56 protein-coding genes (1 of these 56 running past the window's edge) are annotated in these 57,671 nt (G+C 43.2%); 10 read left to right on the top strand and 46 right to left on the bottom strand.

The window, feature by feature from the left end:
* From AC1DOK_RS16760 to lplT, 7 genes are all read right to left on the bottom strand, one after another.
* On the bottom strand, positions 1–402 hold a 402-nt coding region (locus AC1DOK_RS16760; protein WP_477555454.1), incomplete at its 3' end, for a hypothetical protein.
* A gap of 128 nt (positions 403–530) precedes the next feature.
* Positions 531–917, bottom strand: a complete 387-nt coding sequence (locus tag AC1DOK_RS16765; protein ID WP_477555455.1) for a tyrosine-type recombinase/integrase — start codon at positions 915–917, stop codon at positions 531–533.
* A gap of 131 nt (positions 918–1,048) precedes the next feature.
* Positions 1,049–1,426 carry a hypothetical protein gene (locus AC1DOK_RS16770; RefSeq protein ID WP_477555456.1) on the bottom strand — a complete coding sequence of 126 codons (378 nt, stop codon included), beginning with the start codon at positions 1,424–1,426 and terminating at the stop codon, positions 1,049–1,051.
* Positions 1,427–1,924 (bottom strand): zinc ribbon domain-containing protein, encoded by a 498-nt coding sequence (locus tag AC1DOK_RS16775; protein WP_477555457.1) that lies wholly within the window; start codon positions 1,922–1,924, stop codon positions 1,427–1,429.
* Between the two features lie 242 nt (positions 1,925–2,166).
* A complete protein-coding gene (locus AC1DOK_RS16780) occupies positions 2,167–2,931 on the bottom strand; it encodes an exodeoxyribonuclease III (RefSeq protein WP_477555458.1) in 765 nt (254 codons plus the stop codon).
* A 65-nt stretch (positions 2,932–2,996) separates the two neighbouring features.
* Positions 2,997–3,689, bottom strand: coding sequence for an SOS response-associated peptidase (locus AC1DOK_RS16785; RefSeq protein WP_477555459.1), 693 nt, complete (start codon positions 3,687–3,689; stop codon positions 2,997–2,999).
* 106 nt (positions 3,690–3,795) lie between these two features.
* Positions 3,796–5,004 (bottom strand): lysophospholipid transporter LplT, encoded by a 1,209-nt coding sequence (lplT, locus tag AC1DOK_RS16790; protein WP_477555460.1) that lies wholly within the window; start codon positions 5,002–5,004, stop codon positions 3,796–3,798.
* Positions 5,005–5,263: 259 nt separating this feature from the next.
* Between lplT and AC1DOK_RS16795 the strand changes: the two genes are divergently transcribed.
* Positions 5,264–5,665: a YhjD family protein gene (locus AC1DOK_RS16795; RefSeq protein WP_477555461.1), complete on the top strand. Its 402-nt coding sequence runs from the start codon at positions 5,264–5,266 to the stop codon at positions 5,663–5,665.
* Between the two features lie 13 nt (positions 5,666–5,678).
* Here the strand turns inward: AC1DOK_RS16795 and AC1DOK_RS16800 are convergent, their stop codons facing one another.
* Complete coding sequence (locus AC1DOK_RS16800; protein ID WP_477555462.1) at positions 5,679–6,029, bottom strand: DUF1516 family protein; 351 nt, start codon at positions 6,027–6,029, stop codon at positions 5,679–5,681.
* A gap of 135 nt (positions 6,030–6,164) precedes the next feature.
* Between AC1DOK_RS16800 and AC1DOK_RS16805 the strand changes: the two genes are divergently transcribed.
* On the top strand, positions 6,165–7,406 hold the full coding sequence (locus AC1DOK_RS16805) for a DNA polymerase IV (RefSeq protein WP_477555463.1): 1,242 nt from the start codon (positions 6,165–6,167) through the stop codon (positions 7,404–7,406).
* A gap of 32 nt (positions 7,407–7,438) precedes the next feature.
* Here AC1DOK_RS16805 and AC1DOK_RS16810 read toward each other — a convergent pair whose 3' ends face one another.
* A complete protein-coding gene (locus AC1DOK_RS16810; protein WP_477555464.1) occupies positions 7,439–8,383 on the bottom strand; it encodes a helix-turn-helix transcriptional regulator in 945 nt (314 codons plus the stop codon).
* Positions 8,384–8,583: 200 nt separating this feature from the next.
* Here AC1DOK_RS16810 and AC1DOK_RS16815 point away from each other — a divergent pair, with 200 nt between their 5' ends.
* Together AC1DOK_RS16815 and AC1DOK_RS16820 are read left to right on the top strand one after the other, a co-directional pair.
* Complete coding sequence (locus tag AC1DOK_RS16815; protein WP_477555465.1) at positions 8,584–8,880, top strand: hypothetical protein; 297 nt, start codon at positions 8,584–8,586, stop codon at positions 8,878–8,880.
* Positions 8,881–8,917: 37 nt separating this feature from the next.
* A complete protein-coding gene (locus AC1DOK_RS16820) occupies positions 8,918–10,030 on the top strand; it encodes a DNA alkylation repair protein (protein ID WP_477555466.1) in 1,113 nt (370 codons plus the stop codon).
* Between the two features lie 76 nt (positions 10,031–10,106).
* On the opposite strand, the gene AC1DOK_RS16825 is transcribed toward AC1DOK_RS16820, so the two are convergent.
* From AC1DOK_RS16825 to AC1DOK_RS16845, 5 genes are read right to left on the bottom strand one after another with little or no spacing between them, the layout of a single operon-like run.
* The gene (locus tag AC1DOK_RS16825) at positions 10,107–11,021 is read right to left on the bottom strand and encodes an N-acetylglucosamine kinase (protein WP_477555467.1); all 915 of its coding nucleotides are present in this window, start codon (positions 11,019–11,021) and stop codon (positions 10,107–10,109) included.
* A 15-nt stretch (positions 11,022–11,036) separates the two neighbouring features.
* A complete protein-coding gene (gene nagZ, locus AC1DOK_RS16830; protein WP_477555468.1) occupies positions 11,037–12,593 on the bottom strand; it encodes a beta-N-acetylhexosaminidase in 1,557 nt (518 codons plus the stop codon).
* A 14-nt stretch (positions 12,594–12,607) separates the two neighbouring features.
* Positions 12,608–13,747, bottom strand: a complete 1,140-nt coding sequence (locus AC1DOK_RS16835; RefSeq protein ID WP_477555469.1) for an exo-beta-N-acetylmuramidase NamZ family protein — start codon at positions 13,745–13,747, stop codon at positions 12,608–12,610.
* Between the two features lie 18 nt (positions 13,748–13,765).
* A complete protein-coding gene (locus AC1DOK_RS16840; protein WP_477555470.1) occupies positions 13,766–14,470 on the bottom strand; it encodes a PIG-L deacetylase family protein in 705 nt (234 codons plus the stop codon).
* Between the two features lie 2 nt (positions 14,471–14,472).
* Positions 14,473–15,438 carry a GNAT family N-acetyltransferase gene (locus AC1DOK_RS16845; protein WP_477555471.1) on the bottom strand — a complete coding sequence of 322 codons (966 nt, stop codon included), beginning with the start codon at positions 15,436–15,438 and terminating at the stop codon, positions 14,473–14,475.
* Positions 15,439–15,622: 184 nt separating this feature from the next.
* Between AC1DOK_RS16845 and AC1DOK_RS16850 the strand changes: the two genes are divergently transcribed.
* A complete protein-coding gene (locus tag AC1DOK_RS16850) occupies positions 15,623–16,924 on the top strand; it encodes a 6-phospho-beta-glucosidase (RefSeq protein WP_477555472.1) in 1,302 nt (433 codons plus the stop codon).
* Between the two features lie 167 nt (positions 16,925–17,091).
* On the opposite strand, the gene abc-f is transcribed toward AC1DOK_RS16850, so the two are convergent.
* Together abc-f and AC1DOK_RS16860 are read right to left on the bottom strand one after the other, a co-directional pair.
* Positions 17,092–18,858: a ribosomal protection-like ABC-F family protein gene (gene abc-f, locus AC1DOK_RS16855; RefSeq protein WP_477555473.1), complete on the bottom strand. Its 1,767-nt coding sequence runs from the start codon at positions 18,856–18,858 to the stop codon at positions 17,092–17,094.
* A gap of 517 nt (positions 18,859–19,375) precedes the next feature.
* Positions 19,376–19,579 carry a zinc ribbon domain-containing protein gene (locus AC1DOK_RS16860; RefSeq protein ID WP_477555474.1) on the bottom strand — a complete coding sequence of 68 codons (204 nt, stop codon included), beginning with the start codon at positions 19,577–19,579 and terminating at the stop codon, positions 19,376–19,378.
* A 155-nt stretch (positions 19,580–19,734) separates the two neighbouring features.
* Here AC1DOK_RS16860 and AC1DOK_RS16865 point away from each other — a divergent pair, with 155 nt between their 5' ends.
* Positions 19,735–20,460: a hypothetical protein gene (locus AC1DOK_RS16865; protein ID WP_477555605.1), complete on the top strand. Its 726-nt coding sequence runs from the start codon at positions 19,735–19,737 to the stop codon at positions 20,458–20,460.
* A 752-nt stretch (positions 20,461–21,212) separates the two neighbouring features.
* Here AC1DOK_RS16865 and AC1DOK_RS16870 read toward each other — a convergent pair.
* From AC1DOK_RS16870 to AC1DOK_RS16890, 5 genes are all read right to left on the bottom strand, one after another.
* Positions 21,213–21,500 (bottom strand): stage VI sporulation protein F, encoded by a 288-nt coding sequence (locus tag AC1DOK_RS16870; RefSeq protein ID WP_477555606.1) that lies wholly within the window; start codon positions 21,498–21,500, stop codon positions 21,213–21,215.
* A gap of 153 nt (positions 21,501–21,653) precedes the next feature.
* Positions 21,654–23,711, bottom strand: coding sequence for an ATP-dependent DNA helicase RecG (gene recG / locus AC1DOK_RS16875; protein ID WP_477555475.1), 2,058 nt, complete (start codon positions 23,709–23,711; stop codon positions 21,654–21,656).
* Positions 23,712–23,736: 25 nt separating this feature from the next.
* Positions 23,737–24,615: a DegV family protein gene (locus AC1DOK_RS16880; RefSeq protein WP_477555476.1), complete on the bottom strand. Its 879-nt coding sequence runs from the start codon at positions 24,613–24,615 to the stop codon at positions 23,737–23,739.
* A 41-nt stretch (positions 24,616–24,656) separates the two neighbouring features.
* Entirely contained in the window at positions 24,657–26,432 is a 1,776-nt protein-coding gene (locus AC1DOK_RS16885; protein WP_477555477.1) for a DAK2 domain-containing protein, read from the bottom strand.
* A gap of 21 nt (positions 26,433–26,453) precedes the next feature.
* Positions 26,454–26,807, bottom strand: a complete 354-nt coding sequence (locus AC1DOK_RS16890) for an Asp23/Gls24 family envelope stress response protein (protein ID WP_477555607.1) — start codon at positions 26,805–26,807, stop codon at positions 26,454–26,456.
* Between the two features lie 347 nt (positions 26,808–27,154).
* On the opposite strand from AC1DOK_RS16890, the gene rpmB reads away from it, so the two are divergent.
* On the top strand, positions 27,155–27,343 hold the full coding sequence (gene rpmB, locus AC1DOK_RS16895; protein ID WP_477555478.1) for a 50S ribosomal protein L28: 189 nt from the start codon (positions 27,155–27,157) through the stop codon (positions 27,341–27,343).
* Positions 27,344–27,453: 110 nt separating this feature from the next.
* Here the strand turns inward: rpmB and spoVM are convergent, their stop codons facing one another.
* The 16 genes from spoVM to AC1DOK_RS16975 form a co-directional block, all read right to left on the bottom strand.
* Complete coding sequence (spoVM, locus tag AC1DOK_RS16900) at positions 27,454–27,534, bottom strand: stage V sporulation protein SpoVM (protein WP_477555608.1); 81 nt, start codon at positions 27,532–27,534, stop codon at positions 27,454–27,456.
* Positions 27,535–27,900: 366 nt separating this feature from the next.
* Positions 27,901–28,551, bottom strand: a complete 651-nt coding sequence (gene rpe / locus AC1DOK_RS16905) for a ribulose-phosphate 3-epimerase (RefSeq protein ID WP_477555479.1) — start codon at positions 28,549–28,551, stop codon at positions 27,901–27,903.
* A 2-nt stretch (positions 28,552–28,553) separates the two neighbouring features.
* Positions 28,554–29,462, bottom strand: coding sequence for a ribosome small subunit-dependent GTPase A (gene rsgA / locus AC1DOK_RS16910; protein ID WP_477555480.1), 909 nt, complete (start codon positions 29,460–29,462; stop codon positions 28,554–28,556).
* A gap of 37 nt (positions 29,463–29,499) precedes the next feature.
* Entirely contained in the window at positions 29,500–31,497 is a 1,998-nt protein-coding gene (gene pknB / locus AC1DOK_RS16915; protein WP_477555481.1) for a Stk1 family PASTA domain-containing Ser/Thr kinase, read from the bottom strand.
* The gene (locus AC1DOK_RS16920; RefSeq protein WP_477555482.1) at positions 31,494–32,252 is read right to left on the bottom strand and encodes a Stp1/IreP family PP2C-type Ser/Thr phosphatase; all 759 of its coding nucleotides are present in this window, start codon (positions 32,250–32,252) and stop codon (positions 31,494–31,496) included. The genes pknB and AC1DOK_RS16920 overlap by 4 nt, the downstream gene beginning before the upstream one ends.
* Positions 32,236–33,327: a dual-specificity RNA methyltransferase RlmN gene (rlmN, locus tag AC1DOK_RS16925; RefSeq protein WP_477555483.1), complete on the bottom strand. Its 1,092-nt coding sequence runs from the start codon at positions 33,325–33,327 to the stop codon at positions 32,236–32,238. Before rlmN ends, AC1DOK_RS16920 begins: the two co-directional genes overlap by 17 nt.
* A 112-nt stretch (positions 33,328–33,439) precedes the next feature.
* Positions 33,440–34,873, bottom strand: coding sequence for a 16S rRNA (cytosine(967)-C(5))-methyltransferase RsmB (rsmB, locus tag AC1DOK_RS16930; protein ID WP_477555484.1), 1,434 nt, complete (start codon positions 34,871–34,873; stop codon positions 33,440–33,442).
* The gene (gene fmt / locus AC1DOK_RS16935) at positions 34,815–35,753 is read right to left on the bottom strand and encodes a methionyl-tRNA formyltransferase (RefSeq protein ID WP_477555485.1); all 939 of its coding nucleotides are present in this window, start codon (positions 35,751–35,753) and stop codon (positions 34,815–34,817) included. The genes rsmB and fmt overlap by 59 nt, the downstream gene beginning before the upstream one ends.
* Positions 35,750–36,241: a peptide deformylase gene (def, locus tag AC1DOK_RS16940; RefSeq protein WP_477555486.1), complete on the bottom strand. Its 492-nt coding sequence runs from the start codon at positions 36,239–36,241 to the stop codon at positions 35,750–35,752. Before def ends, fmt begins: the two co-directional genes overlap by 4 nt.
* A 48-nt stretch (positions 36,242–36,289) precedes the next feature.
* Complete coding sequence (priA, locus tag AC1DOK_RS16945) at positions 36,290–38,896, bottom strand: primosomal protein N' (protein ID WP_477555487.1); 2,607 nt, start codon at positions 38,894–38,896, stop codon at positions 36,290–36,292.
* Entirely contained in the window at positions 38,896–40,137 is a 1,242-nt protein-coding gene (coaBC, locus tag AC1DOK_RS16950) for a bifunctional phosphopantothenoylcysteine decarboxylase/phosphopantothenate--cysteine ligase CoaBC (protein WP_477555609.1), read from the bottom strand. Before coaBC ends, priA begins: the two co-directional genes overlap by 1 nt.
* A 127-nt stretch (positions 40,138–40,264) precedes the next feature.
* Positions 40,265–40,483 carry a DNA-directed RNA polymerase subunit omega gene (gene rpoZ / locus AC1DOK_RS16955; protein ID WP_477555488.1) on the bottom strand — a complete coding sequence of 73 codons (219 nt, stop codon included), beginning with the start codon at positions 40,481–40,483 and terminating at the stop codon, positions 40,265–40,267.
* On the bottom strand, positions 40,483–41,121 hold the full coding sequence (gene gmk / locus AC1DOK_RS16960) for a guanylate kinase (protein ID WP_477555489.1): 639 nt from the start codon (positions 41,119–41,121) through the stop codon (positions 40,483–40,485). The genes rpoZ and gmk overlap by 1 nt, the downstream gene beginning before the upstream one ends.
* Positions 41,111–41,371 (bottom strand): extracellular matrix/biofilm regulator RemA, encoded by a 261-nt coding sequence (remA, locus tag AC1DOK_RS16965; RefSeq protein WP_040948586.1) that lies wholly within the window; start codon positions 41,369–41,371, stop codon positions 41,111–41,113. The genes gmk and remA overlap by 11 nt, the downstream gene beginning before the upstream one ends.
* A 33-nt stretch (positions 41,372–41,404) precedes the next feature.
* Positions 41,405–42,289 carry a YicC/YloC family endoribonuclease gene (locus AC1DOK_RS16970; protein ID WP_477555490.1) on the bottom strand — a complete coding sequence of 295 codons (885 nt, stop codon included), beginning with the start codon at positions 42,287–42,289 and terminating at the stop codon, positions 41,405–41,407.
* 36 nt (positions 42,290–42,325) lie between these two features.
* On the bottom strand, positions 42,326–44,215 hold the full coding sequence (locus AC1DOK_RS16975; protein WP_477555610.1) for a bifunctional homocysteine S-methyltransferase/methylenetetrahydrofolate reductase: 1,890 nt from the start codon (positions 44,213–44,215) through the stop codon (positions 42,326–42,328).
* Between the two features lie 194 nt (positions 44,216–44,409).
* Between AC1DOK_RS16975 and AC1DOK_RS16980 the strand changes: the two genes are divergently transcribed.
* Positions 44,410–46,047 (top strand): DUF2339 domain-containing protein, encoded by a 1,638-nt coding sequence (locus AC1DOK_RS16980; RefSeq protein ID WP_477555491.1) that lies wholly within the window; start codon positions 44,410–44,412, stop codon positions 46,045–46,047.
* Positions 46,048–46,065: 18 nt separating this feature from the next.
* On the opposite strand, the gene AC1DOK_RS16985 is transcribed toward AC1DOK_RS16980, so the two are convergent.
* Complete coding sequence (locus tag AC1DOK_RS16985; protein WP_477555492.1) at positions 46,066–48,846, bottom strand: calcium-translocating P-type ATPase, SERCA-type; 2,781 nt, start codon at positions 48,844–48,846, stop codon at positions 46,066–46,068.
* 209 nt (positions 48,847–49,055) lie between these two features.
* Between AC1DOK_RS16985 and AC1DOK_RS16990 the strand changes: the two genes are divergently transcribed.
* Positions 49,056–50,798: an Rqc2 family fibronectin-binding protein gene (locus AC1DOK_RS16990; RefSeq protein WP_477555493.1), complete on the top strand. Its 1,743-nt coding sequence runs from the start codon at positions 49,056–49,058 to the stop codon at positions 50,796–50,798.
* A gap of 73 nt (positions 50,799–50,871) precedes the next feature.
* Here AC1DOK_RS16990 and AC1DOK_RS16995 read toward each other — a convergent pair whose 3' ends face one another.
* From AC1DOK_RS16995 to AC1DOK_RS17015, 5 genes are all read right to left on the bottom strand, one after another.
* Positions 50,872–52,086: a CapA family protein gene (locus AC1DOK_RS16995; protein WP_477555494.1), complete on the bottom strand. Its 1,215-nt coding sequence runs from the start codon at positions 52,084–52,086 to the stop codon at positions 50,872–50,874.
* A 36-nt stretch (positions 52,087–52,122) separates the two neighbouring features.
* A complete protein-coding gene (galU, locus tag AC1DOK_RS17000; protein WP_477555495.1) occupies positions 52,123–52,998 on the bottom strand; it encodes a UTP--glucose-1-phosphate uridylyltransferase GalU in 876 nt (291 codons plus the stop codon).
* 83 nt (positions 52,999–53,081) lie between these two features.
* A complete protein-coding gene (locus AC1DOK_RS17005) occupies positions 53,082–53,909 on the bottom strand; it encodes a PHP domain-containing protein (protein ID WP_477555611.1) in 828 nt (275 codons plus the stop codon).
* A gap of 232 nt (positions 53,910–54,141) precedes the next feature.
* Entirely contained in the window at positions 54,142–54,579 is a 438-nt protein-coding gene (locus tag AC1DOK_RS17010) for a hypothetical protein (RefSeq protein WP_477555496.1), read from the bottom strand.
* 252 nt (positions 54,580–54,831) lie between these two features.
* Positions 54,832–55,095, bottom strand: a complete 264-nt coding sequence (locus tag AC1DOK_RS17015) for a YlbG family protein (RefSeq protein ID WP_477555612.1) — start codon at positions 55,093–55,095, stop codon at positions 54,832–54,834.
* A 41-nt stretch (positions 55,096–55,136) separates the two neighbouring features.
* Here AC1DOK_RS17015 and AC1DOK_RS17020 point away from each other — a divergent pair, with 41 nt between their 5' ends.
* Positions 55,137–56,141, top strand: coding sequence for an asparaginase (locus tag AC1DOK_RS17020; RefSeq protein ID WP_477555497.1), 1,005 nt, complete (start codon positions 55,137–55,139; stop codon positions 56,139–56,141).
* Positions 56,142–56,160: 19 nt separating this feature from the next.
* Here AC1DOK_RS17020 and AC1DOK_RS17025 read toward each other — a convergent pair whose 3' ends face one another.
* From AC1DOK_RS17025 to AC1DOK_RS17035, 3 genes are all read right to left on the bottom strand, one after another.
* Positions 56,161–56,595 carry a YlbF/YmcA family competence regulator gene (locus AC1DOK_RS17025; RefSeq protein WP_477555498.1) on the bottom strand — a complete coding sequence of 145 codons (435 nt, stop codon included), beginning with the start codon at positions 56,593–56,595 and terminating at the stop codon, positions 56,161–56,163.
* Positions 56,596–56,664: 69 nt separating this feature from the next.
* Complete coding sequence (locus tag AC1DOK_RS17030) at positions 56,665–56,820, bottom strand: hypothetical protein (protein WP_477555499.1); 156 nt, start codon at positions 56,818–56,820, stop codon at positions 56,665–56,667.
* Between the two features lie 131 nt (positions 56,821–56,951).
* Positions 56,952–57,671 carry the 3' portion of a M20 metallopeptidase family protein gene (locus tag AC1DOK_RS17035; RefSeq protein WP_477555500.1) on the bottom strand. The gene runs 462 nt beyond the window's last position, so 720 of the gene's 1,182 nt are visible here — the last part of the coding sequence; its start codon lies off the right edge, out of view; its stop codon occupies positions 56,952–56,954.

Consider the following 57,671-nt stretch of genomic DNA (forward strand, 5'->3'; position numbering starts at 1 on the left):
CTCTGACCATTCTAAGTAGCTATTCATATTAATACTAGCTATATCAAAGACATTAATCATTAACTTAAACTGCTCTAAACATCCAATAATCCAATCTTGGCGTGGTTCATAACTTAATCGTTCCCAACCTAAGCCATCTATTGCGCAAGAAATAGTTCGAATCATAAACTCTTGCTCTMTTTCATAATTGTTTGTTGTCCATGGCATGTCGTCAATATCAAAACCAACTGTTCCAATGCCTACTACAGATTGATCTTGCTGAGCTAACCATATTATTATTTCTTTTTCTCGATCTGTTTCAGCCAGAATTGATCCACTAATTGCTAACACTTCAATAAAGACTGAAGTTAATCCATTTGACATTTTTATTGAGTCAACTAAATGTCTAAGATCTTTTGGCATTGATATTGAGTTTCCCATAGATCTTTTGTAATAGTTGATTATGCGAACCTTTTCTACTAAAATTTTGTAATATCATCAAGGGGACTTTGGATTCGGCCGATATTTTTGGTGCTTACATGGGTATAGACTTAAGTTGTCTTGGAGCTTTGGTGACCAAGGAGTTCTTGGATATAGCGTAAGTCTGTACCCGCTTCGAGCAGATGTGTTGCGAAGGCATGTCTAAGGGAGTGAATGCTTACATGTTTTTGGATTCCAGCATCTAGGCGAGCTTTGTCAAAAATCTTCTGAACCGATCGTTCGGTGATGTGAGTATGGCTGCGCACCGGTAAACAACCATTCGAATACTCGCTCATGACTTTGTTTTTGGGACGTTTAATCTGACTAATCCACTCTCCCCTGCCATGCACCTCACACAAATAATACTTCAAAGCACTTAGTGCTTGGTTAACATAGTCATGTGAATTTCCCGCTTCCATAAGCTGCAATAAATAAGCTTCGAGATCATTTCGCTCCAAGTCTCCTCCCTACGTTCCTCTCTCTCACCTTTCGATTGCACTTCTACGAACAAACCACAAAAACTCCCCCAAATGAAGCTAGTACATTGCCTGTACAAGCTCACTTGAAAGAGTCCAGATGGTTTTACTTTTTACTCTGAGTCTGTAGCCTCAAACTTCATAAACCAGTAACCTAATAGAATATAAATGACAGATTCAATGACTTGGTATAGAGAGAAACTTCGGAACGGGAATAACACAACAAACACATGCGCCCATAACGCATAAGGCAAATACTTTTTATTCGTGTGAGAAGCTAAGGTTAGAAAGACGCCTGCGAAGAATGCATAGTGGCCAATTGTATTGATAATGGAGTAAAAGACCCAAAACCTCGCCAATATTTGATATAAAAACTGCGCCCCGATGCCCCCAAACAGGATGTACAGATGAAAAGGCATAAGCATATTAACGATTCGAAAAGAAGTCAACCATGTACGATATTCCCTCAGAACAGCTGCAAAAGCTTGCATTTAGTTTCCTCCTTCGTATGGTGTTACTTGGTATCCACAATTACCACAGAACTTCGCATCTTTTTCCATATACTCATGGCAAGACGGGCACCTCAGATCGAACTTTTCTTGCTCAGAGGGATCCACATCAAGAGAGGTAGTAGGCTCATCAAACTTATTTCCACAGGATGGACAGAATTTGCTTTCGAGCGGCATTACCTTGCCACACATACAATTCTTCTCATTTTTGATTTCTTTGATCTTTAGTTCTAGGCTAAGAATCTCGTTCTGGATCATTACAATTTCTTCAGAGATTTGCCCTATTAATGACTCTTGCTGCAACAGCGTATCCTGACAATACGCATTAAATACAGCCTCGCCTATGAGCGTGATTCGCTTATCCATTTCTTTTTTCTTTAATGAAATCTGTGTTGATATTCGTGTGATTTCTACCGTCTGCTGTGCCTTATCCGTTACTTTAGATGCACCTTGCTTTAACTTGTCAAAAAAACCTGCCATTAACAGTCCTCCAATTCGGAATCGTACTTTTTGTATAATCTCAGTCCTCCACATAATGAAGCACTGTTGATTAAAGGATCTAGTCTTCATTCGGTGTAATCTCTATTTGATTTAAACGGCTACTGTTCAGACTCATTTCTTAAAAACAAAAAAAGACAACCATCATTTCGATGGCTGTCCCAATGCTTTTGGTACGCAACGTTATTTGTCATTTATTGTATAAGGTTCTATAAATTCTATCATTACTTATCCAAATCTGCAAGATTTAGTATAACAGGACAATGATCACTACCCATTATAGCAGAATCTATTTGCGCATCTACTAATACGGATTCCAGTTTCGAAGACACGATAAAATAATCAATCCGCCACCCTACGTTCCGCTCTCTTACTTTGGGCATATAAGACCACCAGGAATAAGCATCTGTGCGGTCTGGGTAGAGGTGCCGGAAGCTATCAATGAATCCTGCTTCTAGCAGCTCACTCATCTTGCCTCTTTCTTCAGGTGTGAATCCAGAGTTATTCACATTAGATTTAGGATTCTTAAGATCAATCTCTTGGTGAGCCACATTCAAGTCTCCGCATACAATAACGGGCTTAAGGGTATCAAGCTGCAGAAGGTAGGTTCTAAAGCGGTCTTCCCATTCCAATCTATATGGTAGTCTTGCCAAATCACGTTTGGAATTAGGTGTATAGACGTTTACAAGATAGAATTTATCGAACTCTAACGTGATAATTCGCCCTTCATCCTCATGATCCTCTTCTATGCCATATCGCACAGATAGCGGCTTGATTCTAGTGAAAATAGCTGTACCAGAATAGCCCTTCTTAAGTGCATAGTTCCAGTACTGCATGTATTCTTCGCCAAGCTCTAGGTTAATTTGACCCTCTTGCAGCTTCGATTCCTGAATACAGAATATATCGGGATCAGTCTCTTTGAAGTATTCGTTAAATCCTTTGTTTACACATGCTCTCAGACCGTTAACATTCCATGATATTAGCTTCATTCTCTATCTCCTTGCAGTTCTCTTTGATGAAGACAACGTTCAACTATATTTCATAACCATTCCATTCAAAATAACGTCCCCATCCCAAACTCTTCGATCAAGGATGGATCATCATTACGTACATTCCCAACCTTCATTGAAACAGGGTAGGCGAGCATTTCATCGGCAGGATAGGGCCGCATAAGCCCTAATAGTGCACTTAGATCAGATTGAGCATCACGACTTAACCACAGCGACTCATCTACTGGTCTTATAATAACTGGCATCCTGTCATGGATGTCAGCAAGCAGTTTATTCGGTGTTGTTGTGATAATCGTGCAGGTACTAAGCTTACTGTCATCCGCGGGATTGATCCATGTGTCGTAGAGACCAGCCATCCCGAACAGTTCACCATTCTTCAAGGTCATTCGCATCGGCTGCTTACTGTTACCCGATTTCTTCCACTCGTAGAAGCCATCTGCGGGAATTAAGCAGCGTTTGCGCTGCAAAGGAACACGATAGGCAGGCTTCTCAAGCAGTGTCTCACTTCTAGCATTAATCATCTGGAAGGAGGTGCGCTCATCTTTTGCCCAGGAAGGTACAAGCCCCCATCGCAGCTCACCTAAACGGTTATGCTGACCATCATGAATAATGGCCGGCACATTCTGGGAAGGAGCCACATTATAACGAGGCGTATGATAAGGCGCTTTACTTCCATCGATATAGAACCGCAGCATCAACTGTTCCAAAGAAACAGTAATTGTGTATCTACCACACATGATAGGAACACCCCACTTCGCACATCATCCTGTATTTCATCCTTGTACTTCATCTTTACACTTCAACCTGATCCCTTTATCTTATCATAAGTTTGTGTGAATCTCCTTATCTGGAAAGTTTCACCTTACCCACCTGCATGCTCAGGAATATGATAAAACAAAGCAGAATAATCCCAATCGACACGACCGAAATTTGAATCGATAGCTTAGAAACAAGCACTTTGAAAATAAGTAATCCCGATACCGTCAAGCTATTTTCCACAAAATTCTGAATGGCAATCGTTTTACCAGACCCAATAATATCCTTCCCGACCTCCTGCAGCATCGTATTGAGCGGAATTAAGAAAATCCCACCTGCCACACCGATCAGCAAGAGTAACGTCACCGATATCCACACACTCGTCATGAAAGCACATACGACCACAAGCCCTACCATCACGTATCCAAATATATAGGATCTATAGAGCTTACCGACAGGGATAATTTGCGAAGTTATAAAAGAACTAATCACTACCCCAACAGCGGTTGCTCCAATCATCATCGACTGCTGCGTTGTGCTTGTTATCCCAAGACTGACTGGAATCCAAGCGATCAATGCAATTCGAAGAACGGAAGCTGTTAGCCAGAAGGCACCTGTTCCGATTAGCGAGAACCTAGCCTTCCGATTGGAAATGAGCCGCTTAAAATCACTGAAGAACTGTAGCGTCGACTGTCCGTATCGAATTCGTGAATCGCCCGGTTTACGCGGGATCAGAAGTGTAAATAATAACGAAATGATATAAGCCACTAGACAAGTTATAACGCCAACTGTATCGGATATATCCGCCAGAATACCGCCAGCAACAGTTCCTAGCAGAATCGCAAGAATCGTCGTTCCCTCGACCATAGCGTTCGCACGCAAGAGTCCTTTTTCCGAATTCGTGAGTTCCGTTAGAATACCATACTTAGCTGGGGAATAGACAACCGCTCCAATTCCTAACATAGCATAACAAATAATTGGATTCACACCGAATAGGAGCATGGTAATCCCGATACTTTTGAGCAAATTACCCATTAAGAGCACCTTAGATTTGGCATTACGATCCGCATAAGCGCCAACTAATGGAGCTAGCACGACATATGCAAGCAGAAATCCCATTTGAATATTGAGCACGTACCCTTCCGGATTCGCGACTCCTTGTCTTGTAATAATCCCTATGATGATAAAAAAGTTCACATTATCCGCAAACGCGCTTATAAATTGCGTAAAAACGAGAGAGGACAGCGGCTTCGATCCTTCTCGAACTTGTTCTGTCGCTTGTGGTTGTGCCATCATCCGATTTCCTCCTCTACAGCGATATACCGGGGTAGATCTCGTAGACCTGATGAAAGTATCCGGTAGACCGAAGATAAACAAACCATTTCAGGCCTGCAATTCATTTTAATGCAAAATTTGGATAAAAGTCCACTTCATTTTAATTTCTTTCACATCAAAAAAATTCCACTTGTATTACGAATATATGTTCGGTATTCTGAATATAATAAGAACACATGTTCGATATAAAAGGAAGTGCTTTCCCATAAAAGTTCCGCCTATGCAGACAACAGATGAGCCTAGTCTGGTGAAAATGTACGTACTTCTTCCTATTTTGCTGGATGTTCTGGAACGGGATATCGCTATATTAACGATGGTAGGGCTCAAGCTGCCCGCGGTTTACATCACCTGCTTACAAAGTGTTCAGGATGAAATCACAGTTGAACTAACGCAGCTAAGACAGCAAATGCGGCAACGAGGAATTAAAATTTACGAAGAGAAGCGAACCAAGCTAGCTTTGGAGGTGCGTTATTTGTGCAGGGGGTACCATCATCATTTTTCGATGCTGTGGACAGTTGTTAAGCCAGAGATTGAGCGGAAGCTCAGCGGTTTTATGCAGGTCGATTTGAGCAAAGCAAAGGGACTTCCCCGCCAGTATTCACCAGCAAAGGAAGCCCCTTGAACTCGTCCTATATTTAGAAACGAATAAAACCATAGCCCATCAGAACAACGACAAGCAGGACAATGACCACGGCCGCTATGAGAACTGGCAGACCCTTGCCGCCTTTCTTTGCACGACCTAGAGTCATTTCCATCAGACCCATTAGCACTAGCGCCAGGATACCCTTGACGATCAGATCTGCTGGGAAATCCAATCCCACAAGCATGGTGATACCTGAAGCGATCATAATCAAATAGAATACCCTCAGCAAAATCGGTGTTATCTTTTGACCTTTAATAATTAAGCTAAGAGCAAATAAAATGACGAGAATAGCCCATGATCCAGAGTGTGTATGTAACATTCCGGTAAGTAAGCCTGAAGACATAATGAATGAACCTCCTTTATCTAAACTATAACTATTATAAAATAAAAAAGATATTTTTCCCAACATAATTATGAATGTTCTCTGACTACGTTCTTTAGATTCACATTCTTCCGCGTTGGAGTAAGGAGAAAATCGATGAGTACCAGTCCGAATAAAATCATCATGCTAGCAGATTGTCAAAGCTTCTATGCGAGTGTAGAAAAAGCCGCACATCCCGAATACCAAGACCGCCCCCTTGTCGTTGCTGGCGATCCGGCAAGGCGATCAGGTATTATACTAGCCGCCTGTCCACTTGCTAAGGAGTTCGGTGTTACAACAGCCGAACGCCTCGGTGAAGCGCTGCGCAAATGTCCGGATGCAGTTGTAATTCAGCCCCGGATGGGTGAATACATCAAGGTATCAATGCAGATCACAAGCATTTATGAGACATTCACGCCGCTTGTTGAACCGTTCTCCATCGATGAGCAGTTCCTCGACGTATCCGGCTCCTTGCATCTGTTCGGCTCACCGGAGGAGATTGCGCAGCACATGCAGCGCAAGGTCATGGAAGAGACAGGCGTCTATACGCGCGTTGGCATTAGCGAGAACAAGGTACTTGCGAAGATGGCCTGCGACAACTTCGCCAAGAAGAACGAGAGCGGCGTCTATACGCTGCCCAAAGCCGATATTGAAGAGACGCTATGGAAACTCCCTGTCCAGAAGATGTACCTGATCGGCTCAAGGATGGCGCAGCACCTGTACCGTATGGGCATCTACACCATCGGCGAGCTTGCTCGCACACCGCTTGCCAAGCTAAGAGCACGCTGGGGCGTCAATGGCGAAGCGATCTGGCGGATCGCGAACGGCATTGATAGCTCCCCCGTGTCATCGATCACCCATGTCGGCCAGAAAGCAATCGGCCACCAAATGACCCTCCCTCGCGATTATGCCACCATCGAGGACATCCATGTTGTCCTCTTGGAACTGGCCGAGCTCGTCTGCCGCCGTAGCCGCAGCGCAGGCTACATGGGTCACACCCTTGCCGTCGGCTGCCAAGGGGCGGACTTCGACCGCCCCACTGGCTTCTTCCGGCAAATGAAGCTCGCTGATCCGACGAATCTGACCAGCGATGTCTATGAAGCGGCGATCCAGCTATTTCGCCGCCACTGGAACGGTGCTCCCGTCCGCAAAGTTGCGGTCGCATTAAGCAACCTCCAAGCTGACGACACGTACCAGCTCACGCTGTTTGACGACCGTCAGCGTAAGCTTGCGCTCGAGCAGGCCATGGACCGAATCAAGGACCGATTCGGTGATGCTGCCATCCTTCGCGCCGTCTCACTAACCAGCGCCGGTCAAGCACGCGACCGCTCGAAGAAAATCGGCGGGCATTATAAATGACAAAATAATATAGTGAATCGAATGTACTTCCCCTAATGTTCGTATTGTCTGGTTAGCTCCCTAAGCTTGCTTTGTATTTGTTCGCGCACCACTTGGGGACGCTTCACGTTCGCCTCCAAGCCAAAGCCGAGGAAGAAGTGTACTGCCCATGATGTATACGATGCGTTCATCTTTGTGCGAATCGTGCCTGAGCCGTCCTCAGACAACTCAATCCCCTGGGTTAACCATAAGTCCGATCGGCATCGTCTCACACCCTCCGGAGTCAAATTCACCTCAAGCTCCAGCACATCGCTCTCATCCATTCGCATGATCCAAGTCTGAATGTGCTCCTCAGTCGTATTCAATTTCATACTTTGGTCGGCTTCGTGTGAGAAATCCTTCACTCGATCCACACGAAACACTCGATAATCCCCTGCCAAGAAGCAGTAAGCTTGGCAGTACCATAACCCATTCATCGTGTATAACCCGAGTGGTTGAATCATCCTTTCTCGGCGCGAAGAAGCTTCGTATAGGATAGTGACGACCCGCTGCTCCAAAGCAGCCTCGAGCAGCTCCTTCAAGAAAAGAACTTCCATCTCATGTGGAGGTATCCAGAATACAAGCCGCTGTTGCATGCGTTCGATCTTTTGCTTTAGCTCACTCGACAGGTAATGAAAAAACTTGTGCAATGCGGCATCTACTTCATTTTTGAAAGGAAGAGACTTGTAATTGTGTAACGATTGACAAGCAAAGAACAAAGCAATTGCCTCATGTTCAGTAAAGCTGATGGGCGGCAGCACCTTCTCCCGTAGAACGCTATAACCGCCCCCGGGGCCTGCTTGGGAGTAGAGCGGCACACCCAGTTCACTCAGCTCCATTAAATCGCGAATCATCGTCCGACGTGAAACACCACATTCGTCGGCCATCTCCTGTATCGTAAACTTCTTTCGTTCATTGACCAGCATTATAAGTTGAATGAGTCGCTGAGCTTTGTGCATGGACCGTTTCCCTCCATATTTTTAAAAATAAAATTAATAGTGCCATTACTTGGCACTATTATCCCGTATGCTTAATCTCGAAGTCAATGCTTACACACCAAGGAGGATTCGGATATACAATTCAGATTAAAGTATAAGCATTCTTCAAATATGAGGACGGAGTGAATAAAAAGATGGAGCAGAAAAATCAACAATACGTGATGGAAATTGTTTTGTTCGAGTTGAAGGAAGGAACGGACAAGCTCCTTTTTTGCCAGGCGGCCGCTGCATTAAGCGAGGTGCTGCAAACTGGAATGTCTGGGTTTAAAGGGCGCACATTGCTACATACACCAAATGGGATCCAATGGACGGACATTATTTACTGGTCTGATATGGACACGGCATTAGCAGCTATAGAGCAACTCAAGTCCGTACCAGCTTTCCATAATTTTGTTTCCATGATTGATTCGAGGGAGATCATTCAGCGGCATCTGATCCCGGCTAATCTAAGCATGTAGGGAGATGGTAGATTGTCAGCAAGAAAGGAGATGGAACATGGTAGATACATTTGCAGGTAAATATAATCTGGATTTTTTCAATCGATTTACAACCATAGTCAAACTCAAGTATCCGGCATTTGATTCAACAAGGTTTCTGAACTTGATCTACGATGAGCGCTGGGAACAGGAACAATTGAAACAGCGTATCCGGCATATTAGCGCTTCTTTGCGACTGACCCTGCCTGCGTCATATCGCGGAGCATTATCGATTTTGACCCAAATCGCTCCCGAGTGTAGAGGAGTCGAATACTTGTTCTTTCCAGATTTTGTAGAAGTATACGGACTTGACGATTGGACGGATTCAATTCCAGCACTGGAGCGGTTCACGCTCTTCTCCAGTTCGGAGTTAGCCGTTCGTCCTTTTATTGTGCAAGATCCCGTTAGAATGATGAGCCAGATGCTTCAGTGGGCAAGCCATCCTGATCATCACATCAGACGGCTAGCCAGCGAGGGCTGCCGTCCCCGATTGCCCTGGGCGATGGCCTTGGACATATTCAAAGCTGATCCTTCGCCAATTATGCCCGTATTGGAACAACTCAAGCGGGATTCATCCGTTTATGTGCAGAAAAGCGTTGCTAATAATCTGAACGATATCTCCAAGGATCATCCCGAACAGATTAAACAACTTGCTCGCGATTGGTATGGAGAGAATCTCCAGACCGATTGGATTGTCAAACACGGGTGTCGTGGTTTACTTCGGAAAGGCGATCCAGACGTGCTTTCCTTATTCGGTTTTGCGATTTCGCCGGATGTGACGGTAAGTGGTTTGTCGCTGGACAAAGAGACGCTGACGATCGGCCAATATCTTATTTTTTCTTTTTCGATCCGGACCAACTCATCTGTATCCCAGCAGCTACGGGTCGAATACGCGATTGATTTTGTCAAAGCGAACGGTACGACATCAAGAAAGCTATTCAAGGTAACAGAACACAACTACGACAATGTGGAGCGGAATTACGTGCGAACCCATCATTTCAAGGACTTGACAACCCGCAAGCATTATCCGGGTAAACATCGGCTATCCGTAATAATAAATGGTAAAGAGCTGGCGAAAACGGATTTCAACGTAACCGCTACCGCAGAGCCCCTAACCGATACGCAAATCTAATTCATTACAACAAAAAGACATCGAACTTTTCTGAGAAAGAAAAGTATCGATGTCCTTTTATATTTTATCCGATATTTTATTGAATTCGGTTTAAGGCCATCAGTGCCGCTCCATAGGACGCATCTTGTTTTGGGAAAATCCACCGCATATGCGAATAATTCTGCTTCAATTTCTCTATAAACGCCTTCTGTACATCGAAATTTTTAAGTAGAACACTTCCAGCTAACGCCAATATCCCATTTTGTAAAGATAATCGCTCTGCAACAGGAACAACGAGTTCATACAATGCATTTGCACTTTTGTGTACAATCGTAATGGCTGCTTCATCGTGAACAGCAACTGCCTTAGACAGGATGGGTGCAAGCGCCGCAATATCTTTCTTATTCGTCTGCTGATCATATACAAAACCAATCAACTGATGAACATTCGTTAGCTGAAGTTGCTCGTACATCAGTTCCGTGATGATCGTCTTTGAAGAGCGGCCATCGTGTGCACGAAGAACTGCCGTAATTAACTCCCGTCCAATGCTATACCCACTGCCTTCATCATCCACCAAATAACCAAAACCACCGGCGCGATGTGCGTCCCCTGCTTCGTTTTTTCCATAACAAATTGATCCTGTTCCTGCGATAAGAATCATTCCGTATAGACGTTCCTGCGCACCATAAAGTGCTGTTTCTTGATCACCGACAATGAGCAATTCATTATGATAATTACTTTCACGAACATAACTTTCCAATCGATGCGCGACCGTTGGATTGCTGACTCCTGCAGCACCGATACAGATTTGAGCACATGAATCCATGCTTCCACATACCCTTGCGATGGTCTCCATCATCTCTTGCATACTTTGCTTGATACTGTTCTCATTCTGTCCATTCAAATTGATTGCACCAAACGACTCGGTATGTACTACAATTCCTTGCTCATCAAGGACGGTTAACGCTGTCTTGGTGCCGCCACCATCTAGCCCTGCGACAAATCGTCTCATGAAATCACGTCCTTTTCAGTTCTTGATGCGCCATTTGCCTGAAGGCTCAACTGCCCCGCTTAATACTTGTATGAGCGAATCAAACATGAGCGAAGTGTACTCAAAAGCAGCTACTCCACAGATCTCTCCCTCAATCCGTTCCAATTCATATGGACTTCCTAAAGATACGACTGTTACATGATGCCCCGCTAAGCATAGTTGTTCAACAAGTTGCAATTGACCTGTATTTATCACACCATTATAAAGCCCTGCAACAACTCGCTTGTAGCTAGCCACCTGCCCAATAACTTCATCCACATGCCCTTGCGTAGGGTTCATATCCGTTATAAGATGCGGTACAGAAAATGCCTCCCCCATCGCTTCAGGAAAAGATAATCGAAGTTGCTCTTCACTCGAAGCTAATGTCGTGCGATAAGCGTAGCATCCGATTATCACGGTACTTGGGTCATTCTGCTGAATAGGTTGCAGCTTGCCACGTACAAGACTGATACTCTTTTGACGTATATCCGCGGCAACGCGGCGATGCATCTCACAACCCACACTTGGAAGATCTACTCTCATGGATTCTGGTTTATATTTTTCTTTATAATAAAGCACCTTTGCAAGCGCATCATCAATAATCTGCATTGACAGCTCACCAGAGAGTACCGCTTGTTCGATAACATTCATCGCTTCGCGCACAAGTGCAGGCGTATGACTAATACACAATAAATGCGCACCTGCTTTCAAGGCAGCAAGCGCTCCTTGTGCTGTTCCATAGTGTTCCTGAATTGCATTCATTTCAAGACAATCTGTAACAATGAGTCCTTCAAACCTGAGCTTTTCCTTCAACAAATTTGTCAGTATACGCTTTGACATCGTCGCAGGAATCTTCTCAGGTTCAATCGCTGGAAAGAGAATATGCGAACTCATGATACATTCCACACCTTGTTCGATGGCACGAATGAAAGGTTGTAACTCCATTTCCATCAGTTCTTCCAGAGTCTTATGAACAACAGGTAGCCCCAGATGAGAATCCACAGATGTATCACCATGACCTGGAAAGTGCTTCACAGCAGCGAGAATACCACCATTCATCAACCCTCTTAACATTTGTAAACCGTACTCTTCAACTATTGCCGCTGTATCGCCGTAAGAACGTACATTGATGACAGGATTTTGCGGATTGCTATTAATATCGAGAACTGGTGCTAGATTAAAATGGATACCTAGCTCACGAAGTTCTTTCGCTGTCAACTGACCAGCGATATAGGCAAGTTCCGGCTGCCCCGTAGCTGCAATCGCCATCGCTCCTGGAACATTCGTTGCATCATCAGGCAATCGCGTTACCCGTCCACCTTCTTGATCGATGGATATTAACGCAGGAATTCCTGTTTCATCCATCATCCATTGCTGAATTTCTGTACATAATGTTCTGAGTTGAACACTATTCTCTACATTATGTGCGAACAAGATAACATTCCCAACTCCATCGTCTTGAACCAAACGACGTAAATCATCACTTAATTCCTGACCCGAAAATCCAGTGACGATGAGCTGACCAATTTTCTGCCTCAAGCTCATATGAACCATATAGGATCATCTCCTTAATATAAATGATATTCTTGCTTCATCTTAGAAAACTCAAGACTCTCTTGACGGAATTGCTCTAGCATTTGCGCAATATCTACCGATTCATCACGGTACAACTTATCTCCACATAATAAATCAATAAATGGTCTTGATCCTTCTTTATAAGGTGGTAAGAATGCAAATTGCTCATAATTTTGTTTGATTGTAAACAGTAATTCAATACCTGTAGCAAGCGGCTGAATCGCTTTCGTATTGAGAATATGAATCTGCACACCACTGCACTGCTCGCCTTCAAATTTTGAAAACGTGGGTTTAAAATACACAGGACGGAAAATGACACCTGGCAATCTTTTTCCATTCATTTCATCTGCAAGTTTCTCTGCTTCAATAAATGGTGCCCCAATGATTTCAAACGGAGCTGTGGTTCCCCTGCCTTCAGACATATTCGTACCTTCAAATAAACATGTACCCGGATAGAGCAGCGCTGTATCAAAACGAGGAACCCCTAGCGATGGCATCACCCATGAACGACCGGTATCAGGAAACAGCATACCTCGCTCCCAACCTTCACAACGCACCACATGCAATTCGCAATTCCAGTTCATTTGCTCATTGGCCATCATGGCCACTTCACCAGCTGTTAAGGCATAACGAACACAGAGTGGGTAGTTTCCAATAAAAGATTGATAATCCCGCTTCAAAATATTGCCCTCAACAGTGACTCCATCTAGCGGATTTATGCGGTCCAAAACAACAAATTCCTTGCCCGCCTTCGCACAGTCTTCAATCGCATACAACATTGTATAAATGAACGTATAATACCGAACACCCACATCCTGGATATCATAAACAACAACGTCTACTTCATCGAGCATTTCCTGGCTTAAACGCTTTGAATCTTGGCGATACAAGCTGTAGACGGGTACGCCTGTAAACGGGTCTTTATAGGTTTCAATCTGCGCTCCAGCTGCTTGATCACCGCGCACACCGTGTTCAGGTGAAAACATCGCTGCTAGATGGACATTTTCATGCAGAATTTGAATCGTAGAGACAAAATCTTTATTAATTCCCGTTGGCGATGTAATAAGCCCCACTCGTTTGCCCTTGAATAGATGCTTATATTGCAAAATACAATCAATCCCATTTCGAATCATGGTACCTACCTCCGGTCTCTATAATTCAGACTTCAGAACTCGTTTGCTTTCTTCTGGAATCATGAATGATTCTGCATATTCTTTTCTAGCCTCAATGCCGCGTACACGAACTAAATGTTTGTAATACTCCAAATAAGGGAAAGATTTGCTACCCGTTACGAACCAGTGCAAGGACACTGCTTTAACCCATAAATCATACGCTTCTTTGGAAAAATCTACATAGATATAAGGTTTGTAATCAACCGCATCTTCCCAATTCTCAGCATAATACAGGCTGGAAGCGAAGAAAGCTGGTTTCTCCCTTTGAAAGGATGCAAGTCCCGCAAAAAAACGAGCATCATTCACAATGCGGTGCGTTGCCATATGGTCTTTGTGCATACTGTTCTTAAAATGCGTAATGATGATATTCGGACGACAATCGCGAATCACATCACACACTTTCATGCGCATCTCTTCACTATCTTGCAATTCTCCATCCGGAACATCAAATACGATGGACTCTCCACCTAACATTTCAGCAAAACCCTTTGCCTCATTGACCTTCTGCTCACGATACTCCGCCATATCCCTACCCGCAGGTACACCGCGCTCCCCAGCAGTAAGTGCGAGCGTTACAATACGATCTCCTTTTAAAGAATGACTTGCAAGCACACCTCCTGCAGTCAACTCCATATCACCGACATGACCACCAATTGCTAGAATCGTTAACCTTTGTTCGCTCATTATTAAAACTCCTTCCTCATGATTGCAAATTTTTTGACGGTTGTAAATCCTGCTTTCTCGTAAATACGAATCGCAGGATTCGTACTACCTGTATATAGAGACATATAACCGGTACCTATATTTTTAAAAGCCTCGCACAATTTAAAAAATAAAACGCTTCCAAGACCATGCCCTTCATGTTCCGGATGTACGCCAATACCTGCGAAATAACCACGACCATTATCTTGTCGAATCACCGGACCCGCAAAGCCAACAACCTTTTCTTGATACGCAGCCACTACAACGGGGATACCGTCCCTTGTAGACTGTCCGATTTCCTTTTGCCATAACGGATTATTGAGTCCATCTAGCATTTCACTTACACCATCATGTAGAGATGGATCGAACAATTGAACGGTATAACCTGCATGCGCCGCTTTGTCCTCTTTCGTTTTGATTTCATCAGACATGGTATAGTGATCAAGGTTTAAATACATCGCACATTCTACCGCGCGTTCAAAATATCCCTCATTTTGCAAAATAGAATACAGCTGACTTTCAACTGGAACACCTGGCGCATTGTTATGCTCATGTTTAGGTGTATCTGGAATGTACCAAGGTAACAACATCGGATTGAAGAAAAGAACATCAGCTTGTTTCTTTCCTAGTGCTTTAAATCGCATTTCAATTTGTTCTAGCATCCGCTGATAGTTCACTTCTGTCTTATGATTATGAGCTAACACAATACAAGTGATATACCCAGCCACATCACCAAGTGGTAGATCCTTACCGGTACAACCACAAGCAAAACCTTTTACCTGATCATTTTCAAGCAGTACAAATGTGCACGCCTGATCAAAATAGGAATTCGATGTAAAAATACCGTTAAAACTCTCTTCTGTTAACTCTTTATACCCATCCTTCACAGCTTCTTCATTCCACAGTGAAATGACGGACGAAGTATACGAAGGGTCCCAAGTTACAATCATAATGATTCCCCCTTCCAGTGATTTTGTGAAAACAGGTCCTTTTTTAAAATTTTATTTCAGAATATAATTTTATTATGATTTATAATTTTGATTTTACATTGTCTGCATCTGAATTTCAATGCTATAATGCTAGTGTAACGAAGTTTAATTTTGTAACTTACATTCTAGAAGGAGGGTTTTCAAGATGAGTAACCATTTGAAAATTGCAATCATTGGATCAGGTAGTACATACACCCCGGAATTAATAGAAGGAATCATTAAACGGAAAGATGTATTACCCATCACTGAACTCGTACTTATGGATATAGATTCAAGAAAACTGCAAATCGTTGGTGACCTTTGTGAACGGATGATCCAGGCTGCGCAAATTCCATGTCGCGTGATCAAGACGCAAGATTTGGATGAAGCACTTCGCGATGCTCACTTTGTGCTCGGGCAAATCCGTGTCGGCAAATTGCCTGCAAGAGTCCTCGATGAAAAAATCCCGCTGAAATATGATTTAATCGGTCAGGAAACCTGCGGGATCGGTGGATTCTTCAAAGCAATGCGTACAATTCCCGAGATGCTTCACATCGCAGAGCGCATGAAAGAACTATGTCCTAATGCGTGGCTGATCAACTTCTCAAACCCAGCAGGGATTATCACTGAAGCTTTGCTCAATTACTCAGATGTTAAAATGCTTGGGCTCTGTAACGTTCCGTTCAACATGTTCAAAAGCATTCGCGAGAAACTCGAACTCCCCAATCCAAACTTTACTTATGTTGGACTCAATCATCTAAGCTGGATTACATCCATTGAACAAGATGGACAGGACTATCTAAAAACTGCACTGGAAATGGGCTTAAATAGTGAAGCGATGAAGAATATCCCTTCAAGTGGCTTTAGTACAGAATTGATTGAAATGGTCGGCGCCATTCCTTCTTCTTATTTAGAGTACTACTATTTCAATCGTAAAAAGTTCGAACTACTTAAGAACAGTGAGTTAACTCGCGGTGAGAAGTGTATGCAAATTGAAGAAGAATTGCTTCAAATTTATTCGGATTCGGCATTACACACCAAACCAGAACTTCTTTCCACACGTGGAGGTGCGAATTACTCCGAAGTAGCGATCAGCTTAGTCGATGCCATCTATAACGATAAACAAGAAGTTCATGTCGTCAACGTACTGAATAATGGAGCGCTTGATTTTATGGAAAATACCGATGCCGTTGAAGTATGTGCTGTTGTAGGTAAAGATGGCGCGAAACCTATACGAGTGCCTTCATTTCACAATCAACATATCATCGACTATATGCGCATGATCAAAGCCTATGAACGGGAAACAGTAGCCGCAGCCGTAAATGGCGATGAAAATGCCGCAATGCGCGCATTGCTAATGAATCCATTAGTTGGTGATTACGAGGCTGCTTCGCAATGTTTCCAAGAACTAAAAGATGCTCACAAGGATCATTTACCACAATTTTTTAAATCAGATGTAAGTCAATGACGGAAACGTTCCGCTTCCGATATGTAATCAAATTATCAACTTGATAGAAAAGCGTCTTCACACTTAAATAAAAGTAAAAGGGCTTCTTATCCGTCACCTCCTGTTCGATGACGGATGAGAAGCCTTTTTTTCGTTTACTCTTCTATACCTTCAGCTTCCTATTTCCATCAATCCGCATTCATCTCAACTTGAATCTCAACAAGCCGCTTGCGCATTGCTTGAATCCGAGCTAGATTCACAGCCTGCTCTTCAGCAGAATCTGCACTAGCGTTCATCCAATGAACAATTTGCATCTCGAGTAGCCGAGCTTCATCGATCAAAGCAGGATTCTTCGCACCGCTCGCGTATTGATCTTGCTTCAGCTCCTCCCACTCCGATAAGGTTCCTTGAAATAACTTGCATGGTGATGAACCATCTAGCATAAGAAGCTTATTCGCCAGCTTACGGATAAGATAACGGTCATGCGACACGACAACAAGCGCACCGGAGTATTCCATCAGCGCATGCTCCACTCGTTCACTCGTATCGATATCAAAATAGTTCGTCGGTTCGTCCAATATAAGTAAGTTGGCTCCGCTAAAATAGAGCTTCAGGAAGGCGACGCGGCATTTCTCTCCCATACTAAGATCTTCGATTCGCTTAAAGACGTCTTCTCGCGAGAACAGAAAACAGCCGAGTATCGTGCGTGCATGCGTCTGTGTCATGGAAGGCAGCGACAGCAAGCTGTCGAGCAAGGTTTCATCCCCATCCAAGCCCTCTAGCTCCTGGGAGAAATACCCGATGCGCGTCTGCGAATGTGCTTTGACTTGGCCCGCAGCCGGAGTAAGCTCACCCAGCATCAAACGTAGCAGCGTTGACTTGCCCACTCCATTAGGACCGATTACTGCCAGTCGATCCCCACGCTCAACTGTTAGATGAAGCTGATTGAATAACAAGCGATTGCTGCGGTCTCTATACTCATCGCTACCCTCATCACCCTCATAGGAGAATCTGACTGATTCAAGCCGCATAAGTGTGCGTGCAGCAAATTCACTATCCTGCAGCTGCATCTTAAGCTGCGGTGTATCTCGCGGCTTCTCTACACTTTCCGCCTCCAGCCGTTCAAGCTCACGTTCCTTAGCATGGTACCTGGAAATATTTTTCTTCGCTTTAGCTTTGTAATAAGGCTTGGCTGCACCAATTTCTGCTTTACTGGCAGCTTTCTCCGCTTGCACGAACCACTGCTGATAATTGCGAATACATTCCTCAAGCTCTTTGCGAGCTTGCTCCTGCTTCCGATACAATGTTTCCTGCGTCCGGCGGTCAAGCTCCTTCTGTTCTCGGTAGGCTGTATAGCCACCCTTAAATTTTCGGCTTCCACTTGATGTTATCTCATAAATACCATCAGCAACAGCATCGACAAAAGCACGATCATGCGACACGAACAATACAGTGCCAGGATAAGTACGGACCCAAGACTCTAACCAGCACAATGATTCCTCGTCCAAATGATTCGTCGGCTCATCGAGCAGCAGCAGCTTTGGCTCACGTACCATTAGCCTCGCAAGTTGTGCTCGTGTTTTTTGTCCACCGCTCAAATTATCGAAAGGGATATACCAAGTCTCCGGTTCGAGCTTCATCTGACGTAATCGTTTCTCCACTTTCCATAACTCATCACAATCTGATTGCACATAATCAATCGTTAGAATATCAGGCTGAACATCCAGCTGCTGATCCATCCAGCCCCAATCATCTATAGGTAATCTCCGCTCAATTGTCCCGCCGTCAGCGGCAAGCCGACCCGTAAGTATATAAAATAACGTCGACTTACCAACGCCATTGCGACCAAACAAAGCAATCCGTTCCCCTTGTACTATCTCTAAATCAACCTTTTCAAAAATAAGACGACCATTCCATTCCTTACTGAGTCCGCTTGCTTTAATTAACATCGTCATACCGAATCCCCATCCTTTCATGTGAAAAAAATACAAAAAAACCATAGACAAGTGTCTACGGCTTCGTATGTAAGGACGAACAGAATATGCGGGGATAGCTCACATAAAGAACTAAATTTACCGGCTACGAAAAAACGGCATAACCGTCTTAATAAGTCGGATGTATTTGTTCTTTGTGAATACACAAAATCAATAGCTTCATCGCCTTTACTAGACGAATGCACGATCAAGCTGTATGAGCCCCATTAGACATACGAATTCCGTTCGCACTACACACATTCCGCGTAGAGCGCCACCTGTCACTTCAATTAGCAACAAACTTGGGAATTTCGCATTATAACTTCATTAGACTAATGGGTACCTCCGATTTCATATATTCAGATTTTAGTATATGCAATTTCATAAGGGAGTGCAAGTCATTTTCATAACCCATTTTAAGATATCCCTCATTACTAAAACCATATGAAAAACAGGCTACCGATCGATTATCGATCTGATAGCCTGCCTCTACTGTTACTTAACCAAAGAACATATCTAGAATATTGCTTCCTGTCGATGATTTTTTATTATAAAATTCGGAGTATCCGCAGTTTCTACAAGAGACGACAACAAACTGATTATGCTGAATATCAAACATCTTGGATAATCCTGTTCCCGTCATAGCAACTTCTTTTTGTTCAGCGTCTGTAGAACCACACTTCATGCATCCACGATTATTCATATCAAATCACTCCAATTTATCTAGTAGTAATTATCTATACGGTTGTACTATTTCAAAAGTTTCATAAGAAGAATTCTCATTAATTGTCGTTGATTGTTCAAAGTATGCCCAAAAATGATAAGATACTCCTATATAGACAGAAAGGCGGAGAAGATATGTTATATCCGTTCACCATCAAGCCAAACACATATGTTGCCTTCGAAACCGAGGACGACCAAATAGAAAAATGTAAAGAATGGGGTCTACTATCAGGAAAAGCATCCAAATCCAAAGCGTTCTTCTATAAAGGAAACGGCATGAATCTACCCTGTAGTATTGTTGGCTATGTGGATAAAGTGACCGCAGTCATTGAATTCGACAATAAAGAGCTGCATTGCATCCATCCTTCATACCTCAAAGAAATGCAAGCTGCTAATTACAGCCAAAAACTTGCAGCGGTAGCGGAAGAATCAGGGGAATCAGAGAACCAAGTTGTTGAAACAGCACAAGAAACTCCTTCTGTAGTGGAGTCTGTAGTTGTAGAATCCAAGCCCAAAGAATCACCAAAAGCAAAAACAAAAACAACCAATGAAAAAGCACCTAAACTTGAGCTTCCAGAACAAAAAGTCAAAATGACCGCTATCGTACAAGAATTCACTACGGTTCCGAATCATTTTTCCGATACTGACGATGAAGTGGTGATCTACGAAGCTGTCTCCATTACAGATCCTGAAACCGAAATTGGATTAGCCTGGTCAAGCCACAGTGCCACACTCAAAAAATTCGAATTAGAAGTCGGCGACAAGATCACCTTTGAAGGTAAAATTGTAGCCAAGAAGCTCACGAAACACCCCATTCCTTACAAAATCAACAATCCTGGCAAAATACAAAAAGAGCAATAACCTCTAAGGTCACACAAAGATTAACAGTAAAAAGAGTCCGAGGATTTGAATCCTTGAACTCTTTTTTTATCGTTCCGACATTCATCTGATCGCAAACTCCTCACACTAACCTAACTTTACTACACTCACCTTCCTTCATGGATTCCATTTACTCAACTAACTCACTCAGCTCCCTAGATTAGACTCCCTTTACCAAATTCGCCACAGCTACATTAACGTTTGGCTGCATATTGTGCAACCAAAACCGTGTAATATGATCACAATAAACATTAGCGTGTATTTCGTGCATTCAAACGCTCCATCTCCCCCATGTTTTCCTCATACCCGCGCATTAGAGTGTATAGAATGCATTCAAACTCAATTTTCATCCCTAAACCCAACTTTTGGTTGTACAGAATACATTCAAAACTATTAACTCTTCAAGTATCAGCCAGGTTAGGGAACATTATATTTCTCATTACGTCATCTAACCTTATATCATCTTCTTCGATCAATTCGACATCTATCCCTATATCTTCATCTTTCCTCAATTCGTCACCTATCCTTTTATCATCATTCTTTCCTCAATTCACCACTTCTCCTTATTTCATCACATATCCTTATTTTATCACTTTTCTGTATATCACCAACTTTTCTCATTTCATCATCTTTCCGATTATCCTTATCTTTTCGCTTATCCCCATCGCCTCATAGACATAGAAAAAGGAGCTTCCCAAACTGAACGATTAGATCGCTCAGTTCAGGATAGCTCCTTATCTAAACATGCCCCATAGCTTTAATAGATGAAGTGTATTATTTGGATCAATTTTTTGTGCAATGATAAAATCGACAATACTTTTAGACTGCTCACTCGTCAAATTCTCACCTAGAACCTTCGATACTTGACTAAGCAGCTTAGTCGTTTTGGGACGATTCTGCAAATCAGCCTTCGTTACACCATCAAGTATTTCCTTGACACGTTCCTTCTTATCTTTATCCTTCAACTTCAGCTTCACACGCTCGACTAGTGCAGGATCTACTCCGTACTTCACATAATTCATACTCATACGATACACATCGCCTCCTCACATCCTTACTATATGTGGGGGGAGGGCACAAATTGACACTGTAGTCACAACTATTACTTCAGAAGCTAGTCTATTTGAATCCTTAGTCGAATAGTCAGCTTAGCTAATACATTACCAAATCAATCTCTAATCTAATACAGTTCCTTCTAATACGCCTTCGCGCTGTAAATATTCGCGCAGCGATAAATACGAGATGTCCGTCCAGAATTCGGACGAAGAGACCAGCGCTGAAGCATCATCACGTGCTACTTCCATCACTTCGAAGTCCGCCATTAAATCGGCGATTCGGAATTCTGGCAGACCGCTTTGCTTCGTACCGAAGAAGTCGCCAGGACCGCGAAGCTCTAGATCGCGGCGTGCGATCTCGAAGCCGTCGGTCGTATCTGTCATCGCTCGCATTCTCTGCCTGCCGACCTCGGTTTTGGGGTCGGCGATCAGAATGCAGTGCGAGGCATGCTCGCCTCGACCAACCCGGCCGCGAAGCTGATGTAGTTGAGATAAGCCGAAGCGATCTGCGTCATAGACGACCATCAGCGTAGCATTAGGTACGTCCACGCCGACCTCGACAACAGTCGTGGATACAAGCACATGCACGGCGCCTTCCTTGAAGCTGCGCATCGCTTCATCCTTCTCTGCCGCTGACATGCGCCCGTGTAGGAGTCCGATCCTAAGGTCAGGGAAATGCCCCTGCAATTGAACGAACACATCAATTGCATTCTGCACATCTAGCTTCTCTGACTCTTCGATAAGTGGACATATCACATATGATTGTCTGCCTGCATCCGCTTCTCGTTTAATAAACCCAAGCACGCGTTCTAGCATATCGTGCTTCACATTATAGGTCTTGATTGGCTGACGCCCCTTAGGTAGCTCACGCAGCGTGGATACATCAAGATCCCCGAACGCTGTAATCGCCAGCGTTCTCGGAATCGGCGTCGCCGTCATCATCAAGACGTCGGGGTTCATCCCCTTGCGGCGAAGCACCGCACGCTGTGCGACACCGAACCGATGCTGCTCATCGGTTACGACAAGCCCAAGCTGGCGGAAGAACACGCCATCTTGAATCAGGGCATGGGTGCCGACGATCACGTCGACCATGCCCAGCTGCAACGCGCCGAGCACATCACGGCGCTGCCGCTCCGTCATCGAGCCGGTCAATAACCCTACGGTTATGCCCCACGGCTCGAATAGCTTCTCTAGCGAGCGCAGATGCTGCTCCGCTAGAATCTCCGTCGGCGCCATCAGTGCGCCTTGGAAGCCCGCCTTTACCGTAGCGAACAGTCCCGCTGCGGCTACGACAGTCTTACCTGCTCCAACATCGCCCTGCAGCAACCGGTTCATCGCATAAGGCGCCTGCATATCTTCGAGAATCTCGGCAATGACATCCTTTTGCGACTTCGTGAGCGCAAAAGGCAGCCCACGCACGAACGCACGAACAGCCGGTAGATCGACACCTTGTGCCAAGCCGTCTGCTCTACGTCGATTCATCGCCCGCAGAGCGTTCATCTTGAGCTGGAATAGCAGCAGCTCCTCGTACACCATACGCCTGCGCGCATGCTGGCCTTCGTCCATTCGCTCTGGTAGATGAATCGCGGCGATCGCCTCCCGCCGCACCATCAGATCATGCCGATTAACAAGCTCCTCGGGAAGCACCTCTTGGATCATGCCACCGTATTGTTTAAGTGCTTGTCCAATTACTTTGCGCAGCCATTTTTGACTCATCTCTGCACTAACGTGATACACAGGTTGAAGTGTCCCAACTTTAGAAGTTCCAGCTGAACGTCTACCAGGAAACTCGGTTTCCGACACAGTGATTTGTTTACGACGTCCATCCCACTTCCCTGTAAGAACAACCTCAAGCTGTGGCTCAAGCTTCTCTTTCAAGAACACTTGGTTAAACCATACAGACGTAACAAAAAAGTGGTCAATGACCACTTTGCAGCTGAGCCTAGATTTTCCCCGTCCGTATCTTTGAAGGACAGGTTCGCTTACAATTGTACCTAGAACGGTAATTTTATCGCCGTCCTTAACTCCACTAAGATCACTTAGAGAATAATCTTCATAGCGAAAAGGGTAATACTCTAGCAGATGCCCAACTGATTGTATACCTAAAGCGTGGAGATCGTCCTTTTTGGCCGCCCCCACACCATGTATTTGTTCAACCGAAATGCGAAATAAATCCATCATTTCACCTACAATCTAATTCCAATTAAGCTGGTGATACAAAGACAGCAACAAGTCCTGGACCTACATAAGTTCCAATAACTGCACCAATCGACCATTCTGTACAAGATACAATTTCAAAATCAGCTGAAATGAGTTGCTTCAACGCCTCAGCACCCTCTGGATTACGAACATGAGCTAATTTTAAATGAACAGCTCGTCCACAATTGCTTTCTTTCATCAGCTCGACGATACGAGTCATCGCTTTTTTCTGGCCACGCACTTTATCGATCGGAGAGACATAGCCCTCATCATCAATCGTTAGAATCGGTTTAATATTAAGCAAAGAGCCTATTAGTGCAGAAGCTTTACCAAGGCGACCACCTTTATGTAAATATTCAAGAGTATCTACCATAAAATAAATATCGCATTCTTTACGCGTTTTCTCGATAATCTTCAAAATTTCTTCTTTACTCTTACCAGCAGCTGCTGCTTCTGCAGCAGCAATTACTTGCCCACCGATGCCATAAGATGCAGATTTCGAATCAACCAGCGTTATGGATACTCGGGCTTTATCGTCATCCTCAATCATCGATTTAGCTAACACCGCTGACTGATACGTCCCGCTTAATACAGATGCTAGATGAATCGAAATAATCTCCGTATTCGTTTCTGAGTCAGCGTCTTCCTCAGCCAATTGCTCATATATCTTCTGAAACTCTAATGGTGAAGGCTGCGACGTGATTGGCAAAACACTTGATGCGATCAGCTTATCGTAGAAAACCTCCGGTGTAAGTGTAACCCCGTCAATAAAAGTCTCACTACCAAATGAAACCTTGAGTGGAACCATTTTAATGCCGAGTCTTTCTCTTAATTCCGCAGGAATATCTGCTGTACTGTCCGTAACAATGCGAATTTTGCTCAAACCTTTCACCTCTCTTATGGTCATGGCATTCTTATTACCGCTTACTCAACCGAGAATAAGTAACTATAAACCGGTTGTCCCCCATCGTGTAATTCGACCTCAACCTCTGGATACATCTCATTAATATAAGCTAGTATAACGCCAGTATCCTCATCAGTTGCTTCTTCCCCAGTCAGAATTGTCACGATCTCACTGCCTTCATCAACCATATGGTCAATCAAACCTTTGGTAGCACTTATTAGTGTGCCTTCGGAGCAAATAATCTTGCCATCCTGAATACCCATGTAATCACCAAGCTTAATGGCGATATCATCAATTGTCGTATCTCGTACCGAGTAAGTCACTTGGCCAGATCGTACATGTTGTATGGACTGATTCATCGCTTCCGTATTCTTATCCGCATCCATACCATCCTGGAAAGCCAGAATTGCAGCCAAACCCTGTGGAATCGTTTTGGTTGGAATTACTACGATTTGTTTGTCCTCCGTCAATTCAGCAGCTTGCTTCGCAGCCATAATGATGTTGGAGTTGTTAGGTAACAGGTAAATTGTATCTGCATGTATATTATCGATCGCATTGAGAAAATCCTGCGTACTCGGATTCATCGTTTGGCCACCTGATAACACGACATCAACACCTACGGATGAGAATATATCTGTAATCCCCTCGCCTGCAGCAACAGAAACAAATCCATATGGCTTACGTTCTTCATTAAGATCTGCTACTTTGTTTGAAGCAATATCTTTCTGTTGAACAGTTTCCACATGCTCCTTGTTATAATTGTCCATCGCTTCTTCCATTAGAATGTGTGTATGCTGATCACGCATATTCTCAATTTTGATACGGCTTAGATCACCGTACTGTTGAGCAATTGTCATCACATTACCCGGATATTCAGCGTGTATATGAATTTTCACTAGATCGTCATCGGCCACAACAAGTAGGGAGTCCCCGTGTTTACTTAACTGCTCACGGAAATCCTGCTCATCAAATACAAGACCTTTGGTTTTACCAGGAATCATGTTAATTAGGAATTCAGTGCAATAACCATACACAATATCTTCAGTTGACATTTTGGCTTGAGCACGTTGAGGTTCATGTCCTGGATTAACCGTATTGTTAATAAATGATCCCATTGGGAAAGCACCTAATGCTTCAGGGATAACGGCATCATGATTGAAGGAAAGAGAACTTTGCCCTGTCAACGCCTCATAGAAGCCTTCATAGACGTGAATTAATCCTTGACCACCGGCGTCAACAACCCCAACCTGCTTAAGTACAGGGAGCAATTCTGGTGTGTGTGCAAGTGATTGTTTACCCTTGTCCAGCACTTCCTGCATTAATTCATCAATTGTTTGCGCACGTCTTGCGAATAATGTAGCAGCTTTAGCAGCATCTTTGGATACGGTAAGTACCGTTCCTTCTACAGGTTTGACAACTGCTTTATACGCTGTCTCAACACCTTGCTGAAGTGCAGCAGCGAACTGAACACAATTGATTTCTTCATAATCGTGTACAGACTTAGCAAACCCTCTAAATAGCTGTGATAGAATAACACCAGAGTTTCCTCGTGCTCCCATAAGTAAACCTTTGGACATTGCTTCAGCAGCCTTACCAATATGAGCTGAAGGCCTCCTCTTTAGTTCTTCCACACCAGATGTCAGAGTTAAATTCATATTCGTACCAGTATCACCATCTGGAACTGGGAATACGTTTAACCCATTCACTTTATTAACATTACGGCCAAGATGTTCAGATGCTGACATCACCATCGCAGTAAAATCATTTCCATTAATTGAGATTAAGCGCTTACTCAATTGCTGATTCTCCTTTCTAAATTAACTGGATACGCGAACTCCTTGTACGAAGATATTCACTTCGTCAACATGAAGTCCAACTACATCGTTCATTACGTACTTCACTTTCGCTTGAACGTTCTCTGCAACTACAGATATCTTTGTACCATAGCTAACTATAATATATAGATCGATTTCAGTCAGTTCCTTCTCACGACGAACTTCGACACCGCGACTTAAATTTTCGCGACCGAGTAGTTCAGTAATACCATCTTTAAATTGTTTTCTTGATGCCATACCAACAAGTCCATAACAATCGAGTGCAGCAGAGCCTGCAAGAATGGCAATCACATCGTTTGTAATGTAAATCTTTCCGAGTTCATTTACAACTTCCATTGGCACTATGACCAACTCCTTTTCATGGACTATTCACCATTGTACTATAAAGCCTATAATAAATAAACGTTCAAAAAAGAATGGGATTCATTGACGTAAGTATTTTGAGTATGATATTATGTTTAAGTATGTTTTTACAAGGATTTATCTCTAAGTAAGAAACGATTTTCCGTACATTGTGGAGACGGAAGTGTTTCTTCATGTGATCCTTAATTTAATTTGCTAAATAACGCGAAATAAATTCAGTGTCATTCACTAACAATTGTAACAGCAAGAAAAAGCTGTTTGCTCGGCTAATCTTAAGCTTACCTAGCAGACAGATTCGTATACTTAAGGAGGTGTCACGCATGTCTCGCAAATGCTTTATTACAGGTAAATCACCTGCAACAGGAAATCATGTTTCGCACGCCAACAACAAGAACAAACGCACTTGGGGCGTAAACGTACAAAAGGTACGCATTCTGGTTGACGGCAAACCAAAACGTGTTTATGTAAGCACACGTGCATTGAAATCCGGCAAAATCAGCCGCGTATAATGTGTCTATGTATGAAGACAAAAAGCACCTATTATGGGTGCTTTTTTTCGGTCATAGATGGCTTATATGATATTCATGCGATTCAGCGGCAAACAGTACCATAATCGATCTTAGTTTTTACTGAAGGTATTCAGGATCGCTTTGACAAACCCACCCAAAAATCTTGGTAGTTTGACTGTATAGAACTTCATCTTTACCCCTCCCAAAAGCTTTTCGAAGAAAACCTTTCCCCCGAAAGCATGAGCTTTAAATGGCTCGCAAGTTCGTCTGCTACTCTTCCAGCAAACCTTATCGTTATGCCCATTATATTCGCTCGCACAGTAAATAGTTCCAGAAAATTACCGCTACTCATGGCTTCATTCGAGAGCTGAATACCTAACCTGACCGATTGCCAAAATAGCCGATGAGCTACCATCCATACGTTAGAATGATACTCTGTTAAAAGCGGCTATTTTCGTATCAGCGTGCTTCCTAAGGTAAAACTCCTGTAACATTTATATGTCCCGTAAGCTTTGGTTATGCTCTTAACCTGCTTCTAAACCTTCGCTTTACGTATCTTAACCTCTAATCGCCTTGATCGCTGCAGAACGGTCTTGCTGACCAAATAGGGCACTACCAGCCACTAGTACATTAGCTCCCGCCTCTGCCACTAATCTAGCCGTCTGAGCATTAATTCCTCCATCAACTTCAATATCGATGTGATCATATCCGAATGAAGTCAATTGTTCACGAAGTGCACTAATTTTGGCTAACATGCCAGGGATGAACTTCTGTCCTCCATAGCCTGGATTAACGGTCATAATTAACACCATATCTAGACCATCGGCTAATACATGCTGAAGTGTTTCAAGTGGTGTCGCCGGGTTAAGCGCAACGCCAGCTTTAATACCCTGCTCTTTAATCAAATGTATCGTACGATGAAGGTGAACACATGCTTCCGCATGAATTGTAATCAGATCAGCCCCTGCTTTGGCAAAATCAACGATATAACGCTCTGGCTGTTCAATCATAAGATGTACATCAAGCGGTAGCTTGGTATGTGGTCTGATTGCATCCACAACAAGTGGTCCAATCGTAATATTGGGTACAAACTTGCCATCCATAACATCAACATGGATCCAGTCCGCGCCGAATTGTTCAACTTCTTTAATTTCTTCACCTAAACGAGCAAAGTCAGCCGATAGAATCGAAGGTGCGATTTTTAGCATCATTAGTATCTCCTTTTTCGATCTCTCATTTCATTCAAGAACGTTAAATAATGATCATATCGAGATTTAGCAATTTGACCTGATTGCACAGCTTCTTGTACTTTACAGCTTGGTTCATGTAAATGTATGCAGCCTCTAAACTTACATTTGTCTGCATATGGGGTAAATTCAATGAAGCATGAGCTTAAATCATCTGGCTCAAGTTCCATAAAGTCAAGCTGTGAGAAGCCCGGTGTATCCGCTACATATCCGCCTTCTGGAAGTGTGATTAGCTCAACATGCCTAGTCGTATGCTTGCCTCGACCAAGTCGATGAGATATCGCATTCGTCTCAAGTCCGAGACCTTCCATCAAGCTATTCAGTAGTGAGGATTTCCCTACGCCAGACTGTCCTGCAAATACAGACATCTTATTAATGAGATGGGATCGAATGGCTTCGATCCCTTTACTCCGCTTAGAGGAAGTTACAATAACCTCGTATCCAATTTCTCGATACAATGTAATGAGGTCTTCAATCCGCTTCTCAGCATCCATATTATCTTTAAGCAAATCCCATTTCGTTAAACAAATAACTGAATTCAACCCTTCTTTCTCAATGTGCACAAGAAATTTATCGAGTAAAGAAGTATTAAGTTCAGGTTCCGTTACGGAGAAAACAAGAATTGCCTGCTCCACATTCGCAATAGGAGGACGAATTAATTCTGAGGACCTAGGATGAACTTCAGTTACTGTCCCTTCACCTGTATGTTCAAGCTCAAATGTAACCTTATCCCCAACTAAGGGAGATATGCCTCTATTCTTGAATACACCGCGAGCTCTACACTGAATTAGCATCGTATCTAATGCCGACTGACCATCTGGTAATACATAATAGTAACCACTCAGTGCTTTAAGAATACATCCCTGCGGCATGTTCTGCGTTCACTCCTGCCCTTGGCTTTATGCCACTCTATTGTTTGATTAATTCTTCATAGCTTTTGGTTATTGTATCCACTAAGGTTCCATTATCATAAATTGCAATTGTCGCTGACTTATTTGGCGATACGACAACCTGCACATCGATAGTTTGCGGTTTATCAATCGTATTTTTATATACTGATTTGTTATTTGAAACATCATCCGTTAATAACACTTTAAAGTCAGACGCTTGACCCTCTACTGATGGAGTAAGTGTAATACTTACTTTCGTATTAGCTAGCTCAGGACCATCAGATACGATGACCGAAATTTTAGTTCCCTTAGCCACTTCTTCATTCGCCTCATAAGGGAATTGGCTAATAATTTTACCCTTAGGCACCGTATTATTCTTCTCAGTTGATACTTTTTCATCTAATACAAGCTCGTACTTAGCCAATTTTGCTTTAGCTTCAGATAGAGACAGTCCTTCAAGCTTCGGCACTTTGACTAGCTCTTTGCCCTGTGAAACCGTAAGCTTAATTTTTTCTGTCTTATGATCAAAAGGCTGATCGAAACCTGGTTCCTGTTGAATAACCGTATCAGGCGCATCATTTTCCGTATTCACTGGCACTATCTCAACTTGCTTTTCATCTACTCCCATTTCAGCTAACTTAGTGAGAGCAGCCTTAACGTTCATTCCCCTAAGGCTCGGCATTTTTGGCATCTCAGGTCCCACACTGACATATAGGGTCACTTCGCTATTAATCTTAACCTCCATGTCAGGAGCAGGATACTGCTTGAATATTTCCTTCGCCACTTTATCACTTGGTTCTTCCACAATCTTCGCCGTCAGCTTCAGGTCACGAAGTATGTCTTCTGCGTCAGATTGCTTTTTGCCTTCTAAATTTGGCATTTTCACAACTTCAACAAACATAACATTTTCTATGACCTTATAAAGACCGAACATACCTCCAAGCACAGCTAATAGAACGACAATCCAAATCGTTGGTTTAATCCATGATCTTTTTTTCTTAGGAACGTAGTCATCCTCAATATCATCATCTTCATCATTTTCATAAACTGGGCCCTTGTAACTATTATTATTAGTTGTCGGACTCGTATACTGACGTGATCTGATCGCAGGAATAACCCTTGTACTCTCATCATCTAGATGATCTAGATCTTCTGGATATTCTTTAGCCCATGTCTGAACCTTGGCCTCATTACGCCTCTCAGACGATAAACAGGTTTCTAGATCGTTCATCATATCTCTAGCAGATTGATAACGCTCTTCTGGGCGCTTACGCATTGATTTGAGAATTATGTTCTCCACACTTTGTGGAATAAGTGGATTAATCCCACGCGGAGATTCCACAGTTTCCTGTAAATGCTTAAGAGCAACCGAAATCGGACTCTCCCCAGAGAACGGTAGCTTAGCTGTAAGCATCTGGAAGAGGACAATACCTAGCGAATACAGATCAGACATTTCTCCTGCCTGCGTACCCTTAGCATGCTCAGGGGAGAAATAATGCACAGAGCCAATCACAGAACCAGTCTGTGTGATCGATGAAGAGGTCGCTGCACGCGCAATCCCAAAGTCCGTAACCTTCACACGTCCATTACGACCAATTAGAATATTGTGTGGTTTAATATCTCTATGAATGATACCATTATGATGGGCATGATCTAGCGCATCACAAATCTGTGAAGCAATATTAATCGCTTCTTCGACCTGTAAAGGTGATCTTTCTTTAATTAATTCGTTTAATGTCGTACCTTCTATGTACTCCATAACAATATAATGAATTTCATCTTCTTGACCAACATCATATATAGATACAACATTAGGATGGGATAAAGACGCCGCAGATTGTGCTTCCCTGCGAAACCGGCGAATAAACTCCTCATCATATACATATTGCTGGCGTAATACCTTAACAGCAACCTTACGGTGTAAGAGTAAATCCTGACCCTTGTAGACAAGCGCCATACCTCCACCGCCGACACGCTCCAAGATCTCATATCTGCCACCTAGCGTTTGTCCAATCACAGTTCATCACCTCGTTCTTGCGCGCTGGCTTCTGTTTGTAGCATAAGCACAACTGTAATATTATCATCTCCACCAGCTTGCAAAGCACGAATGACAAGCTGCTCTGCTGCAGCTTCTAAATCTGGGTATTCCTGAATAATCTGGGTAATCATTTCACTTTCAACGAGATTACTTAGCCCATCTGAACACAGAATGAATAGATCATTCGGTTCTAGTACAACTTCTATTAAATCGGTCTCGACATCCGGATCGGTGCCGAGCGCACGAACAACAACATTACGCCTCGGATGATGAATCGCTTCCTCTGGCGTAATTTGTCCTGTTTTGACAAGCTCGTTGACTAATGAATGATCTTCTGTTAACTGAATAAGAGAATGTTTACTTAACTTATAAGCTCTGGAATCGCCAATATGTGCAATAATCATCTCAGATGATGACGCTAATGCAGCGATCACGGTAGTACCCATTCCTTTATACTGTTCACGCTCTGATGATATCTGATAAATCTGCTCATTTGCTGAAAGAACAGCAGACAATAATAATTTCTTGCGCTCTTCAATTGTCGCTGAAGGAGAGACCGTCTGCATTATCTTCCCAATGATGTCGATTGTCATCTGTGCAGCTACATCCCCTGCTTGATGTCCACCCATTCCGTCTGCTAAAATTGCGAGTGAATAACCATTTGACATCTGCTTCACATAAGCTCTGTCTTCATTAACCACCCGAATACGCCCGACGTCAGTTCGACTTACCATCCTCAATTGTCGTCACCTCATCACTTCTTCGCTTCTTCTGATCCATATGCTTAGCTCTTAGTTGTCCACAAGCTGCCGCAATATCACTACCTTGCTCTCTGCGTATCGTTGCGTTGATTTTGTTCTTCTCAAGAATACGTTGGAAATTAAAAATATCATCGCGAGAAGTACGAACGAATTTGCGTTCTTGCACATAGTTGACTGGAATTAAGTTTACGTGACACATCGGTAATTGCTTCAACACTTCAGATAGCTCTTCCGCATGCTCAGCTTGATCGTTAACTCCGCCCATCAGTGCATATTCGAATGTAATACGTCGGCCAGTTTTGCCTGTGTAGTATTTACAAGCTTCAATCAAATCTGCAAATGGGAACTTCTTATTAACGGGCATTAGCTTAGACCGCAGCGCATCATTAGGAGCATGGATAGAAATTGCCAAATTAATTTGTGTATCCTCATCAGCAAACCGATAAATATTCGGAACAATACCAGATGTCGATACCGTAATATGACGTTGTCCAATGTTCAATCCCTTCGGATGTATCATCACATTCAGGAATTTCATCAATGCATCATAGTTCTCAAATGGCTCACCAATCCCCATGATAACAATTGAGGAAACGCGTTCATCTTTAGGATCAAGCAATTGCTGTGCTTTGACAATCTGCGCAATGATCTCTCCAGATGTTAAATTACGCTTAAGTCCGCCGAGCGTAGATGCACAGAAAGTACAGCCGATCTTACAGCCTACCTGAGTCGTCACACAAACAGAGTTACCATAAGCATGCTTCATAATAACTGTTTCAATGGCATTCTTATCCGATAACTCAAATAAGAACTTCACAGTACCATCCTGTGATTCATATTTGGCTAGCTCAGTTAGTGTTACAAATTCGAAGTTCGCACGTAGTTTATCGCGCAGTGACTTAGACAAATTCGTCATCTCATCAAAATCACTAATACGCTTGATGTACAGCCAATCGAATATTTGCCCTGCTCGGAACGCTGGCTCACTATTTTCTTTAATCCAATCTTGCCAATCTTCTAACGTAAAATCATATACATAAGGTTTCACTCTTCTATAACCCCGATTTCTTAGCTGAATAATCTTGATAATCCAATCTATTTTAACATAAACAAACGATAGACGTGAAATAAGAGGTAAATAATCCTCCTATTTCTCTTGGTTACTTCTTGCGTAACTTAGCGATAAAAAATCCGTCGGAATGAAATTCATCTGGATCAATTTGCAGCATACCCGCTTGCGCTGATTCTGCCAATGTCGCTGGCAAACCTGTGATTACAATCGGTGCAAGCTCAAATTCAGGATGCTTCTGTAAGAAATTCATCACGTTTCCTTCATTTTCCTCTTTTTCAATCGTACAAGTACTATATATGAGTGTGCCGCCTGGGCGAAGCAATGTGTTAACCTCTTCTAAGAGTTCCCTTTGAATCTTGATAATAGCCTTAATTTCGGCTTCGGACTTCACCCATTTCAAATCGGGCTTACGCCGGATCACACCAAAACCTGAGCAAGGTGCATCCAGCAGAATGCGATCGAAAGACTCAGCATCAAATTCTTTACTGAGTTCACGCGCATCTGCAACCATTGTACGTATTGAACTTAGATTCAAACGAGTCGCCGCAGCATCTATCAGCTGTTTCTTGTGCTCGTGAATATCGCATGCGTTGATGACGCCTTCATCACCCATTAATTCAGCGATATGCGTTGTCTTTCCTCCAGGCGCTGCGCAGCAGTCGAGCACGGTCATGCCAGCGGCAGGCGCGAGCGCTTCTGCCACGAGCATCGAGCTCTCGTCCTGGATCGTGAATAAGCCTTCGGCATACCCTGGCGTAAGCGCCATGTTGCCTCCACCATTCACGATCACGCCCGCTGGAGCGAGAGGCGAAGGAGCGGCGTCTACATGGCCGCTCTCTTCAAGCAGCCGCAGCAGCTCCTCGCGGCTATTCTTCAGCGGATTGGTGCGAATCGAGACGTGCGGAGGCACGTTATTCGCTTCGCAAATCCGCTCAGTCCGTTCAGCGCCGAGCTGACGAAGCCAACGCTCCACCAGCCATATCGGGTGGGAGTGCTGCAGCGCGATGCGCTCAGCAAGCGGCAGCTCCTGTGGAAGCTGCCACTGATCCTTGCGGCGGATCGCATTCCGCAGGACGGCATTCACCATGCCGAAAATTCCGGAATGACCGCGCCGCTTGGCTATGTTCACAGCTTCGCTCACTACCGCGTGATCTGGCACACGGTCTAAGTAATGAAGCTGATAGAAGCTAAGTCTTAGCAAGCTTCTTACCCAAGGCTGAAGCTTACCCAGCCCTTTACTAACAAGAGTACCTAGATAGTAATCAATTGTATTTAAGCGCTGAATTGTACCATATACGATTTCAGTAGCTAGACCAGCATCCGCTCGTTCCAAATGATGTTTTTGCAAGGCTTGATTCAACAGTAAATTGCTATAGGCCTTGTCCTGTTCGACTGCAGTCAGCACATCAAGAGCAACTTCACGTGCTGTAAGCTTACGGACCTTGTCCGATTTTCTGTTATCTTTATTCACCCAGTTGTGTCCCCCGCTCCATGCTGCTGCCTCGCATGAATTGTGCAACATCCATTGCCTTCTTACCTGCTGGCTGAATTTCAGTAAGGACAAGCTGTCCGTCACCTGTTTGTACCGCAATGCCTGAATCCATTGCTTCAACTACCGTACCAGAAGCCGCCGATGAATCAGTAACATTCGTTGCTACCTCAGTACGCCAAATTTTGAATACATCTCCATTCCAATAAGTAAACGCCCCAGGGAATGGATTAAGTCCGCGTACCTGATTATGAATATCGTGCGCTGATCTAGACCAATCAATCCGCTCATCATCGCGTGAAATGTTCGGTGAATATACAGCTTCAGCATCATTTTGAGGCACTGCCTCAATTCGTCCAGCTAATAGTTCAGGTAACGTTCTCTCTAATAGCTCTGCACCAGCTTTACTTAATTTAGTGAACATGGTACCCGTTGTATCACATTCACCAATTGGCACTTCGATTTTGGCAATCATATCACCGGTATCAAGACCGACATCCATATACATGATCGTCACACCCGTTACTTCTTCCCCGTGCATGACAGCATGATGAATCGGCGCTCCACCACGATACTTAGGCAGCAAGGATGCATGTACGTTAATACATCCAAGCTTAGGCATCTCTAGAATTGATTTAGGCAATATTTGACCATATGCCGCTGTAACGATTAGATCAGGGGCTAGTTGTCTGATTGCTTCCACTGATTCTGGCTGGCGAAGTTTCTCAGGCTGTAATACGAGTAAATTATGCTTCAATGCCTCTTCTTTAACAGGAGTAGGCGATAACACCCGTTTACGACCTTTGGGACGATCGGGCTGAGTTACGACAGCTACAACATTATAGTTCCCATTAAGTAACACCTGAAGCGCAGGCACTGCGAATTCAGGTGTCCCCATAAATATTATTCTCACTTGTCACGACCGCCGTTTCCTTCGACTGGCTCACGATACACTTTAGCTGCGATATCCGTGAATAGCACACCATTCAGATGATCAACCTCATGCATGATACATCTAGCTAGAAGATCTGTACCTTCAACAATAATTTCTGCACCATTGCGATCTTGGGCTTTCACTTTGACGTTCATCGGACGATTCACATCCCCTTGAAGTCCTGGAATACTTAAGCAGCCCTCTGTACCAAATTGCTCCCCGCTTGTTTCGATGATTTCAGGGTTAACAAGCTCGATCAAGCCACCGAATTCTTCTCCACAATCCATAACAACAACGCGTTTAAGCACGCCTACCTGAGGTGCTGCAAGGCCTACACCCGGAGCGTCATACATAGTTTCTGCCATATCTTCTAACAATTTATGCAGATTAGGTGTAAACTTCGTAACCTTAATTGCATGTTCTCTTAATACCGGATCAGGATCTTTAACAATAAAACGAATCGCCATCCTCAAACACCATCCCACTTCTTATTATATTGTTGTGCAATTTTGTATTTACATTAAATATTGCGGATCAACATCAACAGAAAATCCTATTTTTTCTTTGGATAACCGGTCCTCAAACAGCTCAGCAGTTTGGATTACAAGCTGTGAAGCTAGCGTATCCACTCGATATTTTACCACGCATTGGAATCGATATCTATCTTTGATCCGTGGAATTGGTGATGCAACGGGTCCAAGCACTTCAAAGTGCAAAGAATTAGATTCTAATCTATCTCCTTCTTGCATGGCTGCAGCACGTCTTCGCAGCTCAACAGCAAACGCTCCTGCAGTGCGTACTAGCTGTGGTACCTGCTCGTGAGTAAATGTAATTAACATCATTTTATGATAAGGCGGATATCCGCGTGCTTTTCTAGTTTGAAGTTCTTGTAGCGCAAATGCCGCATAATCATGTTCAGATGCAGCCTGAATCGCATAGTGCTCTGGCATATAAGTTTGCACGAATACCTCGCCCGGCAGCACATGCCTCCCTGCGCGACCAGCTACTTGTGTTAACAATTGAAAGGTTCGCTCACCGGCTCTAAAATCAGGCAATCCCAACACCGTATCTGCAGCAATGACACCAACTAAGGTAACATCAGGGAAATCGAGTCCTTTGGCAACCATTTGAGTTCCTAACAACACATCACCTTGTTTATTGCGAAATGCCGTTAGCAATTTCTCATGTGAGCCTTTGGTTGTCGTTGTATCTACATCCATTCTTATGACGCGAATTCCAGTAAATAACTTATATAATTCCTCTTCCACACGTTGTGTTCCTGTGCCAAAATGGCGAATATGCTCCGAATCACAACTTGGGCATACTTTGGGCTCACGTTCTGCATAGCCACAATAATGGCAACGCATCGCATGCGCTTTCTGGTGATAGGTAAGCGAAATATCACAATGTGGGCACTGAGCTACATAACCACAAGTCCGACACATCACGAATGTAGCATAACCACGACGGTTCAAGAAAAGAATCATCTGTTCTTTCTTGTGTAACCGCTCTTCGATCGCTTTATACAACCCTTTGCTAAACATCGAACGATTTCCTTGTTTCAGCTCTTCTCGCATGTCTACAACATGTACTTCAGGTAAACTACCTCCACTTGCACGATTGTTCATCGTAAGTAGTTTATATCGCCCTGTTCCATGCTCTTCATAATTAGTTTCATGAATCGTCTCTAAAGATGGGGTTGCAGAGCCTAGCACTACTACTGCATTACTTAACTCAGCTCGTCTAATCGCAACATCTCGTGCGTGGTACTTCGGAGTTTCTTCTTGTTTATAGGAAGATTCATGCTCTTCATCAATTATAATGAGCCCCACACGCTCGAACGGGGCAAATACTGCTGATCTGGCTCCAATTGCTACCTTGACTTGACCTCGTTTGATTTTACGCCACTCGTCGTAACGTTCTCCTAATGATAGACGCGAATGCAGCACAGCTACTGCATCACCGAAACGTCCTTTGAACCGCTCAACCATTTGGGGAGTCAAGGAAATTTCGGGAACAAGTACAATTGCCTCTCGTCCCATATCCAGACAACGCTGAATCGTTTGTAAATACACTTCTGTCTTACCACTACCCGTAACCCCATGTAATAGAAAAACGTCATGTTGTGTGTTACTAACAGATTCATCAATAGCCTCAAATACGACTTGCTGCTCGTCTGTTAAGGTTAATGGGCTAGTACGAGGAAACTCACGGCCTGCGAATGGGTCACGTAACGACTCTACCTCTCGAACCTCTATGAGTCCCTTAGTAGCAAGCGATCGAGCTGATCCAGCACTACCTGGTAGTTGCTCTGTCAGCTCCGCAAGACGAATCGGACCATCATAATCTGCAATGAACAATAGAACTTCCTTCTGTTTGTGAGCATTTGCCGGCAGTTGTTCTGCAGCTGCTCGTAACTGCTCTGCAGCGATCTTAGGGTAGATTGTCAGTACTTTGCGTACTGCTAGTCGATCCTTGACGCTCTGTACTTCCCTCATAACTCCAGAGGTAAACATTTGCTTAACAGTTCCGATATCTTCCTTGAATGCATCCAGAAGTTCAACTAGCGTGACTTTCCCTTTCTTGCGAATAAAGTCTTTGATAGCTTGCTGAATCGGAAAAGACATGATCGACTGCATCGTCTCTTGTCCAGTATCCGGTCCTTGTCCTGCACCTGGTTCTCGTCCAGTATTTGGTTCTTGTCCACCATCATAAAAATCTGCCCCATTTAGGAGAGCTCTATTGGATTGCATGTGTAGCTCTTTCTCCTGCAATACCACATAACGCTCCGCTTTCCCTTTAAGCGCTCCCGGCAGCATTACGTTCAATGCAGATGCTATATGACACAAATACTTATCGCTCATCCAGCGCGCTAGAGTCACAAGCTCCTCCGTCAATGGGGGTTCAACGTCTAACACACGCGTAATTGGTTTGAGCTTACTCATCTCATAGCTCGACTCCATCGTTAATCCCACAACATAGCCTTGCAGCACACGTCCCCCAAAAGGAACCTCTACACGTGAACCAACCTCAACTGTACTGGCTAATGTGATCGGAATTAAATAATCAAATACGCGATTCGTCCCTTTGGCTGGAACATCGACAATGATTTTTGCGAACATTAATTTTCACCCTTGGCTCGAGAGGATTCATTATGTAATGAAATAGTCATTCTATCAATTGCTATTTCAAGCAATCTTCGAGCAACCTTCGATTTACTTTGCAATGGCAATGCCTCCACTAGTCCACTACGATCAAATACGCGCACCACATTCGTGTCAACTCCAAAGCCTGCTCCTGCTTCTGTCACATCATTAGCTACAAGTAAATCGCAATTTTTGCGAATGAGCTTATCCATCGCGTGCTTGTCCAGATCGTTCGTTTCGGCAGCAAAGCCAACTACGAATTGCGTTGTTTTGCGCTGACCAATAGTTTGCAGAATATCTGGATTTTTAACGAGATTAAGAGTTAATTCTTCTCCAGTTTTCTTCATCTTCTGCTGAGCTTGCACTGCGGGACGATAGTCTGCAACTGCAGCTGCCTTAAAAATAAGGTCAACTTCCTCAAATCGCTCAAGCACAGCTTGCATCATGTCCTCAGTCGATTGAATTTGTACGACATTAATTCCGGTTGGCATTTCGAGCTTCGTCGGAGCTGTAATTAGCACAACTTCAGCACCCATGCGATGTGCTTCTTCAGCAAGAGCGTATCCCATCTTACCGGAGGAATCATTCGTTATATACCTAACCGGATCAATTCGCTCAATCGTTCCACCTGCAGTCACAAGCACCTTCTTGCCCACTAGAGGGCGATGATCACGTTCAACAAAGAACTGCTCAATGACAGAAACAATTTCTTCTGGTTCTGGTAATCGTCCTTTGCCGACATAGCCACAAGCGAGCTGGCCTTCTCCAGGATCCAGAAACATAACACCGCGCGAACGAAGAAGCTCCATATTGTGCTTAACGGATGGATGCTCATACATATGAACATTCATTGCTGGAGCGACAATAATTGGCGCAGTCGTCGCAAGGAGAGTCGTACTAAGCATATCATCAGCAATCCCAGCAGCCATCTTAGCAATCATGTTCGCCGTTGCTGGGGCAATTAAGAATAAATCAGCATGGTCTGCTGTATCGATATGAGCAATCGCCTCTGGATTAAACTCATCGAAGGTGTCTGTCATCACATGATTTCGCGACAATGCCTGAAATGTAAGTGGTGTAACGAATTTCGTAGCTGATTCTGTCATAATCACTCTTACATTCGCCCCAGTTTGCGAGAGCTTAGAACAAAGTCCCGCTGCTTTAAACACCGCGATGCCACCAGTTACACCGAGTACAATCGTTTTTCCTTTCAACACTGACACCAAGTAGAGCCTCCCCCTTCGAACTGTAAATATGCGGATACGAATAAGTTCAAGCGTTATCCACTCTGCTGAGTTATGAAATTGATTCATTCACTAAAAAAAATAACAACCACGAGGGTTGTTACAGCTTGGCGTCTTCTTTGGGTTCAATCTTCTCATAGCTGATATAATCCCCGTACAATTCTTCCAAAGCGAATCCTACTTGCTTGTATGACTTATGTGTGCGCATTTCTGATTTTGCTCCATCACGAATTGATCTAGCACGTTTGGAAGCAGCTACAACTAAAGAATACTTCGAGTCCACTTTGAGTAACAGTTTATCAATTGAAGGATATAACATTACGTCACCTCACCTATCCATTGCATTAATTTGGTATATATTCTTTCTCTCTTACAACGTTCCGCAACAACAATCGACTTAATCTTATCACAAGCTGTCTCCACTTGATCATTCACGACTGCGTAATCATAATGTTCAAGCAAGCGAATTTCATCCGTCGCTACTGACATCCGATTCCGAATGCTTTCTATTGTCTCTGTACCTCGGGTCGTAATGCGATTGTGCAGCTCATCAAGTGACGGCGGTAATAGAAAAATAAAGACGCCCTGTGGAAACTTTTGTTTTACCTTTAGTGCACCCTGAACTTCAATTTCAAGAATAACGTTCTTACCGGCTTTCAATGTGTCTTCCACAAATCGGCGTGGTGTTCCGTAATAATTCCCGTCATATTCAGCCCATTCCAGCATTTCATCATTTGCTATTAACTGTTCAAATTGCTCACGCTGCCTAAAGAAATAATTCACCCCATCGACTTCACCTTGGCGAGGATTTCTCGTCGTTGCCGAAACCGAGTAAACGATGTCTAAATTCATTTTACGAAGCGCAGCACAGACGGTGCCTTTACCAACACCGGATGGACCAGATAGAACAATCAGTATGCCTTCTTCACGTTCCAACGTATTCGTATTATTCGTCATTATCATCGTCCTTATTGGAAAGTCGGTGTGCTACAGTTTCTGGTTGTACAGCGGAGAGAATAACATGATCAGAATCAGTAATGATAACAGCTCTTGTTCTTCTACCATACGTAGCATCGATTAACATATGCCTATCTCTCGCTTCTTGAATAATACGCTTGATTGGCGCAGATTCAGGTGAAACGATTGAAATGATACGGTTAGCTGAAACAATGTTACCAAAACCGATGTTTATTAATTTAATTGCCATAAAGGCCTCCTTCTCATGAAGCATAAGAATGTTTCACTCGATATTCTGAATTTGTTCTCGCATTTTCTCGAGTTCAGCCTTCATGTCGATAACTTTGGCGGCCACCCCGGCATCATTCGCTTTAGAACCTATCGTATTCACTTCTCTGTTCATTTCTTGGATGAGAAAATCCAACTTGCGTCCAATGGGCTCTTGCGTTTGCAGTAATGCACCAAACTGTTCATAATGACTGCCAAGCCGTGTCAACTCTTCGTCAATACTGCAGCGGTCAGCAAACAGTGCAATCTCTGTTGCCAGTCTTGCTTCATCATAACTTGCACCGCCACCTGTCATCTCTTGAACCCGCTGACGCAGCTTAGCTGCATAGTCAGTAGCCACAGTTGGCGCTTGTAGTAATAAATCATGATGCAGCATTTGTAACCGATGAAGTCGTTCACTTAAATCACGAGATAGAAACTCACCTTCACGACTTCGCATGGAGATCAAACTACTGAACGCTTCTTTGAGGCAAGCAACAAATGCTTGCTCAATCGATGCATCAGGCTCAATCCGCTCTTCGCGCTGTACGATAAGTCCTGGCATTTGGAGCAGATTCTGCAAGGTTAGAGAATCTTTGAAATCGTAACGATCTTGAAGTTCTTTGGCAGAACGTAAATAACTGTCAGCTAGCGTCCAATCAATATCAAACCTTTTGCTTGCGGATACTTGTCGTTCTACCGTAACGAATACATCAATTCGTCCCCGATTCACATATTCCATTGTTGCCTTACGAAGCGACTCTTCAAACGGCATCCACTCTTTGGGCATCCGGATGTTCACTTCGCTATAGCGATGGTTGACGGACTTGACATCCATATACACGGTAAAGTCCGCAACAGTTGTTTTAGCTTGTCCGAACCCTGTCATGCTTCGAATCATCTCATCACATCCATTAAATTATTGTAATTCATTTTGCTAGGAGGTACAAGCACCTGCTTTTTCCCATACATAATTTGTTAGTTCAATGCTCATTTCATAGAAAAGGAAAGGTGTGATCAAATAAATCCCTTTAAAGTACTTCATTGTCACATCAAGAAGCTCCTTGGCGATTTCCACGCCCACTCTACGCCCTTCTTCACCTTCAAGTCCAGCCATTCTCCCCCGTATTTCATCCGAAAGCAGAATGCCAGGAACCTCGTTATGTAAGTACTCTGCATTACGTCCAGAAGCTAGTGGCATGATACCAATGAAGATTGGTATGTCCAAATGCTTCGTAGATTCATATAATTGCTCAATTAGTGCCGGATCATAAATTGGCTGGGTCATGATGTAATCCGCTCCGAGCATAATTTTGCGTTCCATTCTTTGAATGGCTTTGTCGAGAAATTTCACGTTCGGATTAAGCGCCGCTCCAATAAGGAAGTTCGCTTTTCGTTTAAGCGGCTTACCTGAGAAGGCAATGCCTTCATTCAATTGCTTAATTAAACGAATCATATCAAAGGAAGATAAATCATAGACCGAGCTTGAACCTGGTAAGTCGCCGAATCTGGAAGGATCACCCGTTACAGCGAGTACGTGATCGATACCTAATGCATTTAACCCCATTAGATGAGACTGCGTTCCGATTAGGTTGCGATCTCGACCTGCAATATGAATGAGCGGACGCGCACCGTATTCGCCATTTATCATTTGGCCAAGCGCCATATTACTCATGCGTGTCACAGCTAATGAATTATCTGCCATTGTAATCGCATCGACTCCTGCTTCATGAAGAGCTTTCGCACCGCGCATGAATTTGCTTGAATCCAAATCTCGCGGTGGGTCAAGCTCGACGATCACCGTATGCCGCTCCTTGACGAAATCCAGCAGCGTAGGCGCTTTAGCAGGCGGCTCTGCAATGCCCGCTCCCGCAGCAGGGTCAACAGTGCCCTGATTGTTACGCTCAGCTATAGCAGCACTTTTGCGCTGTTCTGCACGTGCAGTTGATACAGTATCCGTAGTTACGCCGTTCAGTGCCTTTGCAATCGCAGCGATATGCTCTGGTGTGGTGCCGCAACAACCTCCAATGATATGCGCACCTAACGCTGCAAACCGCGGAGCACATTCTGCGAAGTATTCCGGGGTCGCTCCGAAAGAAACACGACCATCAACGTAATCCGGCATACCCGCATTCGGATAAACTGAGAATGATATACCAGGAGGCGCTTCTAGCTTCTCGATTGTCCGCATAATTCCATTCGGGCCAATCTGGCAGTTAAATCCAATCACATCCGCTCCAAGCTTTGCAAGGCGATCAAATGCTTTCTGCAACGGTACACCATCGAGTGTAGTCATTGTTCCTTCTGTAGCGAACTGACAAATAACAGGAATATCACTCAGTTCACGAATCAAGCCTAGAGCTAACTCCATTTCACTTAGATCAAAGAAGGTTTCAAGCAATAGCCCGTCTGGAGCTGCCTGAATTAAAGCCTCGATCTGTTCTTTTAGCGCTGCCTCCACACGTGAACTGCTAATATTCACACGTTTAGCCGAGCGCACTGAGCCTATAGCACCAATTACATATGCATCTTCGCCTACTGCCTGTCTAGCAAGCTCAACACCTGCGCGGTTAATCGCAGCTACTTCACCTTCAAGGCCGAACTTCGACAACTTCTCCCGATTGGCTGAGAATGTATTCGTTTCAATAACTCTTGCTCCTGCTTCATAATACTGCCTATGTACACTCGCAATCACTTCCGGATGCAATAGGTTTAACTCCTCATATGAAATGCCGACAGGAAAACCCTGTTGATACAGTAATGTCCCCATCGCGCCGTCTCCAACCATAACAGAGCTTTGTAATGCTGTACGCAAGTCTAGTTTCACAAACTCCACCATTCCTTTATGGTACTAAAAGTGCTTCTTTGTGCACTAATCATACCCGAAAAGGCTCTCAAAGACTAGTGTTTAAAAACCAGCTTTACAAGTTTTATATGTTACTTAGAAGCAGGACTTCAATCGAAATAGGTCGAATACTAGCTATACTTTCATAATTTAATAAATTTAAGGATGTGAAGAGCTTGGAGCTTGAAGAACGGGTACGTCTTTTAGAAAGTAAAGTTCAGAGTTTAGAACAGGAGATTTATCATCTCACTCAAAATAAACAAGTACCTCATGGCATTGGGACACAGCTGCCTATCAAACAATCTCCACCTCGAGAACCAAGAGAACCACGAGAACCAGAACCACCGATTGATTGGGAGCACTTAATTGCACGTGTTTGGTTGCCTCGTATTTTCATATTTGTCCTATTACTCGGTGTACTTTGGGGATTCTCAGCCGCAGTTACCGCAGGCATTATTACTAGACCCGTACGCATCATGCTCGGACTTCTTGCATCAGGCCTCATGATCTGGTTTGGAGAAAGTCAAATGAAACATAAGCGCGTTGTACTTGGCCAAGTATTATTGGGCGGTGCCGTATCTGTACTTATGTTAACTTTATTTGCCGCTCATATGCTATATGACTATTTACCCTACATGCTAGCCTTTATTCTGAATATCTTAGTGATTGCTTCTTTCGTAGCCCTTGGTGTTCGTCACCGATCGCAGACCATTACACTGCTATCTGTTTTCGGTGGTTATTTAGTTCCTTTTCTAGTCGTATCTAGCAATCCGAACCTATGGCTGTTTTGTGGATATGAAGCTCTTTTCTCTCTAGCAATTATTTACGTCTCCTTACGTTATGAATTTAAAATTTCCTATTACTTGTCCTTAGCTATGTTACATTTCACTTTATTATTGAGTTATGTATTCAGTGATGGACACCAGATGCGGGCACCTTTTCTTATCGCTATCTTCGTACAGCATGTCGTACTGACCTTATTGTTTCTTCGGTCCAACCGATTTATGGTCAATCAAACCGTTACTTTGCTAACTAGTTTCAGTGTGACAGCTTTGTGGTTTGCAATTCTTTATGCTGACAACGCACTTCTTACCTACCAGATTCTAATTGGGGTATCTGCTCTAATTTACACAGCCTTAGCTAGCTGGGCAACTATTGTTCATAGAGAAACGAAGCCCGTCTTGATGACCGTAGCTTCGTTCGCTTGTTTTCTATGGCTAATGAGTGTATTGGATATTAGGGACTATTCACTTGCCATCTTAATCGAAGGAGCACTCGCGTTATCACTTGGATTATGGCTGAATAGTAAACTTCAGATAACAACAGGAGGAATCCTGTATGCGATCGGTTTTATGATGACATTCTTCGAACCCATAACCGATATTCTCTCTAAGGAAACATTATCTTGGCTCATTTTGATGTTATCCATCATCCTGCTACATCAAGTTTCACATCGCTTATCCCCTAGCCATTTTGTAAAAACGAATAAAGGGTATCTTCTATGGACCGATTCCATTTTATTCTTATTTTTCTTAACTTATATAACGAATGTTCTAACAGAAGCCGTTTCGACCGATTCACAGCATTTAATTTTGACTTCCGTATGGACCCTTTATGCGATTGCAGCAATCGTGATCGGCTTCATTTTCAAGCGTAAAACCATTCGATTAACAGGTATTTCCTTCTTGTTCATCACCTTAATTAAACTCATTTTCATCGACATACCCGATGTATCACTCGCTATTCGAGCCATACTATTTATGGGACTAGGGGCAATTGGAATTATTCTTTCTAGGCTATTCTATAAGAAATGAACGAATTCTTTTTACCAACTATCGAAAGCTCATCTTCGTACTACTAAATTGCTTTCCTTGCTTCTTAGAACCCTTCATAACCGAGCCAATTCCCATGAGGAATGTTGGAATTCCTGCTGCCACCAGTACAAGACACCATTCTCTGAAACCAAGCGGAACTGTTTTGAAAATTGGCTGTAGACTAGGGATGTACATAACAGCAAGTAACAAAACTAACGAAGACAGGACAGCGAATACAAGTGAGCGATTCTGGAATATATTCCGATGGAAAATCGACCTTGACGAACGGCAGTCAAAAACATGGATAAGCTGTGCCATAACTAGTGTTGCGAATGCAACGCTTTGTGCCTTAATCAGAACTGCTGGGTCATCTGTATGACCATGAAGCACGATGTAGAACGCCCCTAATGTACAGACACCAATCAGAATGCCTCTAGAAATAATTTTCCAACCAAGTCTTCTTGCAAAAATATTCTCTTTGGCATGACGTGGCTTCTGCTGCATCAGATCCTTCTCTGCCTGGTCAACGCCTAGTGCCATTGCTGGCAATCCATCCGTCACTAGATTTACCCATAAAATTTGAATTGGTACGAGAGGTAAAGGCAGTCCTGCCATCATAGCAATGAACATCGTCAGAATTTCACCAACGTTAGATGCGAGTAAATAACGAATGAATTTACGAATGTTCTCATAGATTCCTCTGCCTTCTTCGATCGCAGCCACGATTGTCGAGAAATTATCATCACTTAGCACTAATGCAGAAGCTTCTTTCGATACATCTGTACCAGAGATACCCATTGCTATACCAATATCGGCAGCTTTAATGGCTGGTGCATCATTTACACCATCGCCAGTCATGGCAACGACATGCCCCTTGCGTTGTAAGCTCTTCACAATCCGTAACTTATGCTCTGGAGACACCCGTGCAAACACATATACCTGATCAGATAACTTATCTAGCTCGTCATCATCCATCGCTGTAAGCTCCGATCCGCTGACAATGAGACCTCCACTTTGAGGTATCATACCCAGACTGCGAGCAATTGCTTCGGCAGTAGTTTGATGATCACCAGTAATCATCACAGTTTTGATACCCGCCTTACGACACTTAGAGATCGCATCTCTCACTTCTTTACGCGGAGGATCAATCATCCCTGTAAGGCCGACAAAAATAAGGCCATTCTCGACATCACGTTCATCGATTATTTGATCTGTTTGCTTCATATCCCGATAGGCTAGACCAATTACACGCAGCGCACTTCTCGCCATTGATTCATTAGCTGCAAGCACTTTTGCTTTTAGAGTAGCTGTAAAAGGAATGATTTTATTGTCCCATAGTACATAGGAACAATGCTCAAGTAGTACGTCAGGAGCGCCTTTGGCACAAACCATCCTTCCTTGCGGAGACGATACGACTACTGACATTCGCTTACGTTCAGAATCGAAGGGAAACTCTTGCAGTCTATTGTAGCTACCCGCTAATGTTTGTTGCCGTACACCCGCTTTAGCTCCAAGCACAATAAGTGCACCATCCGTTGGATCTCCCTTAATCTGCCACTCAGAAGCAAGCTCTTCTTCCTTACCTTTCTTACGCCTTACTTCACGTGTTTCTTCATGTAAGCTTGCATTGTTACAGAGTACACTGACCTGCAGCAGCCTTGTCAGCATACTATTCTTATTCAATTCCACAGCATTACCTTCATCATAAATCTGTCCATATGGTGTATATCCATCACCAGTTACATCCAGTCTCTGACCCCCAACCCATAAGTGAGTCACAGTCATTTTATTCTGCGTCAATGTCCCTGTTTTGTCAGAGCAAATAACGGAAGCACAGCCCAGCGTTTCTACAGAAGGAAGCTTTCGAACAATTGCTTTACGCTTGATCATCCGCTGAACACCTAATGCCAAGGCAATCGTTACAATCGCTGGTAAGCCTTCTGGTATAGCTGCAACTGCAAGACTCACGCCCGCTAGGACCATAGCATAAGGAGCGTGTCCATGAACGATACCTGCGACCACGACCATAATAGTAAGACCAATAGCTACTGCAATTAACACTTTACCCAGCTGTTCCAATCGGTGCTGTAAGGGAGTTTCTTGACTTTCTGTGTTTTGTATAAGATCCGCTATTTTGCCCATTTCAGTGTTCATACCCGTGCGTACAACAATTGCCTTCGCTGTTCCTCTGGTAATCAATGTTCCCATAAACCCGAGATTCTTCTGATCACCAAGCGGTATAGAATCACCAGATAACGGATCAATCATCTTACTTGTTGGGAGAGACTCGCCAGTTAAAGCAGACTCCTCCGCATACATGGCATTTGTTTCTATAAAACGTACATCTGCTGGTACACGATCTCCACTCTCGAGTAACACGATATCACCAACTACAAGTTCACGCGCTGGAATCTGATGTACAACACCATCGCGAATCACCTTGGAGAAAGGGGCCGAAAGCTCTTTGAGAGCGCGAAGTGAGCGCTCAGCACGAAACTCCTGAATAAACCCAAGAATTCCGTTCATCACTATAATGGCAATAATCGTTATTGCGTCCAAGTACTCACCAAGAAGACCCGAGATGAGTGTAGCGCCCATAAGAACAAGCACCATAAAATCTTTAAATTGATTCAATAGCAACGTAAGAGGTGAAACAGAGCGCTTCTCGATCAATTCGTTGCTACCATTCTGCTTCTGTCTGTCCGTCGCCTCATCCCATGTAAGTCCTCCAATTGGATCGACTTCATGTGTTCGCAGAACCTCTTCCGTCGTCATCTGATACCACTGACTCTGACTCATTCCATTTCCCTCCTACTTATCATTCCAACTTGTACCAATCTATTCAGACAAGCAGCAAAATATCCCTGTTCTCCTCATTCCTCACCTAGAAGAAAATATTTGGACGATCTTTAATACAGCTGTTACGAGAGAAAAAGTTTCTTTTGGCACCCAATGTATGGCATGATAGAGCAAGAACAATCGCAAGTATTATAGGGGTGAGATATACAATGGCATTAGATGGACTATTACTACAGGCTCTGACTCACGAGCTACAAGCGTGTGTTGGAGGAAGAATAAATAAAATTTATCAACCTTCTGATCGTGACCTGGTACTCCAGATTCGTTCAAGGGGACAGAATTTCAAATTACTATTATCAGCTAATCCAACCTATCCCAGGGTTCATCTGACAGAAGAGCAATTCTTGAATCCAACCGATGCACCTATGTTCTGTATGCTCATGCGCAAGCACTGTGAAAGCGGGACGATTCAAGCTATTAAGCAGGTCGGAGCGGAGCGGATCCTTCGAATTCACGTCAAACAACGCGATGAACTCGGAGATGAATCTCTCAAAGTCATCATTGTGGAACTCATGGGCAGACACAGTAACATTATTCTCACTGATGCATCAGCTGGGACTATACTTGATGGTATTCATCACGTCACACCAGCCATTTCTACTTTTCGAATTGTAATGCCTGGGAGTGCTTATGTCTCTCCGCCAGAACAGAACAAAGAAAATCCATTCCTGGTTACGAAACAGAGATTTCATGAGTTAATCCAGTCAACAGAGTCAATTGAACAGGAGCTTGTTAATCATTTCAATGGCATAAGTCCACTTGCCGCTAAAGAAATCGTCTTTCGCGCTAAGTTGACCCAGGCCCAAGTAGATGACAGTGACTTTGAGCAGCTATGGGATGCATTTGCAACACTTATGGACAACTTGCGTCAGCACAACTATGAACCGAATATCAAAGAAGAATCGGGTACAGGGAAGCTTTTCTATGCTGTATATGAGCTAACTCATATTGATGGTGAAAGCAAGAGCTATCATACTGTTTCTACCTGCTTAGAGGGCTTCTATGGAGATAAGGCTGAGCGTGATGTTGTTAAGCAAAGAACGAGTGACTTAATGCGATTCTTACAGAATGAAATTAGTAAGAACCGCAAAAAAATCATTAAACTGCAGGAGACCATGGAAGAAGCCAAGGATGCTGACCGTTATAGAATCACAGGCGAGCTTCTAACCGCTTCACTCCATACTGTTCAGAAAGGCGATAAGCAAATTGAGGTTATCAATTATTATGATGAGAACCAAGGTTCTGTCACGATCACATTAGACCCTTTACTTACGCCATCTGAGAATTCACAACGATATTTCAAAAGGTATACCAAGAGCAAGAATAGCCTTGTATTCGTTGAGCAACAGATGAAGGATGCTAGTGAGGAAATTTACTATTTAGAGAACCTACTCCATCAGTTACAAACAGCGAGTATGCGTGACATCGTAGAAATTCGCGAGGAGCTAGCTGAAGGTGGATATGTTCGTCAGCGTGGCGGATCGAAGGCTCGTAAACAGAAGAAGAACGAGAAACCTGCTATTTCGTGTTATACATCAAGCGAGGGTATCCCTATATATGTTGGGAAGAACAACAAACAGAATGATTATTTAACCTCCCGGTTAGCCGGATCCGCTGACACCTGGCTGCATACCAAGGACATTCCTGGCTCACATGTTGTCATCCGTTCTGCTGAATATGGTGAAGCCACACTTCATGAAGCTGCCATACTAGCTTCCTATCACTCACAAGGTAAATCATCAAGCAGCGTACCTGTTGACTATACCCAGATCAAATACGTGCATAAACCTAATGGAGCTAAACCTGGTTATGTGATTTATACGAATCAAAAAACATTATTTATAACACCAGATGAAGATGTTATTAAATCGTTACCAGTTAGCATTAAGTAAAGTCTTTCACACATAAGAAGAGTCTAGAACGCCAACTAATGGCAATCTAGACTCTTCTATATTTATGCTTATTTTATGGAGTAGGATTCACAATTTTCATATCTGGTACCCACTTCTTCATACGTTCTTCAATTGACGCTCTCAGCCCATTTATACCCGCAAGACTCTGCTCTGTAACATGAGAAAGCGGAATAATTTTATATTCTCCCCACTTCTTATGATCAATGTAAGTTGGCATAAATGATGGACTCTGCACTTTAATTGTGACTTGATCACCTAACTGTTCTTTCTCCACCTCAAGTGTTAGAATACCGCCAATATAACGATAAGGCTCTTGAAGCTCCTGAGCAGCTATGAAATTACCGAGTGAATAAATAACGAATGCTTTACTACCATCAGGACGTGTAATCCAGTCAACTGGTTGAAGAACATGTGGATGATGCCCTAGAATGATATCCGCACCTTCATTAGCAGCAAATGTTGCCCAATCTTTTTGTTCATCATTTGGAAGCAGTTGATATTCGACCCCAAAATGATGACTAGCGACAACCACATCAGCTACTTCCTTTGCCTTACGTATTTCCTTACTCATAACTTCCTTATCAAGCAGTGATACGAGGTACGGCTTCCCCTCCGGTACCGGAATACCGTTCGTACCATAGGTATAAGATAAAAAGGCAACCTTTACTCCGTTAGCGTCAATTACACGAATACGATCACGATCTGCCTGACTTTCATATGCACCCGTATATTGAACCCMTAAGCTGTTCCAATTCTGAATTGCTGCAAGTACGCCCTTTTCTTTCTTATCAAGCGTATGATTGTTTGCCATAGATACGATATCCACACCTACAGATTTGAGTGCCTCACCAATTTCAACAGGGCTCCCAAACTGCGGATAATCTGAGATCCCTAGTTCTTTACCTGCTATAATAGACTCCGAATTAGCAAACGTAATATCAGCTTGTTCTAGATAGGGTTTAACCTGCTCGAACATGGGCCGAAAATCATAACTATCCGTACCCATTGCTGCGTCCCGATAAACGGCTTTATGTAGTAAGATATCACCAACTGCTGTTAGTGTAAATTTAGTGGTAACTGGAGTAACTGGCTTCGGAGTTGTTGTAGGGACACTTGTATGCAAAGGTGAAACTGTTGCAGTAGCAAAAGGGTTTGATTCGGATATCCCATTCTTGGGAGCGTTAGCGTTAGACGAACAAGCACCGATTACACTTAGTATAAAGACTAAAATAAAAGGAATAACTAATTTACTAGAAAATTTAATCATGTATGATATTTCACCAGCTTTTCTTGATTTCCAAACCTATTTTTTCCATTGCTCAGCTAATCGAATTAAATATGACTTGAGCTGAGGTCTAAGATCATCACGTTTCAAAGCGAGCTCAATCGTAGCTTCGATATAACCAAGCTTATCCCCTACATCATAACGCTGTCCTTTAATTGAATAAGCAACCATTTGGTGTCTGCTATTAAGAACACGTAATGCGTCCGTTAGTTGAATTTCTCCACCTCTGCCAGGGGCACAAGTTTCCAATATATCAAAAATTTCCGGTTCAATGATATACCTTCCAATAACAGCCAGATTAGAGGGTGCTTGGTGACGAGCGGGCTTCTCGATTAGATCGATAATACGGGTAAATTCTTCAACACCTTCTAATGGTGAGATAATCCCATATTTACTTACATCTTCCCACGGAACCTCCTGAACCGCTATAACTGAAGTCTCCGTCTGTTCGTAAACATCCATCATACTTTTGAGACAGGGCGGTTTAGACTCGATAATATCGTCACCTAGAAGTACAGCAAATGGCTCATGACCGATAAACTTACGTGCGCAATAGATGGCATGCCCAAGCCCGAGCGGCTCTTTCTGACGAATGTAGTGCACATCTGCTAGATTAGAGACGATCTGCACTTGATCTAGTAATTGAAGTGCATCTTTCTCCTTAAGCATCTTCTCTAGCTCGATTGATTTGTCAAAATGATCCTCAATCGCCCGCTTATTACGACCCGTTACGATAATGATATCTTCAATCCCTGAATTAATCGCCTCTTCAACGATATATTGAATAGCAGGCTTATCTACGATTGGCAGCATTTCCTTAGGCTGCGCTTTAGTAGCAGGTAGAAAGCGGGTCCCGAGCCCTGCTGCTGGAATGATAGCTTTACGAATTTTCATAGATTTACCTCCCTTTAAATTAGAAGACTACTCATTTTGTAAAGCAAAACTCGCCTGAAATACGTCTATATGAGATAACTCCTCTATTTGGAACTCATATGATCAACCATAGCTGCATCAATTCGTCTTGATCCAATTGCGCCATGAAACCACTCGCCTTCTCTTTGTCCATGGAAATCAGAACCTGCAGTCATTAATAGGCCATGTTGCTCCGCGATTTCCTTATATCTAGCTTCATCTTGAGGGGAATGATCCGAATGATAGACTTCAATTCCATCTAATCCTTCATCAATTATTTGCAGGACAAGTTCATCATTGTGATAAAGACCTGGATGTGCAAGCACTGCAGTACCTTTGGCTTCATGAATCCATGTAATTGCTGTTTGCGGCTCTATACGAGGTGGATTCACATACGCAGCCCCACTCGATCCAAGAAAGCGATCAAATGCTTCTTTGACAGATTGAACATACCCTTTATGAACTAACACCTGCGCAATATGAGGCCTTCCGATCGTATCCTCTTCTTGCTTGATGTCACTGACCATCTCTATTACTTCTTGGAGTGTAATATCCATACCAAGCTTACGAAGCCGGTCTATCATCATTCCATTACGACGATCTCTTACCTTCCGTAACTCATGAAGTCTCCCCAAGAAAACTGGGTCATGAATATCAATGAAATATCCAAGCACGTGAATATCCTGTCCACCCGCAACAGTAGAAATTTCCACACCAGGAACTACCTCGATGCCTATCCTTGTTCCTTCTATCATTGCTTCCTCAACACCAGAGACTGTGTCATGATCCGTAATTGCTAATACTGCTAGGCCCGCTTCCTTCGCTAATTTAACATTCATAGCAGGTGAACTCATACCATCAGAAGCGGTAGTATGCGTGTGTAGATCCGCCATTCTTATATCCACAGAAATCCCCTTTCTATACTGACAAGAAAAAACACTTCCATTGCTGATTAGTGATTTTTGTATTTCTTGATTAATTTTACCATAATTCATCTACATCCTCATTATTATATCAGAACAAACATCCTACTATGCAAGAATTATTGTTCATATAGAACTGAGAAAGAGCATGCATATGAGCATACTCTTTACTTTCATCATTCCATTGTATGTATCGTGAAACTTATTTTCTTTTACGTCCACTTTTGATTAAAGTCATCCTTCTTGAATGTCTCAGCCAAGAGTAGTATGTTTTAAGATCCCTGAGCTCTAGTGATTCCGATAACTTACCTAGAAAAGTAACGATAATCATTTTATGAAGCGGATTACCTGTCAGATCGGTCTCCTGCTCCAGTTCAGTAAACTCAGCAACCATAACTAAATCATCTTCAATAAGAAATACTTCTTTTTCATTTTTATAATAGGGAGTTATTTTTGACTCTTTGAGCTTATCCCACACGTAATCGCAGATGACGTCCGTTTCGCTTCCTGTAATGCCTATTCGTTCTTTCCATCTATCTCTAGCATGATGGGTCACAACCACATCTGCTACTAGATAGTTGTCAAGCAATGTGTAAAAAGGCTCATAGGTGCTCCATCGGATCGTTTTCCGATCCTTCATAGCCATTACTCCCTCCCAAGAAGAAACTTACCTACCGTTCTTGTAAGACGACGTGTTTCTTAAAGTTATACGAAATTAGATGATAATACTTAAAAATTATTTACAACTAAAAATATAGGACTATTATACTATATATTACCTTAATGTTCTAAATATTTTCAATTCTTTTTTATAAAAAAGACCCCCTGATTAAAATCAGGAAGTCTTCTAGGTCTAATTTAACTCAATAAATTGCATAATTGCCAATCTCTATTATAACGTGTAAAATCTAGATTTGTCCGGTATATCTTTTGTGTACTCCGTTTTAATTTCATTCCTGTAGGATCTCTCCACTTTCTTCACATAAGGAAGTTTTTGCAACTGGCGTAATGTTTCCTCTAGGCGTTCCGTATGCACATAAAGTACGACATAATGCATTCGTTTGGAAACATAATGTACCGTACCATAACGTTCAAAATTTTTAGTTGCTTTTAGATCATTTACCCATATAATGATACCGCTGCGAGCAGTGAACAATATTTTCATCCTCATTTCATAAAGAATTGGAGTTGTATTATATGACGCAATCCGAATTAATTATTCAAGTCATTCGTGGGCAGCTGACAGAATGTGTACATCAAGGTCATCTTGTTGTCGTTAACGAACGTGGGGACATTCTTCACTCCTCGGGTCAGCCGACCTATGTAACTTATGCCCGGTCAACTGCTAAGCTTATACAGGCTATCCCAGTAATCGAATCGGGTGCAGCAGATCACTTTAACTTCTCAGAAGAAGAACTTGCGCTCTTCTGTGCTTCTCACAATGGGGAGAAGGAGCATACAGAAACAGTACTTCGTGTTTTAAATAAAATCAATTTATGTGATGATCATCTGCAATGTGGTGTTCATGAGCCCTTTCATGGTCCAACAGCAGCGTCTATGCGTGAACATGGGGTTAAGCCAACAACACTTCATAATAACTGTTCAGGTAAACACTCCGCTATGCTAGCACTTGCTGTACATCTGAACCTGCCAATCGACAACTACTTATCAATTGATCATCCCGTTCAGCAGTTCATGCTTCAGACGGTCTCCGAAATGAGTGGCGTACCAGCTGATCAACTCTATATCGGAATTGATGGCTGCGGAGTCCCTGTATTTGGTATGGGACTACATCAGCTTGCAACAGCTTATGCTAGGTTAGGTAATCCTGCACAACTTAATCATACACGAGCAGAAGCTTGTCGTCGAATTGTGCAAGCTATTACTAGACATCCTTACCACTTAGCAGGAAGCGAGCGCTTCGATACTACTTTAATCCGTGCAACCAAAGGCAGAATCATCGGAAAAATGGGAGCAGAAGGCGTATATGCCATCACCATTCCTGAAGAAGGCCTAGGTATTGCGATTAAAATCGAAGATGGTGCTAAACGAGCTCTACACCCTGCAGTAGCGGAGGCGCTCGTCCAGCTTAAGCTTCTTACAGTTCAAGAACAAACAGAACTTGAATCATTCCGCAATCCATTAATTCGCAATTGGCAGGGCACCATCGTTGGATCTATTCAGCCAACTGTCCTTTTATAATAAAAGGTGGGTCTTACCTTTAACCACAGCTACTGCAGCCACCAGAGCAGCCTTTGGCTGTAAGCAATTTATTAGTAGGTACCTTAATCGTATCTGATACAGCGTGTGCGATTGTCTCCGATACCGTATATAAAAGATCATCCAATCGGTCTTCTGCTGCTTTGTAGCGACGGACCGATTCATGTTTGTCCATTTGCTCTTGGACATCCTGCACTTGCTGCAAAGCTTCATGATAACTTGGGTGAAAATGACCAAATCGTTCGCATTCCTCGAACCGTTCTTTTTTCTTGGCAAACAGCCTGATAAGCTCTTGGACTTCTTCATTGTTGTCCACAGCATGTTTCCAATATAAATAATCGGCCAATTCGGCAGATGTATTAATCATATCTCCTACGTCATAAGCATGCAGCATAATGGTGGACATATCCAGAGCGGTTGCCTCTTGAATACTCATGATACGTTCCCATCCTTTATCGTTATGATATTTATCATCATTATCATAACATATATTGTAATCAGTTTGTTACTGATTTGTTTTCGCAGACCCTGCATCGTCTTGTTTGTGTGTGTAAGCAACGATCGCCATATCACGTCCTGTTTTAATTTTCAACTCATTCTCGAATTGCTTGATTTGATTAACAATTGAATCTTCAAGCTCTACTATTTGGAACTGGTCCATCTAAATTCACCTCTTTCCTGACATCATCATTCAGTAAGGTACAGAACTAGTATAGCCTTCTATGTAACAGAAAACGCATCCTTCCACTACCAAAGGATGCGTTAAATAACTTCTTTAAATATGATTAAGGATTAATCTTGCATGCGATCAATAGCCATCGATAAGAGCAGCTTACCTGCATTTAGCATTGCCCGTTCGTCTATGTCAAATCGAGGATGATGATGAGGATACACAATCCCCTTCTCTTCATTGCCTGCACCTACAAACATAAAACAGCCTGGAACTTGCTGTAAGTAGTATGAGAAATCTTCGCCCGCCATAATCTGAGGAGATTTCATTACAGAATCCGCGTCAACAATCTCCTTGCCAACACGCATGAATCGCTCCACCTCTGCCTCGTGATTCATAACAGGTGGATAGCCGAGCTTGTATTCGAACTTATAGGTAGCATTAAACATGTCACAAGTTGTTGCTGTAACCTCTTCAATCCGCTTACGGACAAGCTGCAATACTTCTGGGTTAAATGTACGAACCGTTCCAATCATTGTAGCTTTCTCTGCTATAACATTAAAGCCCGTTCCACCACTGAACGATCCCACACTCACAACACAAGATTTAGTTGGATCAATATTGCGTGAAACAATGGACTGCAAGTTAACTATTAAATGAGCACCGACTGCAACAGCATCTACGGTCTGATGTGGTAATCCACCATGTCCACCCTTACCATGTACCTCAATGTTAAACTCATCAGCAGCGGCCATGAATGGCCCACTAAGAGAGCTCATCGTGCCGTATGGCAATATACTCCATAAATGTACACCGTACACCGCATGCACCCCTTCTAAAGC

It is taken from the genome of Paenibacillus sp. P5_B5 (genome assembly GCF_056400365.1).

Coding starts and splice junctions, on each gene's coding strand:
- AC1DOK_RS16770 (WP_477555456.1), bottom strand. CDS start 1,426: ATGCAAGCTTTTGCAGCTGTTCTGAGGGAATATCGTACATGGTTGACT.
- AC1DOK_RS16775 (WP_477555457.1), bottom strand. CDS start 1,924: ATGGCAGGTTTTTTTGACAAGTTAAAGCAAGGTGCATCTAAAGTAACG.
- AC1DOK_RS16780 (WP_477555458.1), bottom strand. CDS start 2,931: ATGAAGCTAATATCATGGAATGTTAACGGTCTGAGAGCATGTGTAAAC.
- AC1DOK_RS16785 (WP_477555459.1), bottom strand. CDS start 3,689: ATGTGTGGTAGATACACAATTACTGTTTCTTTGGAACAGTTGATGCTG.
- lplT (WP_477555460.1), bottom strand. CDS start 5,004: ATGATGGCACAACCACAAGCGACAGAACAAGTTCGAGAAGGATCGAAG.
- AC1DOK_RS16795 (WP_477555461.1), top strand. CDS start 5,264: ATGCAGACAACAGATGAGCCTAGTCTGGTGAAAATGTACGTACTTCTT.
- AC1DOK_RS16800 (WP_477555462.1), bottom strand. CDS start 6,029: ATGTCTTCAGGCTTACTTACCGGAATGTTACATACACACTCTGGATCA.
- AC1DOK_RS16805 (WP_477555463.1), top strand. CDS start 6,165: ATGAGTACCAGTCCGAATAAAATCATCATGCTAGCAGATTGTCAAAGC.
- AC1DOK_RS16810 (WP_477555464.1), bottom strand. CDS start 8,383: ATGCACAAAGCTCAGCGACTCATTCAACTTATAATGCTGGTCAATGAA.
- AC1DOK_RS16815 (WP_477555465.1), top strand. CDS start 8,584: ATGGAAATTGTTTTGTTCGAGTTGAAGGAAGGAACGGACAAGCTCCTT.
- AC1DOK_RS16820 (WP_477555466.1), top strand. CDS start 8,918: ATGGTAGATACATTTGCAGGTAAATATAATCTGGATTTTTTCAATCGA.
- AC1DOK_RS16825 (WP_477555467.1), bottom strand. CDS start 11,021: ATGAGACGATTTGTCGCAGGGCTAGATGGTGGCGGCACCAAGACAGCG.
- nagZ (WP_477555468.1), bottom strand. CDS start 12,593: ATGGTTCATATGAGCTTGAGGCAGAAAATTGGTCAGCTCATCGTCACT.
- AC1DOK_RS16835 (WP_477555469.1), bottom strand. CDS start 13,747: ATGATTCGAAATGGGATTGATTGTATTTTGCAATATAAGCATCTATTC.
- AC1DOK_RS16840 (WP_477555470.1), bottom strand. CDS start 14,470: ATGAGCGAACAAAGGTTAACGATTCTAGCAATTGGTGGTCATGTCGGT.
- AC1DOK_RS16845 (WP_477555471.1), bottom strand. CDS start 15,438: ATGATTGTAACTTGGGACCCTTCGTATACTTCGTCCGTCATTTCACTG.
- AC1DOK_RS16850 (WP_477555472.1), top strand. CDS start 15,623: ATGAGTAACCATTTGAAAATTGCAATCATTGGATCAGGTAGTACATAC.
- abc-f (WP_477555473.1), bottom strand. CDS start 18,858: ATGACGATGTTAATTAAAGCAAGCGGACTCAGTAAGGAATGGAATGGT.
- AC1DOK_RS16860 (WP_477555474.1), bottom strand. CDS start 19,579: ATGAATAATCGTGGATGCATGAAGTGTGGTTCTACAGACGCTGAACAA.
- AC1DOK_RS16865 (WP_477555605.1), top strand. CDS start 19,735: ATGTTATATCCGTTCACCATCAAGCCAAACACATATGTTGCCTTCGAA.
- AC1DOK_RS16870 (WP_477555606.1), bottom strand. CDS start 21,500: ATGAATTATGTGAAGTACGGAGTAGATCCTGCACTAGTCGAGCGTGTG.
- recG (WP_477555475.1), bottom strand. CDS start 23,711: ATGGATTTATTTCGCATTTCGGTTGAACAAATACATGGTGTGGGGGCG.
- AC1DOK_RS16890 (WP_477555607.1), bottom strand. CDS start 26,807: ATGGAAGTTGTAAATGAACTCGGAAAGATTTACATTACAAACGATGTG.
- rpmB (WP_477555478.1), top strand. CDS start 27,155: ATGTCTCGCAAATGCTTTATTACAGGTAAATCACCTGCAACAGGAAAT.
- spoVM (WP_477555608.1), bottom strand. CDS start 27,534: ATGAAGTTCTATACAGTCAAACTACCAAGATTTTTGGGTGGGTTTGTC.
- rpe (WP_477555479.1), bottom strand. CDS start 28,551: ATGCTAAAAATCGCACCTTCGATTCTATCGGCTGACTTTGCTCGTTTA.
- rsgA (WP_477555480.1), bottom strand. CDS start 29,462: ATGCCGCAGGGATGTATTCTTAAAGCACTGAGTGGTTACTATTATGTA.
- AC1DOK_RS16920 (WP_477555482.1), bottom strand. CDS start 32,252: ATGGTAAGTCGAACTGACGTCGGGCGTATTCGGGTGGTTAATGAAGAC.
- rsmB (WP_477555484.1), bottom strand. CDS start 34,873: ATGTTGCACAATTCATGCGAGGCAGCAGCATGGAGCGGGGGACACAAC.
- def (WP_477555486.1), bottom strand. CDS start 36,241: ATGGCGATTCGTTTTATTGTTAAAGATCCTGATCCGGTATTAAGAGAA.
- priA (WP_477555487.1), bottom strand. CDS start 38,896: ATGTTCGCAAAAATCATTGTCGATGTTCCAGCCAAAGGGACGAATCGC.
- rpoZ (WP_477555488.1), bottom strand. CDS start 40,483: ATGTTATATCCTTCAATTGATAAACTGTTACTCAAAGTGGACTCGAAG.
- gmk (WP_477555489.1), bottom strand. CDS start 41,121: ATGACGAATAATACGAATACGTTGGAACGTGAAGAAGGCATACTGATT.
- remA (WP_040948586.1), bottom strand. CDS start 41,371: ATGGCAATTAAATTAATAAACATCGGTTTTGGTAACATTGTTTCAGCT.
- AC1DOK_RS16970 (WP_477555490.1), bottom strand. CDS start 42,289: ATGATTCGAAGCATGACAGGGTTCGGACAAGCTAAAACAACTGTTGCG.
- AC1DOK_RS16985 (WP_477555492.1), bottom strand. CDS start 48,846: ATGAGTCAGAGTCAGTGGTATCAGATGACGACGGAAGAGGTTCTGCGA.
- AC1DOK_RS16990 (WP_477555493.1), top strand. CDS start 49,056: ATGGCATTAGATGGACTATTACTACAGGCTCTGACTCACGAGCTACAA.
- galU (WP_477555495.1), bottom strand. CDS start 52,998: ATGAAAATTCGTAAAGCTATCATTCCAGCAGCAGGGCTCGGGACCCGC.
- AC1DOK_RS17005 (WP_477555611.1), bottom strand. CDS start 53,909: ATGGCGGATCTACACACGCATACTACCGCTTCTGATGGTATGAGTTCA.
- AC1DOK_RS17010 (WP_477555496.1), bottom strand. CDS start 54,579: ATGAAGGATCGGAAAACGATCCGATGGAGCACCTATGAGCCTTTTTAC.
- AC1DOK_RS17020 (WP_477555497.1), top strand. CDS start 55,137: ATGACGCAATCCGAATTAATTATTCAAGTCATTCGTGGGCAGCTGACA.
- AC1DOK_RS17025 (WP_477555498.1), bottom strand. CDS start 56,595: ATGAGTATTCAAGAGGCAACCGCTCTGGATATGTCCACCATTATGCTG.
- AC1DOK_RS17030 (WP_477555499.1), bottom strand. CDS start 56,820: ATGGACCAGTTCCAAATAGTAGAGCTTGAAGATTCAATTGTTAATCAA.